We start from the raw sequence: 57,532 nt of genomic DNA on the forward strand, positions 1-57,532 counted from the left end.
CTGACGAGCGAGTTCGGCGTCGCGCCCTCCGGCCGAAGCGCCTCGCGCCTGCGTGCCGGACGTTAGAACGCCGGGTCGCCGCTGCGGCCCGGCGTTCTGAAGGAACAGATTACGTGACCGGTTCTAGTCGAGCTCGAAGTTCTCTTTGTAGTCCTGCTTCAGGTGCTCCGGCTGGTTTTCCTTCTTCAGCATGCAATTGCCGACGACGAGGCGCTCGATCTCCGTTCCCATGAAGCAGCGATAGGCGTCTTCGGGATTGCAGACGATCGGCTCGCCACGCACGTTGAAGCTGGTGTTGACGAGCACCGGGCAGCCGGTGCGCGCCTTGAACCGGGTCAACAGCTCCCAGTAACGCGGGTTGGTCTCGCGGTGCACCGTCTGGATACGGGCGGAGTAGTCGACATGGGTCACCGCCGGTATTTCCGAGCGCGGCACGTTGAGCAGATCGATGCCGAACAGATTTTCCTGCGGGTGATTGGCGTGCAGGCGGCGGCTTTCCAGGACGTCGCCGACAAGCAGCATGTAAGGGCTGTCCGTGTCGATATCGAACCAGTCCGACAGGTCTTCACGCCGGATCGACGGAGCGAAGGGGCGGAAGCTCTCGCGGTACTTGACCTTGAGATTGAGCATCTTCTGCATCGTCGGCGAACGGGCGTCGCCGAGGATCGACCGTCCGCCGAGAGCCCGCGGTCCGAATTCCATCCGCCCCTGCATCCAGCCGACCGCTTTTTCCTCGGTCAGCGCCGAGACCGTGGAGGAGGTGATCTCCTCGTCCGAGAGGACCTCGAAGTTCGCCCCGGCGTTGGCAAGCCGCTGCTCGACTTCACCTTGCGCGAAGGCCGGTCCCAGATAGCCGCCCGACATGGAATCGCTGTCTTTCACGACACGCGCGCTTCCAAGATATTCGTGCCAGACCGAGAGGGCCGCCCCAAGGGCGCCGCCCGCATCGCCTGCGGCGGGCTGGATCCAGATATCGTCGAAGATCCCGGCCTTCAGCAACTTGCCGTTCGCCACGCAGTTGAGCGCGACGCCACCGGCAAGGCAGAGGTTCTTTTCGCCTGTCTGGCGCCGGGCATAGCGGGCGAGCCGCATGACCGCCTCTTCGGTCACGACCTGCACGGAGGCCGCAAGGTCCATCTCGCGTTGGGTCAGCGGCGATTCCGGCTTGCGGGGTTCGCCTCCGAAGAGGTCGTGAAAGGCCGGCGAGGTCATCTTCAGGCCCGTGCAATAACCGAAATAGTGCTGGTCCAGACGGAAGGAGCCGTCGTCCTTGAGATCGATCAGGTTGTCGAGGATCGTCTGCGCAAAACGCGGCCGCCCGTAGGGCGCAAGCCCCATCACCTTGTACTCGCCCGAATTGACCTTGAAGCCCGTGTAATAGGTAAAGGCCGAATAAAGCAGGCCAAGCGAGTGCGGGAAATGCAGCTCCTTCAGGAAGTCGAGGCGATTGTCATGGCCATGGGCAAGCGATGTGGTGCACCACTCGCCGACGCCGTCCATGGTGAGGACTGCGGCTGAGGCGAAGGGCGAGGGAAAGAAGGCGCTCGCTGCATGGGACTGGTGGTGCTCGGTGAAAAGCAGCGAGCCATCCCATTCCTTCTTGCCGACAAGCTTGCCGAGATCCTTGCGCAGCATCTTCTTCTGGAAGAGCTTTTCCTTGATCCAGACCGGCATCGCCACGCGAAACGAACTGAAGCCGTGCGGCACTGTCGCAAGATAGGTCTCGACAAGCCGCTCGAACTTCAGGAACGGCTTTTCGTAGAAGACGACATGGTCGATCTCGTTCATGGTGCAGCCTGCTTCCGACAAGCAGTACTCTATTGCCCGCGCCGGAAAATCGGGGTCGTGTTTCCGGCGCGTAAAGCGCTCTTCCTGTGCAGCGGCTACGATGCGCCCGTCTTCGACGAGCGCGGCCGCGCTATCGTGGTAAAAGGCCGAGATACCGAGGATACGCACGATGGTGCCGCCTAGAACAGCGTATAGATGAAGGGGGCGACGGCCGTTCCCTGCGTCAGTACCACCAGGGTTCCGAAGATGGTCGTCATGACCAGGATCGGCAGCAACCAGTATTTCTTCCGGTTGCCCATGTAAGACAGGAGTTCCCTAGCAAGGTCCATTTTCGTGTCCTCTGTCCGATACAATAAGGGATAGGTTCTTCAAAATTCAGAACTGGTTTTTCATCGTTGCCTGGGCTGCTTCGCCCTGTGGCTTGTCGATCCAGTAGGTCTTGGCGTTCTTGTCGAACTGTTCGGTCAGCGCGTCATTGCCGCGAAGCCTGAGATAAATGCCGATCGGCACGAAGGTCGTGACGTAGATCAGGAACATCACGACCGGATTGACGATCTTGAACAGCACAAGGCCGAGCCGCATCCAGAGATGGTTGGCGCGTGTCAGGGTCGAAGGCGCGATCAGGGCCAGCACGACCAGAACCACGCCGATCAGGGCGAGCACAGCCGTTACGGTCGTAATCTCGGAAGCCCGCCACCATTTCACGAGCGCGATCAGGGTAAGGATGCCACCGACGGTGTAGCCGAAACTTCTGTTCGACGGTCCTTCCGGGGGCTTCTCGTTCAGTGGTCCGTGAGAAATGCTCATTGCTATCCACCTCAAAGCGGTTAGCTAAAAAACGCACAATTTTCATTGTGCCGACGAATGAAAAACTCTTTAGTCATTTATATTGGGAGAATATGAGCGGCAAATACTGGGGTAGGTCAATATGCCAATGGATATAGAGGGTCATATCCGGCTTACGATTCTTGGCGCGATCTTCTGATACTCGGGTTGATGTCCGCCGGTCGGCCCTGTTCCAGGGCTTGCCTGCAGCAGTGCAAGGTTCGTGTGGTCCGGGCGCGCGCGCGTAACCTTGGCTATACTGGTGGCGAATGCATTTGAGCGCTGGAAGAGACGAGCGTATGCTGACGACACTTGAATATGCTGATTGCAGCGGCTGCCAGGGCCGTGCCGTCCTCGTCGTCGAAGATGCGGTCGGCGACGGTCGGTGGCCGCGATTTGATTTATTCTCGCTCGTCACGCGCAGGGTTGTTTTCAAAGGGGCGGCGCAGAGCGGAGACTTGGCATGAAGCTAGAGCCGTCAAACCGTTTCAGCGCCCGCCGCGTGAGCCCGACGGCGGCCGCTCCACCACACGGTGCCGGCGCGCCGATGGATCTGGACCAGGCGTCCGGCCGCAAGGTCTGGACGAACACCTTCCGAGCTCGTTCCGACAAGGTGATCGCCGTCGGGCGCATTCTGCTGGCGCTCGGCAGCGTCTGGATCGCCTGGCTCGATTCCGTTCACGTGCCGCTGCCGCCAGAGCCCATCTACTTCCTGCTGATCGGCTATCTCTTCTATGCCATCGCGGCCGCCTTCCTCGTCTGGCGCACGGAGATTTCGCGCGTGCGCGGCACGCTGGTGCGTCACATCATCGATGTCGCGGCGTTTGCGATCTTCATGTCGATGACCGACGGCCCGGCAAGCCCGTTCTTCATGCTGATGCCGTTCACTTTGCTGTCCGCGACGCTGCACTGGCGCTGGCGCGGGGCGCTCTACACCGGTCTCGTCTGCCTGGCGGCCCTGCTCTACCTCGGTTACTTCGATGCCGGCGATATGCTCGATCCGGATGCCGATACGACGACGAACGCCTCGCGGATCCTCTTCATCTTCGTTGCGGCTGCGCTGCTCGTCTGGCTGGGCGCACACCAGGAGGCGGTCCGGGCCGAGCTTCTTCGGCTGGTGCAGCGAACACCGAGCCAGCCGCGGGGACGCGAGTGGCCGGCGCGCGCGGCCCTCGATTATGCCGCCCATGTCATGCTGGTTCCGCGGGCCCTCTTGTTGTGGACCGATGCGGAGGAGCCCTGGACCTATGCGGCCCTGTGGAACGAAGGCGAACTCGAGGTCATGCAGATGCCGCCCGATGCCTTCGGTACCTGGACGGACGAAAAATTGCTGCGCAGCAGCCTGCTTGTCACCGAGGCCGCGCGTGGTCGCGTTCTCGTGCATATCGGCGAGGGGCGGTTTCATCAATGGTCGGATCCCGATCCCCCGATCTCGCCAGCGCTTGTGGAAGCTTTCAACATCAACGCCGCGGTCTCGACCTTCTTCCAGGTCGACGATCTGCAGGCGCGCCTCTTCGTTCTGGAGCCGCCTGCGCTCACGCTCGATGACGTGGCGATCGCGGAGATCATCGCCGACAGGATCAAGGCGCTGTTCGAACAGGCGATCCTGGTTAGACGCCTGAGTGACGAGGCGGCCGTCGACGAGCGCATCCGCATCGGCCGCGACCTGCACGACGGGGTGCTTCAGGCGCTTGCGGGCACAGCACTGCAGCTTCAGTCGCTGCGCAAGCTCAAGGATGCGGGGCCGGATGTGCTTGCTGAACGCCTCGAGGCCATCCAGGCGATGCTGCTCGAAGAACAGCGGGAGCTTCGCGGCTTCATCCGCGCGCTCGAGCCGGGTGGCAATCTCCAGGCTACCGGCGAAATGCAGCTCGAGCGTCAACTGGAAGCGGTGGCCGCACGGCTGCGGCAGCAATGGCAGATCGACGTCTCGATCGCCTTCGACCCGCCGTCCGGCATCGACCTGCCGCTGGCGCTGACCTACGAGCTTGCGCGCATGACGTCCGAAGCGACCGCCAACGCGGTCAGGCACGGCGGCGCGCAGAAGGTCAGGATCACGCTCAGCATCGACAACGGATCGATCGTGCTGACGATCGACGACGACGGGGTCGGCTTCGGTTATGGTGAGCGTCTTGACCATGCCGAGCTTGAACGAGAAAAAATCGGACCGCGGAGCCTGCGTGAACGGGCGGCAGCGCGTGGCGGAAAACTTGCGATCGAAAGGATAGCGGAATGGACTCGAGTGGTCGTCATGCTGCCAATGCCGCAATAGCGTTGCGCGCGGTCGTCGTCGACGATCATCTGATCGTGCTCGACGGGCTTCGCCGGCTGATCGAGACCGTGCCCGGCTGGGAGGTGGTGGCGACCTGCGAGCGTGCGACCGATGCGCTGCAGGTTCTGTCCGAGCGGGGCGCCGATATCGTCGTCGCAGATCTTCGCATGCCGCATATGGACGGGCTCGAATTCATACGCCGGGTGCGCAGCGCCCACCGACAGCAGATCGCGATCGTCATCCTGACGGCTGATATCGGTGACGATCAGGTTGCCGAAGCGATCCGGCTCGGAGTGAACGGCATCGTCCTCAAGGAACAGGCCCCGGACACCCTGCTCGACTGCATGAATGTCGTGGCCAGCGGCAAGACCTATTTCCAGGATCAGGCGCTGAAGTCCGCGATCGAGCGGATACGCGCGCAGGAGGCCGTTGAGACCCGGGGCGTCGACCTCCTGACACAGCGCGAGATCGAGGTCTCGCGGCTGGCGGCCTCGGGGATCCGCAGCAAGGAGATCGGTGCCCGGCTCGGCATATCGCCGGGCACGGTCAAGCTGCATCTCCACAGCATCTACAGCAAGCTCGGAATCTCGACGCGCGTCGAGCTGGCCAATCTGGCGAACCGGCTCCCGAAGAGCCCACTATGACGGCGTCGCCCGCGCTTGCAGGCCCCCTGTTTCTGGCCTGAGCCTCCCCTTTCGAAAACATCCAGCCCGCGACGAGACGCCGCGACCGGCGCTTTCTGCCGCAAGCGAACTGTAAGAAACAGGGCCGGAGTATATCCATCTGGATATATTCAGAACGAAAATCCTAGGATAGAGTTCGGAATTGTAAGGCGTCTCCGGCAGAGAAGTGAAACCTCCGAAGCTCATGTCGCTATATAACGAATAAGTTCATGTTTTCGTATTCTGAAGATATTGACGGTGTTCTTCTCTGTTCCGGAGAGCCACTATGCATGTTCAAAGTGTTATTGAAATAGCTGAAACAGACGGTCGGCTTCCGGTCGAGATAATCATAAAGGGTTATCGTTTGAGCCAGAAGCGGCTTACCGTCTTCGTTTTAAACGAGGTGACGCCGGCCGCGGTCAACCGGATCCTGGATCCCGTGGTGCCGACGTTGCCTCTTTTCATTCCTGGCGTGCTTTACGTCAAGATTTCGGATGATGCCCGCGTGCGGGAAGCGGTCGAGACGGCGGATGTCGTCTATGCCGCGACCAGCCTGTTTCGCGATCAGTTGACCGGCTACGGGACTTTGCCCGGGCTGCTTCGACCGATCGAGCTCCTGCGGCCGGATTCCTCCAAGCGCATCCGGCTCGCAGATACTGGCGAACACGCAGGCTCCGACGAACCGAAGCGTCCCTCCGTCGCAAAGACATCGAGGCGCACGACCACCTATCTCGCCAGCCTGGCACGGTCCTATTGGCGCGAGGCCGGAAGCGCCTGAACCGGGCGATGCGGCAATCATCCGAAATGCTTCAACACAGATCGCACAATCAAGGTGTCAGCTGACATGCCCCGAAAAGCCGAACGTCAGGATGCGCTCAACAACAACAATCCGACGGCGACGCCTGCGGATTTCATCGATCAGAACAAGCCTCAATCGAGCGGAATCCTGCAACGCATGCGCCGTTCGCGCAATTTCGGCGGTGTCATGGATGGGCTGATCATTCTCGTTTCGGGACTTGTCGCCATTCTGCTGTGCGAACTGCTGCTGCGTCTGGTGCCGAGCCTGCAGCTTCCGGTCGGCGAGGGCGAATATGTCTATTGCGGCGTGCCGCGGGGGCGGCATCAGTCGCACGCGCTCTACGGCTATACGGAAATACCGGGCAACAGCTACTTCGAGCGTTTCAGCCCGCTCGATCCTTGGAACCGCGTCCAGATCAACCGCGACGGTTTCCGCGACAATGCGACGGGCACGGGTTCGCCGGTGTTCGTCCTCGGCGATTCCATGGTGCGCGGCTCGCTCGTCAAGGAAAGCGAAACCTTCAGCTCGCTCCTGAACGCATGGCACCCGCAACTGCTGCTCAAGAACTACGGCACCGGCGGCTACGGCCAGCCGAACGAGATCCGGGTCTATGAGGACAAGGGCCACAGCATCCCTCATAACCTCGTCGTCGTCGGGCTCTCGCTCAGCACCGACCTTGAGGACAATGCCGAGCGTGCGGTTCTGACGCCCTCGTCCATCGATATCACGGTCGAGCCGGCCGGTAGCGGAACCAAGAAGCCCAGCCTCGCTTTGCAGGCACATCTGTACCTGTGGCAGAACAGCAAGCTCTACAACTGGTTCTACTCGACCCTGCTCAGACCCTATGTTGGCGACCGGGCGTCCCGGCGTGACATCGGCCATGCGATCGAGCTGACGCGGCGCCTGTTCGTCCGGCTTGCCGACGATGCCCGCGCCAACGGCGCCGAGCTGCTCGTCGTCATCCTCCCGGGCTGGGCGGAACTGGTTGGTCGCGACGACGGCCTGCAGCCGGAAAAGCAGCGCGAAATGATCAAGGCGCTCGCCGCTGCGACGCCCGGAGTGTACGTGGTCGATCCGACCGAAAAGCTCTCCGCCAACGATCCGATGAAAACCTATGGCATCGGCGACAAGCACCTTTCTCCGCTCGGACATTTTCTTGTGGCCGAGGCGATCGACCAGTGGCTGGTCAATGATTGGAGCGGCGGCAAGGGCCTGACGGTCGGCGAGCACCAGTTCGTAAAAACCGCTCCGGTGGAGCCAGATTGCCTGAAGTTTTCTCAGGTCGGACAGTAATCGGCGGACCTGAAAGGAAGATCCGATGAATTCCAATGTAACACGCGTCGTTCAAATGGAACAAAACAGCGTCCGGAAATCCTCCATTCTCAAGCGAGCCCTGCTTGCGGTTCTCGCGACGGCTTTCAGCCTCGCCCTTTGCGGCCTCATGATCGAAGGCATGGCGCGCACCGTCTTCGACAACGGCATGGATTTCGACCTCGAGATGTGGAAATACGCCCGCGACCTGAAACGGGTCAGCGCCGAGCCGGCGATCGGCCACGAGCATATTCCCAATTCGAGCGGCGTCTTCATGGGTGTGCCGGTCAGCATCAACTCGATCGGCCTGCGCAACCGCGAAATCGGCCCGGTTGCCGCCGGGACGACGCGGGTGATGATGCTCGGGGATTCGCTGACCTTCGGCTGGGGCGTCAAAGAGGAAGATACGCCCTCCAGGCTGCTGGAAACGGTCCTCAACGGCGGCAGCCAGGGGGCGCCGAAATACGAGGTGATCAACACCGGTGTCGGCAACTACAACACCCAGATGGAAGTCGCCTATTTCATGACCAAGGGCGTCGAGCTCAAGCCGGACGTGGTCGTCCTCAACTATTTCATCAACGATGCCGAGCCGACGCCGCGCCGTCACGAGGTCGGCTGGGGCGAGTATTCGCAGGCCTATGTCGTACTCGCCTCGGCGGTCGACAAAATCTCGCGCATCTTCCTCGGTCGGGCGGACTGGAAGGCCTATTACCGGGGCCTCTATGAAGACGACCAGCCCGGCTGGACGGAAGGGCAGGATGCCATGCGGCGGCTGATCAGCTTCTGCCGCGAACGTGGCATCAAGCTCGTGCTCGTCAACTATCCCGAACTGCATGAAGTCAAGCAGTATCCGTTCCCGGAAGTCACCGGCGCGGTCGAGAAGATCGCCGAAAGCGAGGGGGTTCCCTTCCTCGATCTTCGCCCCTCGGTCGAGGATCTCGTTCCCGAAACGCTGTGGGTATCGCCATCGGATGCGCACCCGAACCGGATCGCCAACGAGCGCTTCGCCGCCGCGATCGCCGGAACGCTGGAACGCTCCTATCCGGACCTCTTCGCCGGAGCCGGATCGGTCGCCAAGGTCCAGCCGTGAGGCTAGCGCGACCGGCTGCTGAACGTCCTGGTCGGAGACATGCGCGTCAAAAATCGACGATCAGGTTTGCGCGGCCGGCACTCGACCGCGCGCCGTCGCCGAATTCGCCGAGATAGGTGATTGCCAGCCGCGCGGATTTGGAGAGCCGGGCGGAAATGCCCGCTTCCACCACCAGCGCATCGCGCGCGATGGGCACGCCTGCGATGGTGAAGGGGCTGGCACCGGCAAAGGCAAGGCGCGCGGACGGCGAAAGGTCGCCTTCCGCATGGCGCCAGCCGAGCATGCCGGAGGCTGAGATCGGCATTTGGTCTATCGGCAGATTCGCCCACCAGCGCACGCCGATGGTCGTAAGCATGGCGTCGTCAGTGGCACCTTCTGCCGAGAGCGCCGCCGAACCACCGTTTTCCTTGAACGCATCGGTATCGAGATAGACATAGGCCAGGTTTGCGAACGGCTGAAGCCTGATGTCGTCTGCGCTGAGCGTGAAGGAAAGGTCAGCGAACACCTGGGCAACAGTGCTGTCGTAGTCGGCGGTCAGGCGGTCTGTGAACGAGCCGAAGGCGAGGTCACGCTCCGACGAAACCTCGTTGTGGCTATAGATCGCGCCGCCTGCAAGGTTCAGCGCCCCGATGTTCCCATATCCGTAGAGGCCCGCATGGTAAGCATCGACACGCGCCTGCGGCTGAACGGTGAGATGGCTGTAGCCGAGGATCCCACCGAGGCGCCAATCGTCGGAAACCGCCGTATCAGCGCCGACGAGGACACCCGCCGTGCGGTTACCGATAGCGGCTGCGTTGCCGTCACCGGACAAATGGCCCGCGCCTGCAAAACCCGACGTCCAGAAGACGGCGTCCTCGGTTTCCTGAAGGGTCGAGACGGCCGAGCCCGCGCGCTCCAGAATGGCGTCCCGCGGAAAACGGCTGTCCCACATCAGCGCGCTCTTGACTGAGGCGTGTACCTCGCCGCTCAGCTGGGAAAAGGCGCTTGCGGCCGTTGCATCATCCAGCGAGAGCACGGCCAGCGTGAGCGGGCTCGTGACGCCCAGCGCTTCGACAGCGCTTGCTGCTGCGCGCCCATTGGCGGTTTCTGCGAGGTCCGCGAACGCAACGTCGTTCCGGTCGAGCCTCAGATCGATGCCGGTGGCGCCATAGGTCAGCGTCGGCGACAGGAACGCAAGATTGCTTGTCACCGCATCGAACCGGCCGCTGACAGTGCCGGCGGAAGCGATCGTGTAGCTCGTCGACGGGTCATAGACGCCGCTGCCGGCGAGGACCGCTAGCCTGCCGCCCTCAAGCGAAAGCGCGCCCGAAACGGCCAGGCGGTCGGATTGCCCCGCCGCATCCACATCCACCTGATAGATCGAGCCCGAACGGAACGTCAGGTCGCCGTTGACGGTGGCAACCGCGATGCCCGGGCCGGGAGAGACCACGCCGCCGGCATTGACCGTCAGGCTGCCGACGATGCCGCTGCCGGACAAGAGACCGCCGTCGAAGATTTCGACCGTCCCGGCGACTGTGCCCTGGTTGACGAGAGCGCCGCCCGTGATGTTCGCCGCGCCGCTGATCGTGCCGGTGTTTTGGAAGAGGCCGCCGCTGTTTGCGAGCGAAGCGATGGTTCCGTCGTTCGACCCGGTGCCGGCGTTGGAAACTGCCCCGGCAGTCGCGCCGCTGTTGTTGGTGAAAGTGCCGTTGGCACCGATCTCGACGTCGGCGAGCGCCGCATTGTTGACGACGCTGCCGCCGGCGACGGTTGTCTTTCCGGTCACCGTGCCGTTGCCGTTGTTGGTGAAGGATCCGCCATCGTTGCGCACGGAAGCGATGGTTCCGGCATTGGACAGGGTGCCGGCGTTGGTGACGTTGGCGGCCACGGCGCCGCTGTTGTTGACGAAGGCTGCCGCGGCCGCGACGTCGGCGTCGCTAACGACGAAATTGTTCGTCACGGTGCCGCCTGTAACCGTCGTCTTGCCGGTGACTGTGCCACCGGCATTGTTGGCGAAGTTTCCGGCTGTGTTGGTAAGTCCGGCGATCGTGCCGGCATTCGACGCGGCGCCGCTGTTGGTGACCGCGCCGGCGCTTGCCCCCGACGTGTTCGTGAAGGTGCCGCCCGCGCCGACGGTGACCGTACCGAGGGTCGCGTTGTTGGTGACGGCGCCGCCAGAGACCGTGGTTTCGCCGGTCACTTCGCCGCCGAAATTGTTCGTGAAGCTTCCGGCGTCGTTGCGCACCGATGCGATGGTGCCAGCGTTCGAGACCGTGCCGGCGTTGGTAATCGCGCCCGCAGTTGCGCCATTGTTGTTGACGAAGGCGGCCGCTGCCGCGACATCCGCGTCGGTGACGACGAAGTTGTTGGTGACGGTTCCGCCCGCCACCGTCGTTTTCCCGGTGATCGTGCCGCCGGTATTGTTGGTGAAGTTCCCCTGGGTGTTCGTCAGCGAGCCCATGGTTCCGGCGTTGGAGGCGGTGCCGGCATTCACCGTCGCGCCGGCGACGGCGCCGGTGTTGTTCACGAAAGTGCCCCCAGCCGAGACTTTGACGTCACCAACCTCGCCGTTGTTGGAAAGCGACGTGGCGCTGCCGACGCTGGCGCTGTCCAGCGTTCCGTTCACCGACACGTTGCCGTTGTTCAGCGTCAGCCTTCCGTTGAGGTCCCCATCGATCGACAGGCTGCCGCCGTTCAGCTCGACATTGGAGGTGAGTGCGCCGCCCGCGTTGATGCTGACGCTCCCGGAATTGATCGTGCTACCGTTGGTGACGGTCAGCGCGCCGGTGTTGGAGATGGTAACACTGCCGCCGTCGACGCCAAGCTGGCGGATCGTACGGCCGTCGTTGACCTGCGGAGAGCCGGTGTTGACCTCCGCTGCGTCGCTCGCGCCGGGCAGGGCGGGCGCCCAGTTCGCGCCGTTGCCGAATTCGTTGTCGGCTCCCCCGGTCCAAACGGACTGGGCAAGCGCCGGTGTCGAGACGGCAAGAGAGGCTAGTGCCGTGAAAAGGCCGAGGCGTTTGGAAAGGACCGCGAGCGGTGTTTGTCGCATGGGTGCCGCCGGTGCTACGAACGCTCGCGAATCAGCCAGCGGAATGGGTAGCTTTGGCTATCTAATCATGGTTAACGATTTACTACCACCGTTGCTCCCGGGCCGGATGGGCCACCGCCATCGCCCGGTGGCAGAGCCGAAAGTCTCGGCTCCGCTTGCCCTTTGAAGCCGCCGGGAAACGCATGATCAACTGAGCGGGAAGCCCATGGCCGAGACCATCTTGAGCCACGGCCTGCGCCAGCCACCGGACTTGTCGGCGGTGTCGAGCGCATACATGGTGATCTGGGCGCCGAGCCAGCGGAACGGCTCGGGTGGGATCGTATTCGGAAGGCTGGTGGCGAAATCCAGCCGGCTCTCCGGGGTCTTCGAGCCGTCGAGGATATCGAGCGCTATGCGCGCGCCGAAACGTGAGGCCGAGACGCCGAAGCCAGAATAGCCGCCGGCATAAACGACCTTTTCGTCATGGTAACGCTGGAAGTGTACGGCCATGCGGGTGCTGAGGTCGATCGGCCCGCTCCAGGCATGGCTGAAGCGCAGGCCTTCGAGCTGTGGAAAGGTGTCGAAGAAAGCGGCGGCAAGGGGCTCATAGGTATCGAGTTCCCGGTCGATCGACGGAAACGGATCGCCGGCGAAGGCATAGGCGAGGCGGCCGCCGAAGATGATCCGGTTGTCCTTGGTGAGCCGCATGTAGTTCATCTGGGTGCGAGTGTCGTAAACGCCCTGACGATGGCTCCAGCCGATCGCTGCCATCTGCTCCGCTGACAGGGGCTCTGTCGCCAGCACCCGATCGCGCACGGCGACGACCCTGTTTTTGATTTTCCTGTGGCCGGCGGCAAAGGCGTTGGTGGCGAGCAGCACCTTCGGCGCGGTCACGCTGCCGGAAGCCGCGTGTGCCTTCATCCGGTCGCCGAGGTCTTCAAGGCCTGTCAGTTCGGTGTTTTCGAAGATCCGTACGCCGAGCGTGAGCGCGACCCGTTTCAGTCCGAACGCCAGCAGCGCCGGATGCACCGTGCCGCAGATATGCTTCGACCAGACGCCGGCCTTGTAGCGCGGCGAATTGATTTCGGCGCGGACGGCGCTCTGATCGAGGAAGACCGCCTGGTGGCCGTACTTCAGGTGAAGCTCGTGCTCCTCGTGCAGCGCTTCGATATGGGCGTCGTCGACCGCGACCGTTAGCTCCCCGCCCCACTCGGCATGACAGTCGATCGCATGCTCCTCAAGCGTCTTGAGAAAGCCGTGCATGTTCTCCTGGCCGAGCTTCTCGAGCGCTGCGATGTCTTTCGGGAAAATGCGCACGGCGTTCGACAGCCCGTGCATGACCGAGGTTGAGACGACACCGCCCGGCCGACCCGAGGCGCCGTTGGCGACCGAGCCTTTCTCGATCAGAATGACGTCGATCTCGGGCTGGCGCTGCTTTGCCTGGATGGCGCCCCACAACCCGGTAAAGCCGCCACCCACAACGAGAAGGTCGGCCTTCAGATGACGCGTCAGTCGCTCTCGCGGCTCGGGCGCATCCGGCCGGTCGAGCCAGAAGGGCGTCATCGTCACGTCTGCAAGGGCTTTGTTTCTTACCTGGGTCATGAGGACGGCTCACATCACTTCGCGGCAGGGGCGGTGTAGAGGACGTAGACCTTGCGCATCGTCTCCAGCACTTCGAAACGCACTTCGACGCCGGCTGGAAGCACGTAGCTTTCGCCCGCCGAAAAGGTCTCGACCGAGCCATCCGGGTTGGTGATCGCGACCTTGCCAGAGAGGATGACGCTGTATTCATTGCCATCGGGATAGGAGAGCATTTCCGCATAGGGCGTCGACTGCCACGTGCCGATGACGACGGCCTTATCGGGGCTTTCGAAATGAACGTCGCCGAGCTCGTCCGCAAAGCCCGAAAGGATCGCCTCCGGCGGCACGACGCTGCATTTTTCAAGCGCGTTGAGGCCGACACCATCGCGCCCGAGTTTGATGACCTTCGACATGTTCACTCCAGTTCAGAAAGACGAGCGCCAAGTCGATCGGCCGCGCGCCAGGGTTTCGTTGTTTCATTCTTCTACGGAACGATGGGATGTCCGAGATCAATATGCCGTCTCGACAGTCACGTGCCGCCTTGCCTGCCGCGGATCTACTGTGCGGCTTGCATCATTTTTCTAGGCGTCGGTATCGCTGCTCGGAATACGCCAAAGGGCTAGGTTCGCTCCGAGGCGGGCCATCCGTGCCGCGCCGCAAGGCCTTGCCCCGCCGGATGTCGGCCACCTATGCCGTTGTTTTGGTTCGCCAAAAGATAGTTTTGGAAATCCCGTAGTGAAATTCCGTTACTTGCGACCAACCCAACCTTCGCCTAGTCTGCGCTTGGAGGAGAACAATATGAACGACGATACGATCATCAAAGTCTGCGCGCCGGCGCAGCAGGTGTCCGGTGTAGGCGATCTGGCGCTGTCGCTGATGGAGGGGGTGGGCCGTTCGGATTTCCAGGACCGGCTGACACATTCGCTCAAGCGGCACATTGCGATCGATGCCGGTCTGATGCTCCTCTATCGACGCGACGCCGCGCCGAAGATCCTGTTTAACGACTGGCGCACGGACAGGGGGCTGTCGGATATTCGCGCCTATCTGCAGGGGCCGTACCGGATGGATCCGTTCTACCGGCTGGCGCTCGACAATGGCGACGACGGGCTTTATCGCCTGCGGCAAATCGATCCGTCCTTCGACCGGTCGCAGTACTACCGCGACTACTACCGGCATTCGGGCCTGCACGACGAATTCAACGTCTTCATCGGCATCGATGCCGACACGAAGATCGCAATCTCTCTGGCGCGCCGCCATGCGCACGCGGCCTTCAGCGGCGAAGATCAGGATTTCCTGCAGAATGCGGCGCCGCTCATCAGCATGGCCGTGCTTCGGCATTATCGCGACCTCAGACCCGAAGGCCTGGGCGACGACGGCTCGCCGCTTCAAAGCGCCCTGGCGCAGGCGGTGCGCAATTTTGGCCGCAGCCTGCTGACCGATCGCGAGTGCCAGGTGGCGCAGATGATCCTGCGCGGTTACTCGGTCAAGGGTGCTGCCGAAAAGCTCGGCATCTCGCCGGCGACCGTCAAGCTGCATCGCCGCAACCTCTACGCCAAGCTCGACATCACTTCGCAGACGGCATTGTTCTCGCTGTTTATCGATGCCGTGTCTTCGGCAAGCAATGCCTTCGAGGATCCGCTGGCCACGTATCTTTCGCCGGCTGGCGCGCTGAGGCCGCACTGACCCGGCGCATTTGTCGGGAATTCCGGGGAAGTCTATCTTCCTCAGAGTTACCTCAAGCCGCGGCGCTCACCCGTTGTTCGGAGCGCCGCGAGACCAGTTGAGCGGCCACCAATCCAAACACGACGATGCCGAGGATAATCGTCGAGATCGCGTTGATCTCCGGCGTCACGCCGAACTTGATCTGTGAATAGATCTTCATCGGCAGGGTCGATGCACCCGGCCCGGTCGTGAAGCTCGAGATGACCAGGTCGTCCAGCGACAGGGTGAAGGACAGCAGCCAGGCGGAGACGAGCGCCGGGATCATGTTCGGTAAGGCGACGCTGACGAACGCCTTTGCCGGAGGGCAGCCGAGATCGCGCGCCGCCTCCTCCAATGACGGGTCGAGTTCGACCAGCCGCGATTGCAGCACGACAGTCGCAAAACAGAGCGTGAAGGTGGTGTGCGCCAGCGTGATGGTGAGCGGCCCGCGGTCGATCCCGAGCGTCACGAACATCAGAAGCATCGACACGGCCATCACCACCTCGGGCATCACCATCGGGGCGAGCAGCATGCCGTTCAGCAGTGCCCGGCCACGGAAGCGACGCAGCCGCACCATGACGACGGCGGCAAGCGTGCCGAGAAGGGTGGCGGCGGTGGCCGAGACCGCCGCGACCAGGAAGCTGACTTTCGCGCCCTCGATGATCGAGGGATTGTTGAGAACAGTCGCATACCATTGGGTGGAGAAGCCGCCCCAGACCGTCACGAGCTTCGAGCCGTTGAAGCTGTAGACGACGAGCACGACGATAGGCAGATAGAGGAAGGCAAGACCGAACAGGATCGACAGCCGATTGAACCAGCTTGGTTTTGTCATGGCTTGCTCCTCAGCCTTGTTCACGCGATTGGCGCGACTGGAAATAGACGATCGGTACGACCAGCAGAGCGAGCAAGACGATGGTCACGGCAGCGGCCATCGGCCAGTCGCGGTTGTTGAAGAATTCGAGCCAGATGGCGCGGCCGATCATCTGCGTGTCGGCGCCACCCAAGAGATCCGGGATCACGAATTCACCGACGACCGGGATGAAGACCAGCGCGCAGCCCGCGAGCACGCCGGGCAGGCTCAACGGGAAGGTGACCCGCCAGAAGGCGGAGATGCGCGAGCAGCCGAGATCGCGCGCCGCCTCGATCAAAGTCCGATCGGCGCTGCTCAAGGTCGAATAGATCGGCAGCACCATGAAGGGCAGGTAGGTGTAGACGATGCCGATATAGATCGCCGTCTCGGTGTTGAGGATTCGCAGCGGCTCGCTGATCAGCCCGATCTTTAAAAGCAGCGCGTTCAAAAGACCGTCGTTCCTGAGAATGCTCATCCAGGAATAGACGCGGATCAGCATCGAGCTCCAGAACGGCACGATCACCAGAAAGACCAGCAGGGACCTGGAGGAGGGCGAGCAGGACGCGATGCCATAGGCGAGGGGATAGGCGATGAAGAGCATGGCAGCCGTGGAGATCGCCGCGATCTTGAGGCTCGTCAGATACGCCAGAAGATAGGTGTCGTCGGTCAGCACATAGAGGAAATTCTCGAAATTGAGCCTAAGGTTCAGGATCGAGCCGTCCCAGGCGGTCAGCGGCTCGAATGGCGGCATGCCGAGGCGGACGGTCGAAAGGCTGATACCGGCAACCAGCGCGAAGGGCGCGAGGAACAACACGAGCAGCCAGGCATAGGGGATGGCGATCAGCAGGCGCTTGCCCCAGTTCGCCTTTGCGGAGGGGGCGGCTGCGGAAGAATGGGCGATGGAAGACAAGGGTCGACCTCCTATTCGGCCAGCAGCCGGCTTGCCTGCGGCGGCCAGTTTGCGAACACGCGGTCGCCGACGCGAAGATCGCTCTCGGCGCCGAGATTGACCCGGCGCGCGTCGAGCGTCGCGCCCGACTTCAGCCGCACGCGGTAGTGTCTCTCGACACCGGTATAGGTGAGCTGTTCCACGGTGCCTTCGAGGCCGCTGCCCGAAGTTGTAAGCTCTACCCGTTCAGGGCGGACCGAAACCCAGAACGGCCGGTCGAGCGCCACCCGGTCGGTGAAGGCGGCGCGGACACCGCCGCCGGCCTCATCGCTTTCGATCCGCAGTTCTTCGCCATCGCGTTCCGATCGTCCGCCGGCAAAGACATTGGTTTCGCCAAGGAATTTCGCGACGTAGCGCGACCGCGGCGCCTCGTAGACGTCTGACGGCGAGCCGACCTGCAGCACCTGTCCCTGCTTCATGATGGCGATGCGGGTGGAAACGGTCATCGCCTCGTGCTGATCATGGGTGACGATGATGAAGGTGAGGCCGAGTTCGCGTTGCAGGCGGACGAGTTCGAGTTGGGTTTCGGTGCGCAGGTTCTTGTCGAGCGCGCCCAAGGGCTCGTCAAGCAGCAACACCTTCGGCCGCTTGACCAGTGCGCGGGCGAGCGCCACGCGCTGGCGCTGGCCGCCGGAAAGCTGCGCCGGCTTGCGATCGAGCAGTGCGGTCAGCTGCAGCTTTTCCGAGACCTCGTCGATCCGCTTCCTGATCTCGCTCTTGTCGAGACCGTCCTGGTGCAATCCGAAGGCGATGTTCTTGCCGACCGTCAGATGCGGAAAGAGCGCGTAGGATTGGAACATCATGTTGGTCGGACGCCGATGCGCCGGAACGTCGGTGACGTCGGCGCCTTCCAGCCTGATCGCGCCCGAGGTCGGCGTCTCGAAGCCGGCGATCATCCGCAGCAGCGTCGACTTTCCGCAGCCGGAGGGCCCAAGGAGCGAGAAGAATTCGCCCCTCTCGATGCCGAGGTTGATGTTGTTGACGGCCGTGACGACGCCATAGGACTTCGCCAGGTTTTCGATCGAAATATAGGATGGCACGGGATCTGGTCCTGCTGTTGACGGTTGGCCTATTGGCCGGCCCGGAATGCTGACCAGACGCGGGTGCGCTCGCGCGTCTGGCGCGGTGGCAGCGACTTGTCGACGAAGAGCTTGGAACGGACCTCGGCAGGCGGATAGATGTTCGGGTTGTCTCGGATGCCGGCGTCGACCTCTGCCGTCGCCGCGGCATTGGCGTTGGCGTAAAAGACGCGATTGCTGATCGCGGCGACTGTCTTCGGCTCGAGGATATAGTCGATGAAAGCCAGCGCCTGTTCCGGATCCGGTGCGTCGGCCGGGATCGCCATCGTGTCGAAGGAAATGATCGTGCCTTCCTTCGGGATCGAGTAGGCGACCGCAACACCGGTCTCCGCCTCTTCGGCGCGGGCCGCTGCAATGCCGGCGTCGCCGCTCCACATCAGCGCCAGGCAGAGCTGGCCGGAGGCCATGTCGGCCACGAGCTGGCCGCTTTGCATGTGCCGGATAAAGGGGCGCAGCTTCAGCAGCAGTTCCTTGGCTTTGTCGAGATCCTCCGCCTGTGTGGAATAGGGATCGAGGCCGAGATAGTTGAGCGCGATCGGGATCACCTCGTTCGGCGCATCGACGATGCCGATGCCGCAGTCCTGGAATTTCTGGGCGATCTCGGGCTTGAAGAACATGTCGAGGCTATTGACCGGTGCCTCGGGCAGGCGCTCGTTGACCAGCTTGGCGTTGTAGGCAACGCCCGTCGTCAGCCACATGTAGGGAACGAGATACTTGTTCTCCGGGTCGTGCTCGGCGACAAGCTTCAACAGGTCCTTGTCGAGATTGCCGTAGTTCTTGAGCGCTGTGACATCGATCGGCTTCAGTGCGCCGGACTGGATCAGGCGCTCGCCGACCGTGGCGCTCGGGAAGGCGACGTCGAAACCGCTGCCGCCGGCAAGCAGCCGGGTTTCAAGCACTTCAAGGGAATCGTAGAAGTCCACCCGAGTTTCAACGCTGGTCTTCGCCTGGAAATTCGAAACGGTGTCTTCGGCGAAGTAGTCGGAGAAATTGTAGATGAACAGCTTGTCCTGCGCCTGGGCGGTCGTTGAGGCCGCAATGGCGGCGAGCGACGCGGCGAACATGGAGCGCAGGGCGGTGCGGGTTAACTTTTGCATGGTTCCTCCCAAGAACAGCGTATTTTTGTTTTCGCCAAAGTGATTGGCGGGTCCTTTGAGGGCAACACTCCCTTTGGCTAGGTGTGGGAGACGCGGCGGCGTCGTAAACGGCAATCGACGCCGGCCTTTGCCGCATCGGGCATGTTTGTTTGACCGCGATCGAAGTAACGTTCGATCGAAGGGCATTTCTCGGGTGGCAATGGCTGCTAGGGTTCCGGCGACAGAAAGGGAGAACTTCCATGGACGAAAAATTCAACCAGCCGCTGGGCGGCAACGATATGCCCCGCTTCGGCGGCCCCGGCACGATGATGCGTCTTCCCACCGCGACCTCGGCTGAAGGCCTCGACGCCTGCTTCGTTGGCATCCCCATGGATATCGGCGCGTCCAACCGGTCTGGTACGCGCTACGGACCGCGCCAGATCCGCGCGGAATCCGTGATGATCCGTCCCTACAACATGGCGACCGGCGCCGCCCCGTTCGAAAGCCTGCAGGTCGCCGATATCGGCGACATCGCCATCAACACCTTCAACCTGCCGGCCAATATGGAGATCATCACCCGCGGCATCCGCGAGATCCTTAAGCATGACTGTATCCCGCTGACCCTCGGCGGCGATCACACGATCAGCTACCCGATCCTGAAGGCGATTGCCGAAAAACACGGGCCGGTCGCCCTCATCCATGTCGATGCGCATGCGGATATCAACGACACGATGTTCGGCGAGAAGATCGCGCACGGCACGCCGTTCCGTCGCGCCTATGAGGACGGCTGCCTCAATCCCAATCTCGTCTTCCAGATCGGCCTGCGCGGCACCGGCTATGCTTCCGACGATTTCGACTGGTCGCGCGACAGGGGCTTCACCGTCGTCCCGGCCGAGGAATGCTGGCACAAGTCGCTGGTGCCGCTGATCGAAGGCATCCGCGCGAAGATCGGCAACCACAAGACCTACCTGACCTTCGACATCGATAGCCTTGATCCGGCCTATGCGCCGGGCACCGGCACGCCCGAGATCGGGGGCCTTACCGTCATCCAGGCACTCGAGATCATCCGCGGCTGCCGCGGTCTCAACCTGGTCGGCGCCGATCTCGTCGAGGTGAGCCCGCCCTTCGACACGACTGGAACGACCGCGATCACCGCGGCGAACCTGCTTTATGAAATGCTCTGCGTGCTGCCGGGGGTGAAGTACAAGCGGTAACGGCTCCGGCAAGCTTGATTGCGGATTGGCAGGAGGCCGGAGGCGGCCTCCTTTCCGAAAACCTTTCGAACGCCTTTAGCGCTTTGCCGGGCGCAGACGCCCCCAGATCGGCGCGACGACATTACCCAAGACGACGATCGTGATGGCGCCGACGACGAGGGCGAGCAGTGCCTGCTGTGCCGAGGTCGCAAACCAGCCGACGAGCCCGGGCGCGAACTGAAGCGCCTGCGCGACATGCTCGGAGATGTCGTGGATGAAATGTTCAGGCCCGGCCTCGCCAAGTTGCGCCATGCCGTGCACGAGAATGCTGCCCCCGACCCACAGCATGGCGGCGGTGCCGATGGCGGCGAGAGCCTTGAGGAACACGGGCATGCCGAGCACCAGTCCGCGGCCGAGCGGCCGCAGGAGCGCGACGGGGTTTTTGGCAAGCGCGACGCCGGCATCGTCGGCCTTCACGATCAAGCCGACCGCTCCGTAGACGGCAAGCGTGATGAGGATGCCGACCCCGGCCAGAACTGCTGCCTGTGTGTAGATGCTGGCGTCGGCAACGGTCGAGAGCGTCAGCGCCATGATCTCGGCGGAAAGAATGAAGTCGGTTCGGATGGCGCCCGCAACCTTCTCGTTTTCGAGCGCTGCCGGATCGCTCGTCGCGCCGAGCACGGCTTCCTCATGTGCGTGGGCGGCATGGGGGAAGAGGGCACCATAGAGCTTCTCGGCGCCCTCGTAGCAGAGATAGATGCCGCCGAGCATGAGCAGCGGCGTGATCGCCCAGGGTGCGAAGTAGCCGAGCAGAAGGGCTCCCGGCAGAAGGAAGAGCAGCTTGTTCTTGAGCGAGCCGAAGGCGATCCGCGCGATGATCGGCAGTTCCCGTTCCGGCGTCAGGCCAACGACGTAGCGTGGCGTCACGGCCGCATCGTCGATCACGACGCCAGCGGCCTTGGTGCTGGCCTTCACCGTCTGGGCGGCAACGTCGTCAAGCGAGGCCGCAGCCATCTTGGCGATCGCAGTGATGTCGTCGAGGAGGGCGATGAGACCTGTGGCCATCGATGGCTGAACCCTTTGAGAGAAATCCGAAAAACACGGCAGTTAAGTCGCCAGTAACCACCATAGCGTGTCGAGTCAACGGCGCCGCGGTTGCACCCCGTCACGCAGTCTGCGTCGCGGAGGCCCTCGTGTGCCAGAGGAGGGCGTCTCGCTCGTTCTTCAAAACGTGATCAACCACGCCCGACTGTGCCATTGACGCACACCTCGTTTCGATTTACGACTGACGAAATACGAAATTCGTCAGTCGTAAATCGAAAGGCCAGCGATGCCGGTGAGCAACGATATCGTCGTCGACCAGACACGGCAGGACAACATCACGCGCATCCTCGATGCAGCGGAGGGGCTGTTCCGGCACTTCGGCTACAGCAAGACCAATGTTGCCGACATCGCCCGCGAGCTCGGCATGTCGCCGGCAAACATCTACCGTTTCTTTGCCTCGAAGACCGAGATCCACCAGGCGCTTTGCGCGCGCATGCTCGCGGCCAGCTACCAGATGGCGCAGGAGATCTGCCAGTTGCCGTTGAGCGCGAGCGAGCGCCTGCACCGCTACGTCCACGCACAGCACAAAATGACGGTCGAACTGATGCTCGACGACACGAAGGTGCACGAGATGGTGATCGTTGCCATCGAGCGCGAGTGGCACGTCATCGACAAGCACATCGACAGGATCGACGCGCTCCTCGCCGACGTCATCCGCGAGGGGATTGCCGCGGGCGAGTTTCGCGACCAGGACGCCGATGCCGCGTCTCGTTGCTTTGGGGCGGCGACCGTCACGCTTTGCCACCCGCAAATGGTCGCCCAGTGTCTGAGCAAAGCGAACCGCGCAAGCCCGGAAGAGCTGGTCGAGTTCGCGATCAACGCATTGAAAATTTAGCAGAAATATTTCCGGCGCGGCTTCGGCCTGCGCAAGCCTGTATTGGGAGTGCGAACATGTTTAAGCTCATAGAATTTCGCCGCCGTATTTCATTTTTTGCCACTGCTGCACTCCTTTCGACGCTCGCGGCGACACTGGCCGGCTGCTCGCAGGAAAAGACCGACGCCACTGCGGTGGTGCGCCCGGTCAAGGTCGTCGAGATTGCTGAGGCCGACACGGCCCGCCAGCTCAGCTATTCCGGCTCCGTACGGGCGCGGACCGAAATGAACCTCGGCTTCCGCGTCAGCGGCAAGATCGTCGAGCGGGTCGTCAATGTCGGCGACCGCGTAAAGGTCGGCGATCTGCTCGCCCGCGTTGACGCCACCGATTATGAGCTCGCCGTGCGCAGCGCTTCGGCCAATCTGGAAGCGGCCGAGCGTCAGGTCGAGACAGTCAAGCTGGTGCGCGATCGCGCCGAACAACTGCTCGCCCGAAAATTTGCCTCGCAGGCCCAGTTCGATCAGTCGGTGCTGAGCTACAATCAGGCCGTGGCGACGCGCGACGCTGCGAAGTCGGCGGTGTCGCAGGTGGAGAACCAGGTGACCTATACGAACCTCGTCTCCGACCGGCCGGGCATCGTCACCACGATCAATGCCGATGTCGGCCAGGTCGTCGGTTCGGGCACGCCTGTCGCGACTGTCGCCGTCGAAGGCGAAAAGGAAGTGCAGGTCGCCGTGCCCGAGACGGAGATCGCCAATTTCAAGACCGGCCTGCCGGTCAAGGTCGGGCTCTGGTCCGACACCGGGTTGTCGCTTGACGGCACGGTGCGCGAGGTGGCGGGCAGCGCCGACCCGCAGTCGCGGACCTTTTCCGTGCGGGTAAGCCTGCCGAACGATCCGCGGGTTCTGCTCGGCATGACCGCGACCGTCGAGGCGTCGGCCGGCAACGGCAAGCCTTACGTCTCGGTCCCTTTGAGCGCGCTTGCACAGAAGGACGGCTACACCATCGTCTGGGTTGTCGATCGCGGCACCGAAACCGTCAGCAGCCGTCCCGTCACGCTTTCCGACTTCACCGCTGACGGCGTGCGCGTCACCGATGGGCTTGAGGTCGGCGACCTTGTCGTTGCTGCCGGGACGCAGTTCATGGCCGACGATCTCAAGGTGACGATCTCGAACGCGACGACGCAGCACTCCGCTTCGGCCCAGGCCGAAGTCCCCCTCCTGCGCTGACACTCGAAAACCGCGGAACCGAGCCGATGACGACCTCCACTTCCGACGAAAAGCGGCCCTTCAACCTTTCGCGCTGGGCGATCGCGCACCCGAGCATGGCGCGCTTCCTGTTCGGCCTCATCATCCTTGCCGGCGTCTTCGGCCTGATGCGCATGGGGCAGAAGGAAGACCCGGACTTCACCTTCCGCGTGATGGTCGTGCAGGCCTTCTGGCCGGGGGCCTCGATCGAGGAGATGCAGGACCAGGTCGTCAACAAGATCGAGCGCAAGCTGCAGGAAACGCCGCATCTCGATTTCGTGCGCTCCTATACGCGTGCCGGCAGCGCGATCATCACGTTGCAGGTCGAAGGCGACACCAATGCCGAACAGGTGGCGGATGCCTTCTACCAGGTCCGCAAGAAGGTCGGTGACATCTCCAACGAACTGCCCGAAGGTTTGCTCGGTCCCTATTTCAACGACGAGTTCGGCGACACCTTCATCACACTGCATTCGCTGAGCGGCGAAGGCTACAGCTATCCGGAGCTGAAGAAGTTCGCGATCCAGGCGCGTGACATGCTTTTGACGACGCCCGGCGTCGAGAAGGCCGTCATCATCGGCGACCAGCCGGAGAAGATCTATATCGACGTCTCATCCAATGCGCTGGCCGAGCGCGGGCTGACGCTCAACGACCTGCGCAGCACGATTGCCGGCCAGAACAACATCGACCCGGCCGGCGCGGTCGATACCGGCACGCGCTCGGTGCGCATCTCGGTCGAAGGCAGTCTTGACAAGGTGGAGGACCTGAAGAACCTGAGGCTTCGCGCCGGCGGCCAGATCACCCGACTTGGCGATATCGCCACGGTCAGCTCCGGTCTCGAAGATCCCTATTCGCGCAAATTCCGTTTCAACGGTGAAGACAGCGTCCAGATCGGCGTCGTCATGGCCAAGGGCTTCAAGGTGACCGATGTCGGCAACGCGGTGGAGGCGACCTATCAGCACTTCGAAGCGTCGCTGCCCTATGGCGTCAAGGTCGACCAGGTCTCCAACCAGCCTGAAGTGGTCAAGGAAGCCGTCGGCGAATTCATGAAGGCGCTCGGCGAGGCGCTGGCGATCGTGCTCGTCGTGTCGTTCCTGTCGATCGGCTGGCGCTCGGGCCTGGTGATCGCGATCACCATTCCGCTGGTGCTGGCTGCAACCTTCGCCATCATGTACGAACTCGGCATCGACCTGCAGCGCATCTCGCTCGGCGCACTGATCATTGCGCTCGGCCTTCTGGTCGACGACGCCATGATCGTGGTCGAGATGATGGAACGAAAGCTGGAAGAGGGCTTGGTGAAGGTCGAGGCTGCGAGCTTCGCCTATACCTCCACTGCCTTCCCGATGCTGACCGGCACGCTGATCACCACGGCCGGCTTCATTCCCGTCGGTTTCGCCGCTTCGACCGCCGGGGAGTATGTGCGCTCGCTGTTCTACGTGGTCGGCATCGCGCTCGTCGTCTCGTGGTTCGTTGCCGTCTATTTCACTCCCTGGCTCGGTAATATGCTCCTGAAGCAGCGCAGCCACGCCGGCAATCATCACGACGTCTTCGACACGCGCTTCTACCGTCGCCTGCGCACGACGGTCGCCTGGGCCGTGCGCCGTCGCATCATCGTGCTGTCGACGACGCTCGCCCTCTTCTTCGTCAGCCTCTGGGCCTTCCAGTTCATTCCGAAGAACTTCTTCCCGCAGTCGTCGCGGCCGGAAATCCTCGTCGATCTCTGGCTGCCCGAGGGCACCAGCATCAAGGAAGTCGAGAAGCAGGCCAAGGCACTCGAAGCCCGCATGATGGACGACGAGGACAAGCGCTTCATCGCCACCTATATCGGCGAGGGCGCGCCGCGCTTCTTCCTGCCGCTCGACCAGCAGCTTCGCAATCCGAACTTTGCCCAGCTTCTCGTGATGGCCAAGGACGAGCCGGCGCGCGAACGGTTGATCGCCAAGATGCGCGGAATTCTAGCTGCCGACTTCCCCTCGATCCGCGCCAAGGTCGATCGCCTGTTCCTGGGCCCGCCAACCGGCTGGCCGGTGCAGATGCGCATCATGGGGCCGGATCGCGACGAAGTCAGGCGTATTGCCGATCGCGTCAAGGCGAAGTTCCACGAGAACCCGCTGCTCGGCGCCGTGCACGACGACTGGCTGGAACCGGTGCCGGGCATGAAACTGGTGATCGACCAGGACCGCGCCCGCGCGCTCGGCGTCACCTCGCAGCGCATTCGCCAGATACTGCAGGCAAGCGTCACGGGTGCGCCGCTCGACAATTTCCGCGATGGCGAGGAGACGGTGGCGATCGTTGCCCGCGAGCCCGCGGAAAGCCGCAAGCTGCTGAGCTCGGTCGACTCCGTATACATCCCGACCGACTTCGGTGGCTTCGTACCGCTTTCGCAGGTCGCCAAGGTCGTGCCGGTGCTCGAGCAGGGCATCGAATGGCGCCGCGACCGCCTGCCGACGATCACCGTGCGCGGCACCCTGCCGGATGGTGTGCAGCCGAACGACGTGGCGATGAAGATGTTTGGCGAAATGCAGCCGCTGCGCGACAGCCTGCCCGCCGGCTACTCGATCGCCATCCAAGGGGGCGCGGAGGACTCTGCCGAAAGCCAGGCCTCGATCGCCGCCAAGGCGCCGATCATGATCGGCGTCATCGTTATCCTGCTGATGATCCAGCTGCAGCATTTCGGCAAGGCGATGCTGGTTCTCGCGACCGGTCCGCTCGGCATCATCGGTGCGGCTGCTGCCCTTTTGATCAGCGGTGCGCCTTTCGGCTTCGTTGCGATCCTGGGCGTCATTGCGCTGCTCGGCATCATCATGCGCAACTCGATCATCCTCGTCGACCAGATCGACCAGGATATCGCCGCGGGCATGGACCGCGCCGAGGCGATCATCGGCTCCGCCGTCAGGCGTTTCCGGCCGATCACGCTTACCGCCTTGACGGCCGTGCTGGCGCTGATCCCGATCTCGCGCGGTGTCTTCTGGGGGCCGCTCGCCTACGCCATGATGGGCGGCATTCTGGTCGCGACCGTGCTGACCATCCTGGTTCTGCCGGCGGGCTATGCGCTCTTCTTCGGTCGCGAACCGAAGAAGAGCTCCGTCGAGCCTGACACGCCGGAAAGCCTCGAGGCCGAGGACACGAAGACCGTAGCCTATCCCGCAGCCGTGGCGGCGGAGTAGGGCCACGGCTCCGTTCAGGGATGGTAGATCGGGCGGCGGGCAAGCCGCCCGACGTCAGCCGGTGATGTACATCGCCTGGCCCTGGGCGAGGCATTGGAACAGCTCGTAACCCATCCAGATGTAGCCGCGACGCCCGTTCCATTCGCAGCCCCAGTTCTCACCGAAGCTGTTCTGGATGAGAATGGCCTGCTGCTCGTCGTCATAGCCGATGATCAACATGCAATGGCCGGTGTTCGGCAACTTTTCCAGAGGCCCTCTCAATGGGCCCGGCCCTTCATATTGCATGAAGCCCTTGTTCAGTGACGTGCCGTAGCAGAGCGCTCCGCCCGCGACGATGACGGCCTTGATCGCGTCGAGATCGCTGGTCTCGACCGTCGCCCAGCCGGGTATCTGGAAGCTGTCGTCGGGAAGGGCGCCGGGATCGTAGCGCGACCACAGCTCGGGACAATTCGGAAAATAGGGAGCCGTCTTCCAGTTCGGGGTGCCGCGCTGCTTGAGCAGGTTGAGATAGGAGGCCAGCTGTGATCCCGCGCAGCCCGTCTTCCCGTAGCTCTTCATCACTTCGATGTAGATATGGGCCGGACTTGCCTGCCGCACGGGTTGCAACGGCGCTTCGCTGGTCGAAACGGCCGCCCAATAGGTGGCAAGCCCGTAGGTCGTGGCCCAGGCGGCGCAACTGCCGGGGCTGCCGACATGGCTCGGTGTGCCCTGCGCCTTGGGCGGCGGCAGGTAGAGCGCGTTCACGGTTGCCGCGCTCGGCAGTGATGCGGGTATCGGCGGCCGGAGCGTCGGGCCATCTTCCTTGATCGTGGGATCATAGCCGAAGTTGAGGATTGCTTCCTGTACGGTCATCGGGATCTCCTGCCGACAGCGAGGGTTGCGTGGGTTAAAGGCTTGATGTCACAGGCGTCGCGCGCCGCCGGCGTTTCCGGTGAGACACAGCCGAAAGCGGCTCCCTCGTTTCCCGAAGGCGCAGTCGAAATCTCCCCGGATACGCGGTGCTCGTATCAAGATGATGCACTCATAGGTAGATCTTATCAGGATTTTGCATACCGAAAATCCTGAGTTTCGCGGGGTTTCGATCATTCCATCGCCGCACAAAATTGAAATGTATGTTTCATTATTGACTTTCAATGGATGATGTATTCCGTTGATGACTCACAGGTCATCTGTTCCTTTGGGAGGTTTCGAATGAGGAAGTTGCTGTTTGCCGCCATGTCGGTTCTGCTGGCTGGTACCGCTCACGCCGAAAACATCGGCATCACCATTGCCCGTTCCGATAGCGCGTTCCTGACGATCCTGCGTCAGGGCATGGAAGACCGCGCCGCCAAGCTCGATGGCGTTTCGGTTCAGGTCGAGGACGCCCAGAACGATCCGAGCAAGCAGCTGGACCAGGTACAGAACTTCATATCCTCCGGCGTCGACGCGATCGTGGTGGTTGCCGTCGATGGCGACGGCACGCCGGCGCTGACGAAAATGGCGAGTGCCGCCGGTATTCCGATCGTCTACGCCAACCACCCGCCGGCCGATGCCGATGCGCTCCCGGCGACTGCCGCCTTCGTCGGTTCGAACGAGATCGATTCCGGCACGCTGGAAACGAAGGAAGTGTGCCGGCTGCTTGGCGGCAAGGGTTCCGTTTATGTGCTGATGGGACCGCTCAACAATCATTCGTCGCTGACCCGGACGAAGGATATTCACGACGTCATCGCCACCGATGACTGCAAGGGCATGAGCGTGATCGAGGAACAGAGCGCCAACTGGGATCGCCTCGAGGCGAGCAACATCATGACCAACTGGCTCTCGACAGGACGGGAATTCGATGCCGTCATCGCCAACAATGATGAGATGGCGATCGGCGCGATCCAGGCGATGAAAGCGGCGGGCACCGACATGTCGAAGGTGGTGGTCGGTGGCATCGATGCGACGCCGGACGGGCTTGCCGCCATGGCCGCAGGCGATCTCGACGTCACCGTCTTCCAGAACGCAATCGCGCAGGGCGCGACCGCGATGGATGCCGCCGTCGCCCTGGCGCGGGAGGAAAAGACCGAACGGCAGATCTGGGTTCCGTTCGAACTGGTGACACCTGAGAACATGAAGGACTACGCCAAGGCGAACCAGTAGACGGCCGTTCTTGTCACAATCCGAACAATCACTGGTAGATGTCGGTTTTAAACGACAGAGAAGCCGGCAGGCCGTTCGCTACGGCCTTTCGGCTTCTCTGGTGTCCAACAGATGACCCCTGATCGTTCCGCCCAGCCCCCTTCCCAGCCGATTGCCGATCTGCAGATCGCGATCGCGGCCTTTGTGGCGGGCGCCGGATGGCTGTTTTCGATCCACGCTCTTGCCGAGTTTCCGCCACTGCTCTTCCTCGGCAGCCGTTTTGTCATCGCCGGTCTGCTGATCGGTCTCTTGTCGAGGTTCGCATCCTTTGCCGAACTCGGCAGGGCGGTGCGCCTGCTGCTTCCCGCCGCGCTCGCCCTTGCGGTCGCCATGATGGCCTGGATTTTCGGCCTGAAACAGACGACGAACCCGGGCGTTGCGGCCTTCATCACCTCGACCGGCAACCTGCTGGTGCCGGTTTTCGGTCTGCTGTTCTTCGGCTGGCCGGTCGGGCGAGCGCTCTGGATCTCGATCGCCGTCGCGCTTGCCGGGATGGGCTTGCTGTTTCTTGGCCCCGGCGCTCGCGTCGAGGTGGCTCACCTCTATTTTGTGGTCTCGGCCCTGCTTTGGGCGGCGAGCATTGCGTTGGTCAAACGCAATTCCACCGAAGTAGGCGCGGTGGCCACAGCCGCGATCCAGCTGGTGGCCGCAGGAGTGGTCATCCTCGCGGTCTCGCTGCCTGTCGAACAGATGCCCGCGGCAGTCCCTTCGATCGCGATCTGGGGCTGGTTTCTGGCAAGCATCCTGATCTCGACCTGCCTGCGCTTCGTCCTGCAGTTTCGCGGCCAGCAGATGATCTCTGCGGCGCGGGCATCGGTAATCATGTGCTGCGAACCGGTATGGGTTCTCGTCTTCGCGCTGGCGTTTCTGGGGTCACCCTTGAGCCTTTCCCAGATCCTGGGCTGCGCGGTGATTCTGCTCGCGATGCTTGGCCAAGTCGTTTTCCGACCAAATTCCGCCGCCTGAAAGAGCCGCCAAATCGCAAGATTTCGGAAGTGGTATTCTCGTTCGAAATACCACTTGGCGGTTCGGACCATAACTTTAGTCTCGGCGAAAATACCCCGATTGACAGCGCGACTTTGACGGACTTATCGTTAAGTCAAATTACTTGACTTAATAGTTCGATCAACGAAACCTGAGGGGGAATTCGTCATGACGGCAGTCGAGGAAATGCGGCCTTTGCGCAACGCGCCGGGGGTCGGGAGGAGCGGTACGACACGGCGTTTTGTTGGCGTCGCGACCGTGCTGATGATGATCGGCGCCGCTGAGGCCCGCGCCGAATCCGTGCTCACCATGCACATCGAGGAGCAGACGAGCTGGGTGCAGAATTTCAACCCGTTCGACCTCGGCGGTCGGCGGCAGAGCACCATGGATTTCGTCTACGAGCCGCTGGTGATCTTCAATGATTACGACGGCGGCAAGCCGGTCTTTCGGCTTGCGACTGCCTACAAATTTGCCGACGACCTGAAGTCGATCACCTATACATTGCGCGACGGCGTGAAATGGTCGGACGGCAAGCCGCTGACCTCGGCAGATATGAAATTCACGCTCGAGCTGATGCTGAAGAACCCGGCGGTCGATACCGTCGGCGTTGGCGAAACCGTCGCTTCGGTGGAGGCGCCGTCGCCGACCGAGGTGAAGATCAACCTCAAGGATGTCGACACGCATTTTCCGGAGTCGCTTGCCGATTTCCCGGTGGTGCCCGAGCACATCTGGAAGGACGTGAAGGATCCGCTGGCCTTCAAGAACGAGACGCCCGTCGGCTCCGGCCCGATGACCGAAATCCGCCGCTTCACGCCCCAGGTCTACGAGCAGTGCCGCAACCCCAACTATTGGGACGCGGCGACGCTGAAGGTCGATTGCCTGAAGCTGCCGCAGATTTCCGGCAACGACCAGATGCTGGCGCTCCTGCCGGAGGGCTCGATCGACTGGTTCGGCTCGTTCCTGCCGCAGATCGACAAGACCTATGTCGGCCTCGACCCTGACCATAATGGCTACTGGCAGCCTCCGGCCGAAACCGTTTCGTTCCAGATGAACTTCAAGTCGTCGAATCCGGGCAACGCCGAGGCCTTCAACGATATGACGTTCCGGCGCGCCTTCAGCCTTTCCATGGATCGCACCGCGATGGTCGATATCGCCGGTTTCGGCTATCCCGTCGTCAACACCCATGCGAGCGGTCTGCCGCCGCGCTTCGACAGCTGGCGCAACAAGGCCGCCGAGGGTGCTCAGGACGAGTGGCTCGCCTATGACATCGACAAGGCCAACAAGCTGCTTGACGATGCCGGCTACAAGAAGGACGGCGAGGGCTTCCGCACCACGCCGAGCGGCAAACCGATCGCCTTTCCGATCATCGTGCCGAACGGCTGGACCGACTGGATCGACGCGGTGCAGATCGCGGCCGAAGGCTTGCGCAAGATTGGCATCAACGCCTCTGTCGCAACGCCCGAATACGAGCAGTGGCAGAAACAGATCCTCGACGGCAGCTTCGAGGCGGTGATGAATTCGCGTGCCGACGGCCCGACGCCTTTCCGCGGCTACTTCCAGTCGCTGTCGACCGGCTTCGGTGGGCGTATCACCAGCGCGCCGTCACGCTATTCCAACCCCGAACTCGACAAGGTCTTCGATGATTACCGCCGGGCGGCGACGGACGACGACCGCAAGAAGCTGTTCGATCAGGTGCAAGTGATCGTCGCCGACAACCTGCCCGTCGTTCCCGTCTTCAACGGTCCGACCTGGTATCAGTTCTCGACCAAGCGCTTTACCGGCTGGGTGACGAAGGACGAGCCTGTCATGAACCCCGAGGATCACGACAACAACCGGATGCGGCTGGTGCATCTGCTCCGCCTGAAGCCCGTACAATAAGTGGCAGCGGGTTCCAGCGATGCGACTTTCCCGTCGACGGCTTACCGTCTACTGCGTGGCGTTCCTCTTCGCGATCGTCATGAACTTCGCGGTTCCCCGGCTGATGCCGGGGTCCCCCGTCGACAGCATGATCGCCCAACTCGGACCGCGGGCAACGCCCGCGGCCATCGAGGCGATCAAGGCGCGTTTCGGTGCGATCGAGCAACCGATCTGGCAGCAGTTCGTCGACTATGTCGTCGGGCTCGCCCATTTCGATCTCGGCGTCTCGGTCAAGTATTATCCGCAGACGGTGCTTGAAGTTCTCGGCCGCTCGGCCGGGTGGACGGCGTTTCTCGTGGTCACCGCCATAACCTTCTCTCTTTGCATCGGTGTGCTGCTCGGCGCCGTCGCCGCCTGGCGCCGTGGCGGGCGTTTCGACAGTTTCGTCTCGCCGTTCTCGGTGGTGCTGATTGCCGTTCCGCCCGTCATCATCGCGCTTGCGACGCTTTTCACTTTCGGCGTGACGCTCCGGCTGCTGCCGGTCGGCTACGCCTATGATCCGAGCCTCGACCCGGGGCTCAACTTCACCTTCTTCGGCAGCGTCTTCCTGCATGCGATCATGCCGGTGCTGACGCTCTCGCCCTATCTGATTGGCGAGTTTCAGACGACGATGCGCTCCAGCATGATCTCGGTGCTCGGTGAGGACTACGTCACCATGGGGCGAGCCAAGGGCCTCTCGGAAGCAGCCGTCATGTTCGGCTACGCGGCGCGCAACGCCATGCTGCCGGTGCTCACCAACCTGGCGCTGATGCTGGGGGCGGTCTTTGGCGGCTCGATCGTGACCGAGATCGTCTTCAACTATCCGGGTCTCGGACTGACGCTCTATACGGCAAGCGTTGCCCGCGACTATCCCGTGATCCAGGGGCAACTGCTGCTGATGACGATCGCCACGCTCGGCGCCAATCTTCTGGTCGACATCATCTATGGCGTGGTCGATCCGCGCATAAGGGAGGGCAGGGCATGAATGCGGGCGTCTCCTTGTTCTGGCGGCAGAAGAAAGCCGTCGCCGGCCTTGTCATCATTCTCACGCTCTGCCTGATGGCGCTGTTCGCGCCGGTTCTAGCACCGGGTGATCCGAGCGAGCGTGTCGGTCGTTCGCATCAGCCACCAACCGTCGAGCATGTCTTCGGCACCACGAAGATGGGCCGCGACGTCTTCTCGCAATTCGTCTGGGGTGCCAGGCCGTCGCTTGCCGTCGGCTTTGCCACCGGCCTTGCGATTACCGCGCTCGGCACCATCGTCGGCCTCGTCGCCGGTTACTTCGGCGGCCGCACGGATGCGACGCTTGATCTCGCCACCAATGCCGTCCTTGTCATACCGAATATTCCGCTGCTGATCCTGCTTGCGTCTTTTGCCGGCACGGTCGGGCCGATGGCGATCATGGCGATCATCGCGCTCACCTCGTGGCCCTGGGGCGCGCGCATGACGCGGTCGCAGACCATGGCGCTCCGGCAGCGTGAATTCGTGGTGGCGGCGCGCATGGTCGGCGAGCCGCATTGGCGGGTGATCTTCGTCGAGATCCTGCCCAATCTGGTGCCGCTGATCGGCATCAACGTGGTCGGCAGCATCATCTATGCGATCGTCGCGCAGACGACGCTCGAATATCTCGGCTTCGGCGATCCGCTCCGGGTGACCTGGGGCACCATGCTCTACAATGCGCAAAACTCCTCGGCGATCATCGTCGGCGCCTGGTGGGACATCGCCGTTCCGGCCGCGGGCATCGCGCTCGTCGGTCTTGGTCTCGCGCTCATCAACTTCACCTTCGACGAGATCGCCAATCCGCAGCTTCGCTCCGGTCCGGCGCTCAGCCGCTGGCTGCGTCTCACGCGGCTGCGCCGTCGCGAACTGGAGGCGGCCCGATGAGCGATGCACTCCTGGAAATCCGCAACCTGAACGTCGATTACCTGCTTGACGACGGCGCTTTCCGCGCGGTTAACGATGTCTCCTTCGAGGTGCGCCGCGGCGAACTCTTCGGCCTTGCCGGCGAATCCGGCTGCGGCAAGAGCACGATCGCCTATGCGATCACGCGGCTGTCAAAACCGCCGGCCTGGGTCGCCGGCGGCGAGATCCTGCTCGATGGTCAAAACCTCCTGAAGATGCCGGAAGCGTCGCTGCAGAACGTGCGCTGGCGGCGGATCGGCATGGTGTTCCAGAGCGCAATGAACTCGCTCAACCCGCTGATGCGGGTCGAGGCGCAGTTTTTCGACGTCTTGCGCAAGCACACCGGCGCGACCAGGCCGCAGGCCCGTGCACGGGCCGAGGAGATGTTCCGGCTCGTTGGAATCCCGATCAACCGCCTCGACGACTATCCGCACCAGTTCAGCGGCGGCATGCGCCAGCGCATCGTTATCGCAATCTGCCTGGCGCTGAAGCCGGAACTGATCATCATGGACGAGCCGACGACGGCGCTCGACGTCGTCGTGCAGCGGGAAATCCTGGAGCAACTCGTCGACCTGCAGCGCAACCTCGGTTTTTCGGTGCTGTTCATCACCCACGACCTGCACCTGATGGCGCAGCTCTGCCATCGCATCGGTGTTATGCTCAAAGGGCAATTGGTCGAGGTCGGCGACACGCAGCAGATCAGCCGTGCGCCGGAACACGACTACACGCGGAAACTCTGGGGCGCGATCCCGCAACTGCCCTCATCCGTCCGCAGCCTGGGGGTCGTCGAATGAACGTAATGCCGCTAACGACGACCATGGCTGATGAAGACGACGCGATCGTGCGCCTCAAGGACATCAGGCGCAGCTTCGGTACCGTCGAGGCTTTGCGCGGCATTTCGCTTGCCTTAAAGCCCGGCCGGGCGCTGGCGCTCGTCGGCGAATCCGGTTGCGGCAAGACCACCTGCGCCCGCATCGTCGCGCGGCTCGATGCGCCGACATCGGGGACGATGGCGTTTCGCGGCGCCGACGTTACCCAGGCCGGAGGAAGGGCCGACGAAAAGACGCGTCGGCGGGCGATCCAGATGGTGTTTCAGGATCCCTTCGCCTCACTCAACCCGGTGTTCTCCGTCTACCATCACCTCGCGCGTCCACTGCTTTTGCATGGTCACGCCAAGAACGGGGGCGAGGCGAAAGCTGCCGTCGCGCGTCTGCTCGCCGATGTCGGTCTGGACGCGGATGTGACGGCACGAAAGTTTCCGCACGAACTGTCCGGTGGCCAGCGCCAGCGCGTCAACATTGCCCGGGCGCTTGCGGTCGGGCCGGATGTGCTCGTTGCCGACGAGCCGACATCGATGCTCGACGTGTCGATCCGCCTCGACATCCTGGAACTGCTCGCGCGCATCAAGCGCGAGCGGAACCTCGCCATGCTCTACATCACCCACGATTTAGCCACGGCCGCCCACATCGCCGAGGAGGTCGTGGTGATGTTTGCCGGGCAGATGGTCGAGTGGGGCGAGACCAGCGCCGTCATCGGCAATCCCCGCCATCCCTATACGCAACTGCTTCTTTCCGCGGTCCCCGACCCCGATCGCCCCTTTGTGCCAGGGCAAAGCGCCCGCTTCCTTGCCCATGCCGACGACGTGCGGCGAAAGAGCCGTCCGGCCTCCGACAACGTGGAAGAAGTTACCGTGAATTACTTCGTCCGTGCCCTTGGCCAAATGCCGACGTGAGCTATGTGAACCGAGGACCCGCATTCCCCAAGAAACGCGCTGGCCCCCGGGGCGGCCGCAGAGACCAATCACTCATGGAGCCATTTGATGACGTTTGCCGCCAAATCTGACTATCTTCTGGAAACGCTCTGGGTGCCCGTCGGCACCGCCGACAGGTCGGTCTATGCGCTGACGCTCACCAACAATTCGGACCGGCCGATCAAGGGCTTTCGCCTCGGCGTCTCGGGCCCGGCGCGCATCGATCCTGCCGCTGAGGTCGAGGGCGGGCAGCTTCTGGTCCGGCTCTCCAACTATGCGGAATTCGCGCCGCCGGAAGGTTTTGAGCTGAAGCCCGGCGCGACCTGGACGCTCAAGGCTCACGGCATGAGCTTCGAGCCGCGCCACTGGACCGATGGCGCCAACGCCGCCTTCCTCGTCCTGTCCGATGGCACGAATGCGCCGGTTGCCGTGCTTGCCTCGCGGGCGCACGGTGACAACGCCGAGCTGAAGCGTGGCGCCGCCGTCTATCCAGTGCCGAAAGTGGCCCCGGTGCCAGTCTCGATCGTGCCGTGGCCGCAAGCGGTTGCGGTCTCCGGTCAGCTATTGGCACCTCCGGGCCTCGATCTGAAGGCCGAAGGCAGTGAAGCGTCCGCCGCGGCGAAGGCGTTTGCCGATCTCACGGCCAGCCTGTTTCCGGTCGAGGGCCTTGTCCGGCCGGCGGCGGAGGGCGGTTTCCCGGTCGAATTGTCAAAGGCGTCGCACCTTGGTCCGGAGGCCTACACGATCCGTTTCTCGCCTGCCGGCGTCGCCATTTCGGGCGGTAGCCAGACGGGTATTCTCTACGGCCTGATCACGCTCGGCCAGGTCCTGCGCGGGGCGCGGTCGCATCCGGGCACCTTCGTGTTTCCGACGGGCGGGGAGATCAAGGACGAGCCGGCGCTCGCCTGGCGCGGCACCCATCTCGACGTCGCCCGGCAGTTTTATAGCACCGCGGAGGTCGAGCGCTTCCTGCAACTGATGGCCTGGAACAAACTCAACCGTTTCCACTGGCACCTGACCGACGACGAGGCCTGGCGCGTGGAGATTGACGCCTATCCGGCGCTCACCGAAATCGGCGCCTGGCGCGGCCATGGCCGCAAGATCCCGCCGCTGCTCGGCTCGGGTCCTGAACCGACCGGCGGCTACTACACCAAGGCGGCGGTTCGTCAGATCGTAGCGCTTGCCGCCAGCCTCGGCATCGAGGTGATGCCGGAAATCGACATCCCCGGCCATTCCTATGCGATGCTGCAGGCAATCCCGGAACTGCGCGATCCCGAGGAAAAGGGAAGCTATCATTCGGTCCAGGGCTTCCCGGACAACTGCCTGAACCCGGCGCGCGAAGAGACCTATCGCGTGCTGGAAGTCATCTTCGACGAGTTGATCGAACTCTTCCCGATGCGGGCGATTCATGTCGGCGCCGACGAGGTGCCGCTTGGTGCTTGGTCCGGCTCGCCGGAAGCGCTCACGCGGCTTCGTGCACTTGCCGGTGACGAGGTGGCCGAAACCCACGCCAAGCGCCTGAACGTCGTCACCAACACCCATGGCGCCGACGAGATCGACGGTTCGGTTGCGGCGGTGCTGCAGGGCGAGTTCCTGGCGCGTGTCCAGGCGTTCCTGGCGAGCCGAAATTGCGTTACCGGCGGTTGGCAGGAGGCGGCCCACGGCAACGTCATCGACAAGGCGAAGTCGTTGCTCTTCGGTTGGCGCACGGTCGAGGCGTCGGCCGCGCTTGCCGAGGAAGGTTACGACATCGTCGTCTGCCCGGGCCAAGTCTACTATCTCGACATGGCCAACAGCCCGGCCTGGTCGGAGCCCGGCGGCAGCTGGGCCGGCTGGTCAGACCCGGAAAAGCTCTACACATTTGACCCGGTCGAAGGCTGGACCGACGCACAGAAAAAGCACCTGCTCGGCGTGCAGTGCTGCATCTGGTCCGAACCGATGACCGACCGCGCCGTCTTCGACCGGCTCGTCTTCCCGCGGCTTTCGGCGCTCGCCGAAACCGGATGGACGCGACCCGAACGTAAGTCCTTCAAGCGCTTCGAGGCGCTGGTCGGGCTGATGCCGGTGCTCTACGGCTTTTATGCTGCGGAGTAGGCGCGGTTAAGTTTCCAGTTTTCGTCTGGGCTTGGCCAGGCGATGGATTGGATGGGCAAACGGCGGCGAGAGCCGCCGTTCGTCGTTCGGAGCTAGCCAGGCTTGCGCTTCCGCTTTGCTGGATACGATTTGGATTTTCGTGCTTGTGCGCCGGAGCGTGACACGCAAAGGTGCGCATCGATCCCGCGACGACCCGCGGGATGCAGCGTTTCCTGAGGCCAAGTTATCGATGCGAAGACTTCCTGGATTGTCGGCGATGAAGGTCTTCGAAGTGGTCGGGCAGACCCGCAGCTTCACGCGGGCGGCCGAGCGGCTCAACCTCACGCAAAGCGCGGTCAGCCGCCAGGTTCGCAACCTCGAGGATGAGCTTGGCGAAGACCTGCTCATCCGTCGCCACCACCATCTCGAGCTGACGCCGGCCGGTGCCGAACTGCTGGCGACGATCCAGGAAGCGTTCCATAGCATCGAGGTTTCGCTGCGCAGCATCACCGAGAAGAGCAACCAGAACCGCTTGCGGATCAACGTTCCGCCGACCTTTGCCAAGCGCTGGCTGCTGCCGCGTCTGCCGCGGCTGCGCGTGGCCCTGCCCGACGTCGATATCAGCCTCAGCACCGAAGCCACGGACACGCTTGCCGAGCGCGGTCTTCTCGACTGCGCCATCCGCTTCGGCGATGGCGAGTGGCCGATGCTGGATGCCAGCATCCTGATGACGGAGCGGCATGTGGTCGTCTGTGCGCCATCACTGCTCGAAGGGGTGAAAGTCGAGGGTCCGACGGACCTGCAGCGCTTTACCTTCCTGCACGTGCTCGCTTCACCCGACCGGCGTTATCTGACCTGGCGCCATTGGCTGGATGCAGCCGGGTTCCAGGATGTCGATACCCGCGGCGGGCTAGAGTTCGACCTGCTCGATCTGGCGATCGAAGCGGCCTGTGCGGGCCTCGGCGTCACCGTTGCCGATCGTTCGATGGTTCGCAATCAGCTTGAGACCGGGCAGCTCGTGCAGCTTTTCGACGTCGAGGTCGAGGGGCATGAATCCTACTGGTTCGTCACGCGGCCCCAGGCCGGAAACGACCGCAAGGTCGACGCGTTCCGTGCCTGGCTGCTTACGGAAGTTTCGGCCGACCGGGCTGCCTGAGCCAAGCATTCCATTTTGGAATGCTCTCGCTGAAAATTACTCGCTTGTGCCTCCGGCTCTATCGTCGCAACAGTTTCGTGACGGTCTCGGTCGGGAGAGAGACGGGCCGTCGCTCATTGTGCTCTCTCCCGCGCAGTCCGCTTGTCCTGCGCGCCTTTGGCGCCCGGAGCCGCGGCCAACACATCCGAGATGCCATGAGCCCCTATCGCAATTTTTCCGGCGGTCGTTTCATCGAAAGCACGTCTGCGGTGACGATCGACGTCCGTAATCCGGCGACAGGCCAGGTCTTCACATCGGTGCCGGCAGCAACGGATGAGGAAGCAACAGCGGCGGTCGAGGCAGCCATGAAGGCGCAACGCGCCTGGGCGGCACTGCCGGCCATCCAGCGTGGCGATGCGCTGCGTCGACTGGCGACGGTGCTGGAAAGCCGGGCTGAGACCATCGGCGCTGCCCTGGCGAAAGAGTCGGGCAAGAGCCTCGCCGACGCGACCGCGGAAGTCATCTACGGCGCCGAACTGATGCGCTACCACGCCGAATGGGCGCGCCGCATCGAGGGCGAAGTGATCGAGAGCGACAATCCCGGTGAAACGCTGCTCTTGAAGCGCGTTCCGATCGGCGTCGTTGCCGGGCTGATCCCGTTCAACTATCCGATCTACACACTGGTGCGCAAAATCGCCCCGGCGCTGATTGCAGGAAACGCCGTTGTCGTACGGCCGAGCAACAATACGCCGACATCCGCCTTCGTTTTTGCCGAAGCGATCGTCGAGGCCGGCCTGCCGGAAGGTCTCGTCAACATCCTCACGATGTCGCATGACGTCGCGAAGACGCTCTGCACCCATCCCGGCGTCGGCATGATCACGCTGACCGGCAGCGTTTCGGCCGGCCGCATCGTGCTCGACTACTGCAAGGAAAACATCGCCAAGCCCTCTCTCGAACTCGGCGGCAAGACCCCCGTCATCGTCGAGCCGGATGCGGATCTCGATGCTGTGGCACAGGCGATCATCGCCGCCAAGACCGCCCATTGCGGCCAGGTCTGCACCAGTGCCGAGCGGCTCTATGTACACGAAAGCGTGCATGACACGCTGCTCGCCAAGCTGCGCGAAGGTTTCGCTGCCCGCGCCTTCGGCGACCGCGCAGAGGATGCGACCCGCATGGGCCCGCTCGCCAACGCCGCCGCGCAGAAACGCGTGCATGAAATGGTCGAGCAGGCGCGGGCGGAAGGCGGAACGGTCGAGACCGGCGGTTACCTGCCGGAAGGACCGGGCTACTTCTATCCGCCGACGCTGATTTCCGGCTGCCGCCAGGAGATGGAGATCGTGCGCGAGGAGGTCTTCGGGCCTGTTCTCGCGGTGATCCGCTACTCGACCTTCGAGGAAGCGCTGGCGCTGGCGAGCGACCATCAGTTCGGCCTGAGCTCGGTACTCTTCACCGAGAACTATCGCACCGTCATGCGCACCAGCGACGCCATCGAGGCCGGCGAACTCTACGTCAACCGTTTCCCGGCGGACCCCTATCAGGGCTTCCACGCCGGTTGGAAACGCTCGGGCCTCGGCGGCGACGACGGCAAGCACGGGATGCTGGAATTCACCCAGACGCGCCTCGTCGTCCTGAAACACTGATCATTTGAAATGACGCAATTCCGGACGGGAACCGGAATTGTTCGGACATCAACATCAAGACCGGGCCGATGGCATGCTCCCGCCATCGGTCGGGGAGGAGACTACCCTTGAGCTCAATTTCCGAAACAGAAATCGCTGCGCCGTCCGTGTCGGCCCGCAGCCGTTACCTGCAACTGGCGCTGATCGTGATCGCCGCCGGCGCGATCTATCCGATCCTCTACCTGCGCCAGTCCTACCAGACGACGATGCTGGAGGTGCTTAAGCTTACCAACACCGAGCTTGGCGTTCTCTATTCCATTCTCGGCACCAGCTTCCTGGTCGGCTACCTGCCGAGCGGCTGGCTCGCCGACCGCGTCCAGCCGCGCATCCTGATCCTCGTTTCCATGGTCGGCACGGGACTGCTCGGCCTCTGGTATGCGACGCTGCCCGGCTACTCATCGCTTCTCGTTATCTATTGCGGCTTCGGCGTCACGACGGGCCTGACGTTCTGGGCGGCGACGCTGAAGCAGGTGAACCTGATCGCCGGCGCCAATGAGCAGGGACGCTTCTTCGGCATTCTCGACGGCGGCCGTGGCCTGGTCGAGGCGCTGCTTGCCAGCGTCGCCATCGCGCTCTTCGTCTTCACGACGGAAACGCGCGGTGCCGGGCTTGCCATGGGTTTCCGTGATGTCGTGCTGCTCTATGCCGTTTTCTGCATCGTCGTCGGCATCGCCTATTTCGCCGTGTCGCAGCCCGTCGCTGTCGAGAAAGGCGCGCGCAAGCGCGAAGGCAACCTGCTTGCCGACATCAAGACGCTGCTCCGTATCCCCGAGGTCTGGCTCGTCGCCGCCATCATCTTCTGCGGCTATCACGTGTTCCTCGCGACCTACAGCTTCTCGGCCTATCTGCAGGAAGGCGGCTTCGGCATTTCCGCCGCCATGGCCGGCCTGATCGTCACGATCAAGCTCTGGCTGCGCCCGGTCGGGGGCATCGGCGGCGGCCTGCTCGGCGACCGCTTTGGCAAGACCGCGATCCTGCTCCTGAGTTTCATCGTGGCAGCCGCCAGCCTCGTGGCGATGATCGCCCTGCCGGGCATCGGCTCGACGGTCCTCTTCGTCGGGCTGGTGCTGCTCGTCGGCCTCATCACCTATACGATCCGTGGCCTCTACTGGGCGATCCTCGACGATTGCCACGTGCCGGCCAACATCACCGGCCTTGCGATCGGCATCATCTCGCTCGTCGGCTACGCGCCCGACACCTACCTGCCGCTCGTCAACGGATACCTCTCAGACCGTTATCCGGGCATCGCCGGCTACCAGTTCTATTTCGGCTACATCGCCGCCATCTGCGTCCTCGGCGCCATCGCCACCCTGGTGCTGATGGCCCGCCTCAAGAAAAAGGGATGACACAAATGAAGATCGCGTCTCTCAAGACCTATGCCGTCGCCGTCCCGCCGCCGCATGTGGGCGGAATGTACTGGATCTTCGTGCGCCTCACGACCGCCTGCGGCATCGAGGGCATCGGCGAGATCTACGCGACCTCGTTCCATCCAAAGGCGCTGACGCCGCTGATCGAAGACGTCTTCGAGCGGCATCTGCTCGGCCATGATCCGCACCAGATCGAGCGCTTCTGGCGCTCGGCCTATTCGAGCGGCTTCACCCAGCGCCCCGACCCGACGATGATGGGCATCGTCTCGGGTCTCGAAATCGCCTGCTGGGATATCATCGGCAAGGCCGCCGGCCGGCCCGTCGCGGACCTGCTCGGCGGCACCGTGCACGAGAAGCTCCGCGCCTACACCTATCTCTACCCGAAGAACGCGGCTGGAGAGTTCGACTTCAACGATCCGGATCTCGCCGCCGGATGCGCCGTCGAAATGGTCGAGATGGGCTTCACCGCCGTCAAGTTCGACCCGGCCGGTCCCTACACCAACTATTCCGGCCACCAGCTTTCGCTCGGCGTGATGGACCGCTCGGAGGAATTCTGCCGCAAGATCCGTGACGCCGTTGGAAGCAGCGCCGATCTGCTCTTCGGCACGCACGGCCAGATGGTGCCGTCCTCGGCGATCCGGCTGGCGCGGCGTCTCGAAAAATACGACCCGCTCTGGTTCGAAGAACCGGTTCCTCCCGGACAGGAAGCGGCGATGGCAGAGGTGGCGCGCGCGACCTCGATCCCGATTTCGACCGGCGAGCGCCTGACGACCAAGTACGAGTTCCAGCGCGTCCTCGAACTGAAGGCTGCCTCGATCCTGCAGATGAACGTCGCACGCGTCGGCGGGCTTCTCGAAGCGAAGAAGATCGCCGGCATGGCAGAAGCCTATTACGCCCAGATCGCCCCGCATCTCTATAACGGCCCGGTCGGGGCTGCGGCCAGTATCCAGCTGTCAGCTGCGTCGCCGAACTTCCTCATCCATGAGGCGATCCTCGATTTCAGCGGATTTCATGCGGATGTGCTGAAGACCAAGCTCGCCGTCGAGGATGGCTACATCATCCCGTCGCGCGAGCCTGGCCTTGGCATCGAGCTCAACATGGACGTCGTCGAAAAGCACACGCCGTACACCGGCGAGCGCCTGCACCTGCAGATGGACAGCCGGCCGGCGGACGTGAAGGCCTTCGCGCCGGCACGCGGATAACTCCGACTATAGGACATGCAGATGATCTACGACTACATCATCGTCGGCGCCGGGTCGGCCGGCTGCATTCTTGCGAGCCGGCTCAGCGAAAATGGTCGCCACAGGGTGCTTTTGATCGAGGCTGGCGGCAACGACAATTCCTTCTGGTTCAAGATCCCGGTCGGCTACGCCCGCAGCTACTACAATCCCCAGGTCAACTGGATGTATTCGAGCGAGCCGGAGGCCGAGCTTCAGGATCGCAGCATCTACGTGCCGCGTGGCAAGGTCCAGGGCGGATCCGGCTCGATCAATGCGATGATCTATGTGCGTGGCGCGCGCGACGACTTCGACGACTGGAAAAACGCCGGCAATACGGGCTGGGGCTATGACGATGTCCTGCCCTATTTCCGCCGGCTCGAAACCCATGCGCGCGGATCGTCCGAATGGCACGGCGGCGAAGGCCCGATCCACATCACCCCGATGCGCGGCATGACGCACCCGATCACCGACGCTTTCCTCGAAAGCTGCGGATCGTTGCAGCTGCCGCTGAACGAGGATTTCAACGGCGCCTCGATCGAGGGCGCCGGCGTCTACGACGTCAACACCAACAACGGCCGCCGCTCGCATTCGAGCGCGGAGTATCTGAGGCCCGCCCTCAAGCGTCCCAATCTCACGATCGAACGCTACGCGCAGGCAGAAAAGCTGGTCTTCGGCGAAGACGGACGCGTGACCGGTGTCGATGTCATCCAGAATGGGACGCGGCGTCGCTTCACGGCGGGGCGCGAGGTCATCCTGGCCGCCGGTGCGGTCGGTAGCCCGCAGCTGCTGCAGGTCTCGGGCATTGGCGACGGCAAGCAGCTGTCGTTGCTCGGGGTCGAAACGCGCCGGCATCTGCCGTCGGTCGGCTTGAACCTGCAGGATCATCTCTGCGCCAGCTTCTATTATCGCGCGACGATCCCGACGCTCAACGACGAGTTCGGCAGTCTGTTCGGCCAGATGCGTCTCGGTCTGCAGTATCTCTTGACCGGCAAAGGACCGTTCTCGATGAGCGTCAACCAGGCGGGCGGTTTCTTCCGCGGCCGGCCCGACGAAGAGCGGCCGAACATCCAGCTCTATTTCAACCCGCTCTCCTACCGCATCCCGACGGATCCGAAGGCCGGGCTGAAGCCGGAGCCCTATCCCGGCTACCTGATCTGCTTCAATTCCTGCCGGCCGACGAGCCGCGGCAGCATCTCGATTGCGTCCGGCGACCCCTCGGTGAAACCGCTGATCCGGCCGAACTACCTGACGACCGATCGCGACATCGACGAAGTGCTGCAGGGAAGCCGGCTTGTCCGCCGGATCGCGTCGGCCTCGGCACTCTCATCGTTGACGGCGGAAGAGATTTCGCCGGCGCCGCGCGTGGAAAGCGACGAAGCGCTGATGGACTATTTCCGCGAAAACTCCGGCTCGATCTACCATCTTTGCGGCACCTGCGCGATGGGGCCGGAGCAGGAGAGTTCGGTGGTCGACAGCCGCCTGAAGGTTCACGGCGTGCCCGGTCTCCGCGTCGTCGACGCCTCGATCTTCCCCAACATCACCGCGGGCAACATCAACGCGCCGACGATGATGGTTGCGGAGAAAGGTGCCGATCTGATCCTTGCCGATGCCGCCTGAGCGGCACGGCTTTTCTGTCGACTGGGGGACCCGACGCAGTGGCCGGTCAGGCGTAGGGGTGTCGTGGAACGTCAGGCGTGATTTGCCATCGTCGATTGAGCGTGACTATACTTCCCGCACTTCATAGCCGTCCATATCAGGTGCTTGCCCCTACCGAACGATCGTTGCCACCGCGCTCGACGCGGCGAGACCACGGTCATTGAAATCTGGCAATGCGCCGCGAGCCTGCGAGGGAGAGACGCATGCCGAGTTTCCGCTTGAAGACCCTGTCGATTACGTTGCTCTTTGCATCGAGCCTGACGCCCTGGGCGGTGCAGGCGGCTTCACCCGAGCCCGTGAAGGCGGAGCACGGCATGGTGGTCACCGCCCAGCACCTGGCATCCGATATCGGTGTTGCCGTGCTGAAAAGCGGTGGCAATGCCGTGGATGCAGCCGTTGCCGTCGGCTATGCGCTTGCCGTCACCTATCCGACCGCCGGCAATATCGGCGGCGGCGGTTTCATGACCATCCGCTTCAAGGACGGCAAGACGACGTTCCTCGATTTCCGCGAGCGGGCGCCTCAAGCCGCGACCAAGACCATGTACCTCGACGCCAAGGGCAATGTCGTCGACGGCCTGAGTACCGAGGGCTATCTCGCCGTCGGCGTTCCCGGTCCGGTCCTGGGCTTCGAAATGGCGCGCAGCCGCTATGGCACCAAGCCGCTTGCCGAATTGATCGCTCCGGCGATCGCGCTTGCCAAAGACGGCTTCGTGCTGGAGCAGGGCGATATCGATTCCTTCGAGGGCGAAACGGACAGGCTCGCCAAGGACCCGGCCGCGGCCGCGATCTTCCTGAAGGACGGCAAGCCGTTCGTCGCCGGCGAGAAGCTGATCCAGGCCGATCTTGCCGCATCGCTTTCGAGCATCGCCGAGAAGGGCACCGACGCCTTCTACAAGGGCGCGATCGCCGACCAGATCGTCAAGGCGAGCGCGGAGAAAGGCGGCGTGCTCGTCAAGGCAGATTTCGAGCGCTACGCCGTGCGCGAACTGGAGCCGGTCAAGTGCAACTACCGCGGCTATGACATCGTCTCCTCGCCGCCGCCATCCTCCGGTGGCGTGATCATCTGCGAAATCCTCAACGTTCTCGAAGGCTACCCCATTTCCTACATGGGCTATGGCGCCGCCGACACCGTGCATGTGATGATCGAGGCCATGCGCCACGCCTATGTCGACCGCAACACGTCGCTCGGCGATCCTGATTTCGTCGAGAACCCCGTCGCCAAGCTCACCGACAAGGCCTATGCCAAGGACATCCGCGACAAGATCGATCCGTTCCGCGCCGGCGTTTCCGCCACGCTGATCCCCAAGGGTTTCGGCGAAAGCAAGGAGACGACGCACTATTCGATCATCGACGACGAGGGCAATGCGGTTGCCGTCACCTATACGCTGAACGGCTCCTTCGGCGCCGGCGTCGTGGCGCCCGGAACCGGCATCCTGCTCAACAACGAGATGGATGATTTCACCGCCAAGCCAGGCGTGCCCAATCTCTACGGTCTGGTGCAGGGCGAGGCCAATGCGATCGCGCCCGGAAAGACGCCGCTGTCATCGATGAGCCCGACGATCATCTCCAAGGACGGCAAGCCCTTCATGGTGATCGGCAGCCCCGGCGGTGCACGCATCATCACCATCACGCTCGAAGCGATACTCAACGTCATCGACCACGGCATGAACATCCAGGAAGCGGTCGACGCGCCGCGCGTCCATCACCAGTGGCTGCCGGACAAGGTGTTCATGGAGCCCTATGCGCTCTCGCCAGATACCCGCAAGCTGCTGTCGGCCATGGGCCACAATGTCCAGATCGATGAAAGCTGGACGATCTGGGGACAGGCGACCGGCATCCTCGTCGGCGGCGAGAGCCTTTCGGACATCGAGGCCGGCGGCGGCGCCCGCTACAATGGCGCAGTCGACAGCCGCATCGGCGCGGGTGCTGCGCGCGGTTACTAGACGCACGCGAAGCGGCGCAAAGCTGCGCCCTCGACACCCATTCAGAGCGGCGGATCGTCGGTTCGCCGCCTGATTTCGCGCATGCGACCACCGCGTGCTCACGCGAAAAAGATTTGAAAGCGGTTCCGGTTGAATTTATTATGTTTTCAGAGCGTGCGACCGCACGCGATCGTACGCTTTGGCCAAGCTTCATTCGTGGAGGTTGTCATGGCACTGATGGAAGGAAAGAAAGCACAGGACTGGATCAATCTGGTTCTTGCCGTCTGCCTGTTCGTCTCTCCCTGGATCATGGGTTTCGTTGTCGAAAGCGTTCCGGCCTGGAACGCTTGGGGCGCCGGCGTCGTGCTCGGCGTTCTGGCTATCGCGACGCTTGCCATGTTTGCGGAATGGGAAGAATGGGCAAGCCTCATCGTCGGGCTCTGGCTGATCGCTTCACCCTGGCTGCTCGGTTTCTCGACCAGTCCCAACCCCATGTGGACGCATGTCGTCCTTGGGGTGTTGGTGACCGCGCTCGCGATCTGGGCCGTCTGGGACGAACGGCAGCATCCGCATGCACATGCATGACGATGAGTAGAGAAGATTGCGGCCCGGCGCCGCAGCGCCGGGCCGCAATCAGTTTGCATCATTCGTTGCAATTTTGCGTTTGCGGCTGGCCGGATCGAGAGCGAAATCTGAAAAACCGTGCGGAACCGTCCTCTTCGGATTTGCGTGAGTTCAAAGGTCAGATCCCTTCGAACAATCCAAACGGGCCAGCGCATCGATTCACCTTACGGTGTCTTCGACAGCGCGGCGCGCAACGACCGCCACGAACTCCCGAGCTCCGGAGTAGGTTTTCGGCTACCCATCGGCAGCGAGATCGTTGAAGCAGGCTTTGCTCTTGCCGAACCATGGAAATCACTGCCGGCAAGCCAATGTTCATGACGTCCTGGTCATTCAGCGATTGCGCACGCACGCTGCGCGGGCGATGGCGTGCAATTGGATAATACCAATATAACGCCAATCAGCGACTGTTTCGGAACGTGAACGCAACTTGTATGCGCTATCTGTAAGAAATGTAACACGAATTATTCCGGCTTCAGTCGCCATTACGGATAGTTGCGCCGCCGCGATCTGGACAGGTGGTCATGTTTTGGTATTTCTAATACTGGCCGCAAGGAGATGGGCCAAATCGGAAGTGAATACGGAACGCTATCGGCCCGAGGGCGAGCAAGCCGGCGGGCAACCGGAAAACTGGGAGATTTAAATGAAGCCGAGTTCCATTTTTGCCCCGTTGGGGTCGACCGTGACAGCATCGGGCACCCCGCGTTCGGTGAAGGCGGGTAGCGCACGGCGCCGCCTCCTTGGACTGTTGACAGCGACAGCGTGTCTCATTTCAGCGGTTCCAGCCGGCGCCTTCGACCAGGCAAACGCTGCCCGTATAAAACAGCTGGTCGACACCGGCATGCAGTATTACTGGTCGGGCGGCGACGTCAAAAAGGCGGAAGCCGAAGTCTTCAAGGGCATTACGCTGCATGGCAAATATGATGTCGTGGAGGAAGCCTTCAAGGAAGCGTCGACGCTCGCGCCTGAGCGGTTGGATTTCCAATATGCCGTTGCTGCGACCCAGATCATCCAGAAGAAGCTCGACGACGCGCAGGCGACCTTCCAGAGCATCCTCAGCAAGGACCCGACCGCTTTTGATGCGCAAAGCTGGCTTGAGGCAATTGCCCGCATCCGTGGCGATGAGACCGGCGCGGCGCTTGCCCACCAGGCTCTGGCCGGTCTCGATCGCGAGCGAGCGGAAGAGTATCGCAAGCGGTTTGTTCGCGCAGAACAGATCATGGCTGAAAAGCCGAACTTCGACGTCCCGACTGTGCCAGGCAAAGTCGTGATCGTCGCGCTGGGCTACGCGCTCGCCGATGACGGCAAGGCGCAGCAAACCTTGCTCGATCGTCTCGAGGTGACGTTGAAGGTCGCCGAGGCCAACCCGACAGCGCTCGTCATGGTGAGTGGCGGCGTGCCGAAAAATGGCGTTACGGAAGGTGACGTCATGTCCAAGTGGCTGGTCGACAAAGGTATCAGTCGCGATCGCATCATGATTGAGGACAAGTCGAAAGATACGATCGGCAATGTGATCAATGCCGCCAATCTCCTGGTGCGGCATCAGGCCGACACGGTAATCCTGGTGACCAGTTCGAGCCACATGCGCCGCGCGCGCACGGTCATGGAGGATGCCTTGAAGCAGCGCGACCTGCCATCGGCAGTGGTGCCGCTGAATGCACTGGACGCGCCAACCCAGGATGAAGCGGCAAAGGTCGGGGCGGACGAGCGGCTGGTCATCTACCGTGATCTGATGCGGGTTTCGGGCGTATGGGCCTATCCGGGGCTGCAGCAGTAGTCATCGGAACACCCCCGAAAAGGCCTGAAGCTTGCGCGTCCCACCCTTGCACTTAAGGGTGGGACGCATGCGTTTCTGGCTCGGTTTGAGAATGCGCCGGTCGCGTGTATGGCACGCAGGAAGAGGCTGCGTTCTCCCGCACTTCAACATAATGCTTCCCATCCGTCCTGCTTTGCCCTAGAAGGCGCGCCGTAATCCGGTCGCAGCCTACCCGGTCAAAACAAGGACACCTATCATGAAGACAATCGTCATCTGCTCCGGCGGATTGGACTCGGTATCGCTTGCCCACAAGGTCGCAGCCGAGCACGAACTCATTGGCCTGCTCTCCTTCGATTACGGCCAGCGACACCGTAAGGAGCTGGACTTTGCCGCCGCCTGTGCCAAGCGGCTCGGCGTTCCGCATCAGGTCATCGACATCAGCGCGATCGGCGCCCATCTCACCGGATCGGCATTGACGGACGATGTCGACGTGCCCGACGGCCACTACGCCGAGGAAACGATGAAAGCGACGGTGGTTCCGAACCGCAACGCCATCATGCTCGCCATCGGCTTCGGGTTGGCAGCGGCGCAGAAGGCGGATGCGGTGGCCGTCGCCGTGCATGGCGGCGACCATTTCATCTATCCCGACTGCCGTCCCGGCTTCATCGACGCGTTTCAGGCGATGCAGAACCACGCGCTCGACGGCTACGCCGACATCACGCTCTACGCGCCCTATGTGACGATTTCGAAGGCGGATATCGTCACCGACGGCGCGAGCCATCAGACGCCCTTCGAAGCGACCTGGTCCTGCTACAAGGGCGGCGCGCGCCATTGCGGGCGCTGCGGCACCTGCGTCGAGCGGCGCGAGGCCTTCCATCTGGCCGGCGTTGCGGATCCGACCGACTACGAAGATCCGGATTTCTGGGTGGCGGCGACGTCGGCCTTTGCGGCCGAGGAGGTGAAGTGATGTTCCGGATCACCAAGGAATTCCATTTCTCCGCCTCGCATCAGTTGAAGAGCCTGCCGGCAGACCATCAATGTGCGCGGCTGCACGGCCACAACTACATCGTCGAAGTCGAGCTTGCCGGCGCGGAGCTCAACGAGCACGGCTTCGTGCGCGACTATCACGAGCTTTCGCCACTGAAGCGCTACATCGACGAGAGTTTCGATCACCGCCATCTGAACGACGTTCTCGGCCACGACCGGGTGACGGCCGAATGTCTGGCGAAGCACTTTTACGACTGGTGCAAGGCGAGGCTGCCGGAAACCTCCGCCGTGCGTGTCAGCGAGACGCCGAAGACCTGGGCAGAATACCGGCCATGAGCGGGCCCGGCGAAACGCGCATCCGTGTCAGCGAAATCTTCGGGCCGACGATCCAGGGCGAGGGCATCCTGATCGGGCTTCCGACCGTGTTCGTGCGAACCGGCGGCTGCGACTATCGCTGCAGTTGGTGCGACACGCTGCACGCGGTCGACAGCGAGTATCGCGACCAATGGCTGCCGATGGGCGTCGAAGAGATCTGGAGCGAGGTCGTCACGCTCTCCGGTGGCAAGCCGCTGACGGTCTCGCTTTCCGGCGGCAATCCGGCGATCCAGCCGCTGGCGCCCCTGATCGCCCGCGGGAAAGCCGATGGCTATCGCTTCGCGCTGGAAACGCAGGGCAGCATCGCCAAGGACTGGTTTGCGGACCTCGACGCGCTGGTGCTGAGCCCGAAGCCGCCGTCGAGCGGCATGGAAACGGACTGGCGGGCCTTCGACGACTGTCTTCGAATGGCAGCGGATGGGCCGCAGGTGGCGCTGAAGATCGTCGTTTTCGACGAGCGCGACTATGCCTATGCCCGGGATACGGCGGCCCGGTACCCCCATCTGCCGCTCTACCTGCAGCCTGGCAACCATACGCCTCCACCCCCTGACGACGACGACGCCAAAGTCGACATCGACGGCATCATCGATCGCATGCTCTGGCTTGTCGGCAAGGTGACGGAAGATCGTTGGTTCGAGGCCCGCGTCCTGCCGCAGCTGCACGTCCTGCTCTGGGGCAACAGGCGCGGGGTGTAGGCGGCAGGCGCCCCCTTACCGCTTGCCGGCAAGCGCCTTCGCGCTTGGATCGCCAATCGGCGGCAGCTATGGTCCTCAAATCAAGACCAATGAGGGGCGTTCATGCAGCTGAAGACGAAACGTGTCTATGAGCCGAGGGCCGATGGCGACGGGATGCGCGTCCTCGTCGATCGCCTCTGGCCGCGCGGTTTGACCAAGGCGGAAGCCGCGGTCGATCTCTGGCTGAAGGACATAGCGCCGACCACGGAGCTGCGCCGCTGGTTCCATGCGGATGAAGGCACGTGGGAAGAGTTTCGCGAGCGCTACCTTGCCGAGCTCGACGGCAATCCGGAGGCAGTTGACCTGTTGCGACAGCGCATTGCTAAGGGCCCGGTGACTTTGCTTTACAGCGTGAAGGATGAGGCCCGCAATCATGCGGAGATCCTCAAAGGCTACATCCTCACCCATCGATAGACGAGGCGCCGGGTTCACGTCATGTCGTTGGAATGGATGCCTCGAATGCGCCGCCGGCGCGCGCAGCGACCCGACGCCAGTCGCCGTCGAGGGGTAATCCGAAGACGTTGATAAGGGCAGATTCGATTGCCGGTGCATCGAATTCTTGGCGCGTCACGGTGCCGTTCCTGTCACGGATCGTCAGCCGGTTTCCGAGCAGGATGTTACGTGTCTCCTCGGTGGTCAACGTCACCAGCAGGGTCTGTCGGAAAAGCGAATGCGGATCCGTGTATGTCGCGATGTTTGCGATCCGATACGCGTCCTCTCCACAAATGCTCGGCGATACCTCGTAGACCGGTACCCAGTCACGACCAAGTAATGCCTCCAGCACGTAGCCATCGAGCGTTTGGCTGAGACGGAACGGCTCATGCCGCGTCGGTTGCGGCGTGGTCCGGTCGAAACGCAGCGGCGCGGTCGGCACGCAACTGCCGAAGCCGACATCGACCAGATAGCCGACATCGTTCACGAAGACGCGGAGCGCCATGTGCGACCAGGCCGGCGGCGGCGCGCCCGGGGCGCGCATCCACAGGACGCGGGCGATCAAGGGATCCACCCGGTAGCCGAGCGACGTGAGCACGCGCTGCAACAGGCCGTTCTGCTCGAAGCAATAGCCGCCACGCCGGCGGTCGATGAGCTTGGCGTCGACCGCCGCCGGCGAAAGGTCGATCCGACGGCCGAGAAGCACGTCGATGGCCTCGAAGGGGATCGACGCGGCATGGCGGGCGACGATCCTGCCAAGCGTTGTGAGATCGGGCGAGAGCGGCCCGACATGACCGATGCGGGCGAAGTAGCGGCCGAGGTCGACGGGAAATGGGGCGTTCCGCATGGCTAGAGGCTCCGATAGATGGCGTCGCGAAGATCGTCCGGGAAGCGTCCGTTCATGCCCTCAAAAGCGGTGTTGGTGAGCGCAACGACTGTCAGGCCGCGGGCCGGGTCGATGAACCACTTGTGCCCGTAGGCGCCGTCCCATTGCAGCGTGCCGCGCGACTGCGGTGTTCCCGCCATCTCGGGTTCGACAAGCACGGCGCCGCCGAAACCGAACTCCCACCCGGCGCCGGCGGCCAATCCGCCCGTCCTTGCCTGAATGTCGAACATCGAGCGGGTGCTGGCGGCGTCGAGCACCGGCGAGTGTCCGGTCCTGAGGCTTTCGAGAAGGCGGATCACGTCGCCGGCCGTGCCTGCCATGCCGGCTCCTCCGGAGGGAAAGGCTCGAGGATTGAAGATCCGGCCGGGCGAGAGGCGTACGGGATTGCCAAAGAAGGGGACCGCGTCGTCGCCAACGAGCCGCCGTGGCCGCGGCGAGGCATCGCCATAGTGGACCACGAGCTTGCGTTTATCGGTCACGGAAAAGGCGGTGTCGTTCATCCCCATCGGGCGTGTGACGAGCGTAGCAATCGCCTCCGGCAGCTTTGATCCCGTCGCCTCTTCGATAACGGCGCCAAGCACGTCGAGGCTCATCGAATAGCCCCAGCCGTGTCCGGGCGGATAGGATAACGGAATGGCGGTGAGCTTGCCGATGAGGGCGGTGAGATCATCGTCGGTGTCGTCGAGGCCGCTGCTGATGGCGTGCCGGCGATAAGGGCCGTCGCCTCGCTCCATGAACACGTAGCTCAAACCGGCACTGTGCGTCAGGAGTTGGCGGAGGGTTATCCGAGGCTCGCTGCCGTCCGGCAGCTGCGGCCTGAACGCGGGAAGCCATTCCGACACGATATCGTCGAGACCGATGGTGCCGCTTTGCGCCAGGTTGAGAGCGGCGACCGTGACGATCGGCTTTGCGACCGAGGAGAGCAGGAAGATGCTGTCCTCGGTCATCGGCCGGTCGGTCTCGCGGTCCGCAAGCCCGGCGGCATGTCGGTAGCCGGGCTCGCCGTCGATAAGGATCTCGACGACTGTGCCGACGATGCGCTGTTCATCCAGGGCTTCCGCGATCACCCGGTCGAGTTCGGCCTTCAGCCGCGTTCTGCGCTCCGATCTTCCTTGTCTTGTCGCATCCATGATCGTCTCCTGTGCTTCTCGAAACTGCGGCCCGGTCGACGCTTCAGGGCGAAATTCGGGCTCCCGGACAAAGGCAAAGCCCGTTCGCAGCGAAAGTCGATCGTCTGTTCCCGTATGGGAGGCATACGCGCCTGCACGAGGCAGCCGTCGCCGTCCGGCGCTAGAAACGGTGCGACAACGTCAGATGGAGTCGGGTTGATGAACACAAACAATCTGGGATTTGCAGGCAAAGTCGCCTTAGTCGCAGGCGCCAGCAAGGGTATCGGCGCGGCCGCCGCCCGCGCCTTTGCGCAGGCCGGCGCATCCGTTGTCCTTCTTTCCCGCTCGCAGCCGGCGGTCGAGGCGTTGGCGGTTTCCATCCGTGAGGCGGGCGGTGACGCACTGGCGATCGCTGCCGATGTCGGCGACGAGAGTGCCATGAAGCAGGCGCTTGCAAGTGTGATGCAGCACTATGGCCGGCTCGACGCCGCCTTCAACAATGCGACGGATGGAACCATGCCGGCCCCGCTTGCCGATCTCGATATCGAAGGGTTCGATCGCGGCATCCGCACCAACATTCGCGGCACCTTTCTCGGCATGCGTTACCAGATCGAGGCGATGGCGAGGGGCGGTGGCGGTGCGATCGTCAACATGGCGTCGGTTGCCGGCATCAACGGCACCTCCGGGCTTTCCGCCTATGTCAGTGCGAAGGCCGGGATCATCGGGCTGAGCAAGGCTGCGGCGCTGGACTATGCCGACCAGGGCATCCGGATCAATGTCGTTGCGCCCGGGCCGATCCTCACCCACCATCTCGAGGCCGCCGGCGCGGACATCCAGCGGCACGCAGCACTTTCGACGCCGATGCGCCGGCTTGGCCGGATGGAGGAGGTGGCCGCAAGTGTCCTCTGGCTCTGTTCCGATGCGGCGAGTTACATCACCGGCGTGGTGCTGCCGATCGACGGGGGCATGACGGCGGGCACGAAAGTGCCTATGAATTACCGTCGAGGCGAGCCGCCTCGGTCGGCTGAACCCTGAGGTGCCTGTGGACTGGGAAGAACTCCATCTTGTTCAGCACTTGGTCCGCCACGGCTCGCTGAGTGCAGCGGCCCGTGCGATGGGCACCACGCAACCGACGCTCAGCCGTCGCCTCGAGGCTTTTGAGCAGAAGACGCGCAAAACGCTGTTCGAGCGGCAACCGGGCGGCCTCGTGCCGACCGCCGTGTGCCTCTCCATCCTTTCTGCGCTCGAGCACATGGAGGCGAACGCGCTTGCGGTGGAGCGGCGCCTTGCGGTGCAGGACGACGCACTTGAAGGCACCATCACCGTGACCAGCCTCGACTGGATCGGAGACTACCTCCTGGCGCCGATCCTGACCAAGTTTGCAGCAATGCATCCCGGCGTCAGCATTCACCTTTTGAACGATGGCCGGCGCTTCAACCTGTCCCGACGGGACGCGGACATCGCCTTGCGTTTCGGCAGTTTCGACCAAAACGATATCGTCGAGCGCAAGGTTGCCGATGTCGCCTACGGCCTGTTTGCAACAGAGGCCTACCTTGATCGTTTCGGCCATCCGGATGTTGCGGGCGAAGGCAGGAACCAGACGATTGTCGAGCTGGTGGAGGTGCCTGTGCGGGTATCGCTCTCGACCTGGCTGAAAGATCTTTTGCCGGAGGCGAGAGTGCTGCTGCGCACGAATTCGATCCGCTCGCAATTGAGTGCGGTTGAGACCGGACAGGCACTTGCCACGCTGCCGCACTTTATCGCCGCCGGCCGGAATGGCCTTGTGGCCCTTGACCTCGGCGTTGCCGCGCCGGTTCTGCCGCTGAAGCTCGGTGTTCACCCGGAATTACGTGAATTGCCGCGGGTGCGAAAGCTCATGGATTTTGCCGTATCGCAGTTCGCGCCCCTGCGGGTGAGCCTCAGCCCGTCAGGCTGAAGCGCCGGCGGACCAAGGCGCGACGCGTTTGTTGGGCACCGCAACGAATGCGCGAAATTTTCTTGGCTGTTGATGTCGGGAGATGACGACGTCATGCGTCTTAATCTCGAAGGCGGTGCTCAACCGCGCTGACAACAAGGAGATTGAGAATGTTTCGTACCGCTTTGATCGCTGGCGCCCTGCTCATGTCCGGCACTGCCTTTGCCGAGGCTGAGACCGTCGAAGTCAACGGCATGAAGATGTATTACGAAGTCTCGGGCGAGGGCGAGCCGCTCGTCGTGCTACACGGCGCCTACATGAACATTCCCTCGATGGGTGCGATCATCCCGAAGCTGGCCGAGACCCACAAGGTCTATGCAATCGAGTTCCAGGGCCATGGCCGCACCACCGATATCGATCGCCCGATCACCTATCCGAACCTCGCCGACGACGTCGCCGCCTTCATGGATGCGGTGAAGCTGGAGAAGGCCGATGTCTTCGGCTACTCGATGGGTGCGGCTGCCGGCCTGCAGCTGGCGATCCGCCATCCGGACAAGGTGAACAAGCTAGCCGCCGCGTCCGTCGGCTACGATGCAGAGGGCTGGCAGCCGGAATTCAAAGCATTCATCCCGCAGATGACTGTCGAGATGTTCGTCGGCATGCCCTTTGCCGAAGACTACCGCAAGCTCGCCGCCAATCCGGATGGGTTTCCCGATCTGGTCAAGAAGCTGATCCAGCTCGAAAAAGAACCGATGGCCTGGGAGCCGGATGTCAAGGCACTGAAGACCCCGGTTCTCGTCATCGCCGGCGATGCCGATGTGGCGACGTTGGAGCACACGGTGGCACTGTTCCGCCTGCTTGGTGGCGGCGCCATGGGCGACATGGGAAAGCCGCTGTCGCCTTCGCGGCTCGCGATCCTGCCGGCGACGTCGCACACCGCCGTCATCAACCAGACGGAACTGTTGGAGGCTTTCATCGAGCCCTTTCTGAAGGGTGAGACACCGAAGGGCATGTTCCCGTGACAACAACGAACGGCGCCATCTTCGCAGGTGGCGCCGCCCTCCTATGGTGGATAGCTTCTAGCGCAGGCGCCTGCCGTCTGCGTCGAACACCAGAGCGGCTGTGGGTTCGAAACGGGCGGCGATGCTGTCGCCGGACTTCAGGCCGCGGCCGTTTTTTGTTTCGATGATGATCAGTTCGCCGTCGCCGTGCCGGGCATAGGCAAAGGTCTCGCCGCCCAGATGCTCCAGCATGTCGATCGTCAAATCGAGGCTCGCCGAGCCGCTGTCGCCGAAATGCTCGGGGCGAATGCCAATGGTCACGGTGTTGCCGGGCGTTACGTCCTTGACCGCAATCGGCAGCGTCGCATTACCGAAATCCACCAGGCGGATATGTTTCTCCCCGCCCGCGTTTGTTTCGACGATCCCCTTCAAAAAGTTCATCTTCGGCGAACCGATGAAACCGGCGACGAAGAGATTGGCCGGATCGTCGTAGAGGTCGAGCGGCGAGCCGACCTGCTCGACCACGCCGCCGCGCATGACGACGATCTTGTCGGCAAGCGTCATCGCCTCGACCTGATCGTGGGTGACGTAGATGATTGTCGTTGCAAGCTTCTTGTGTAGCCTGGCGATCTCGATACGCATGTGCACGCGCAGTTCCGCATCGAGGTTCGAGAGCGGCTCGTCGAAGAGAAAGATCTTCGGGTGCCGCACGATCGCGCGGCCGATCGCCACGCGCTGGCGCTGGCCGCCCGAAAGCTGTTTTGGCTTGCGGTCGAGCAGCGGCCCGAGTTCCAGGATGTTCGCGGCTTCGCCGACGCGTTGTGCGATCTCGGCCTTCGGCACGCCGGCAAATCGCAGCGCGAAACCCATGTTCTCCCGAACCGTCATATGCGGGTAGAGCGCATAGGACTGGAACACCATGGCGATGCCGCGTTTCGACGGATCGACATCGTTCATGCGCTCGCCGCCGATCGTGAGATCACCTGACGTGATCTCCTCCAGTCCGGCGATCATCCGAAGCAGGGTCGACTTGCCGCAGCCGGATGGCCCGACGAAGACGACGAACTCACCGGTCTTGATGTCGAGGTCTACACCCTTGATGACCTCGAAGTTGCCATAGGACTTTCTGACGTGCTTAAGTTGGAGTTCGCTCATGCAGCCGCCGCCTCGTCCGACACTGCCGAAAGCTCCAGCCTTACGGTTCCAAGCCGCGTCGAGGTCACCGCGACGGCGATGCCGCCGGCAGCACCCGTCGTTTCCAGCCAGAAGCCGGTCGAACCGCCCTGGAAGATCAGGCGATCGGGGCCGAGCAGGCGGGCAGGGCCGGTGACTGTCACGTCGACCGCGTCATTGAGGAAGGGCAGGATGTTGCCGGCCTGATCGAGCGCCCGCACGATCACCCGCACGCTGTCGCGCCCTTCGGCCCGAAGCGCCGTGCTGTCGGGGACGACTTCCAG

General features: G+C 62.9%; 51 protein-coding genes (2 of these 51 cut by a window edge). 35 read left to right on the plus strand and 16 right to left on the minus strand.

The genetic code is table 11. From position 1 onward, the window contains the following. Window positions 1–66, plus strand: partial view of a LysR family transcriptional regulator gene (locus ASE71_RS02710; RefSeq protein ID WP_060519278.1) — the end only. It extends 873 nt beyond the left edge of the window; only the last 66 of its 939 coding nucleotides appear in the window; its start codon lies off the left edge, out of view; it ends in the stop codon at window positions 64–66. Between the two features lie 57 nt (window positions 67–123). Here ASE71_RS02710 and ASE71_RS02715 read toward each other — a convergent pair whose 3' ends face one another. The 3 genes from ASE71_RS02715 to ASE71_RS02720 are packed head-to-tail and all read right to left on the minus strand — an operon-like array spanning window position 124 to window position 2,595. Further along, on the minus strand, window positions 124–1,956 hold the full coding sequence (locus ASE71_RS02715; RefSeq protein ID WP_060519280.1) for a carbamoyltransferase: 1,833 nt from the start codon (window positions 1,954–1,956) through the stop codon (window positions 124–126). 11 nt (window positions 1,957–1,967) lie between these two features. Next, window positions 1,968–2,117: a DUF5989 family protein gene (locus ASE71_RS36345; RefSeq protein WP_089043047.1), complete on the minus strand. Its 150-nt coding sequence runs from the start codon at window positions 2,115–2,117 to the stop codon at window positions 1,968–1,970. A 46-nt stretch (window positions 2,118–2,163) separates the two neighbouring features. Next, entirely contained in the window at window positions 2,164–2,595 is a 432-nt protein-coding gene (locus ASE71_RS02720; protein WP_034789693.1) for an SxtJ family membrane protein, read from the minus strand. A 317-nt stretch (window positions 2,596–2,912) separates the two neighbouring features. Between ASE71_RS02720 and ASE71_RS35560 the strand changes: the two genes are divergently transcribed. The 6 genes from ASE71_RS35560 to ASE71_RS02745 all read left to right on the plus strand — a co-directional run bounded on the left by ASE71_RS35560 (window position 2,913) and on the right by ASE71_RS02745 (window position 8,747). Then, entirely contained in the window at window positions 2,913–3,080 is a 168-nt protein-coding gene (locus tag ASE71_RS35560) for a hypothetical protein (RefSeq protein WP_156400694.1), read from the plus strand. After that, window positions 3,077–4,885, plus strand: a complete 1,809-nt coding sequence (locus ASE71_RS02725) for a sensor histidine kinase (protein WP_082566252.1) — start codon at window positions 3,077–3,079, stop codon at window positions 4,883–4,885. Before ASE71_RS35560 ends, ASE71_RS02725 begins: the two co-directional genes overlap by 4 nt. Then, window positions 4,846–5,529, plus strand: a complete 684-nt coding sequence (locus ASE71_RS02730) for a response regulator (protein WP_034789687.1) — start codon at window positions 4,846–4,848, stop codon at window positions 5,527–5,529. The genes ASE71_RS02725 and ASE71_RS02730 overlap by 40 nt, the downstream gene beginning before the upstream one ends. Window positions 5,530–5,911: 382 nt before the next feature. Then, window positions 5,912–6,325 carry a hypothetical protein gene (locus ASE71_RS02735; RefSeq protein ID WP_060519282.1) on the plus strand — a complete coding sequence of 138 codons (414 nt, stop codon included), beginning with the start codon at window positions 5,912–5,914 and terminating at the stop codon, window positions 6,323–6,325. Window positions 6,326–6,391: 66 nt separating this feature from the next. Next, on the plus strand, window positions 6,392–7,639 hold the full coding sequence (locus ASE71_RS02740) for an SGNH/GDSL hydrolase family protein (RefSeq protein ID WP_034789684.1): 1,248 nt from the start codon (window positions 6,392–6,394) through the stop codon (window positions 7,637–7,639). A 25-nt stretch (window positions 7,640–7,664) separates the two neighbouring features. After that, window positions 7,665–8,747, plus strand: a complete 1,083-nt coding sequence (locus tag ASE71_RS02745; protein WP_060519284.1) for an SGNH/GDSL hydrolase family protein — start codon at window positions 7,665–7,667, stop codon at window positions 8,745–8,747. A gap of 46 nt (window positions 8,748–8,793) precedes the next feature. Here ASE71_RS02745 and ASE71_RS02750 read toward each other — a convergent pair whose 3' ends face one another. The 3 genes from ASE71_RS02750 to ASE71_RS02760 all read right to left on the minus strand — a co-directional run bounded on the left by ASE71_RS02750 (window position 8,794) and on the right by ASE71_RS02760 (window position 13,751). Beyond that, window positions 8,794–11,778 carry an autotransporter domain-containing protein gene (locus tag ASE71_RS02750; RefSeq protein WP_060519286.1) on the minus strand — a complete coding sequence of 995 codons (2,985 nt, stop codon included), beginning with the start codon at window positions 11,776–11,778 and terminating at the stop codon, window positions 8,794–8,796. Between the two features lie 186 nt (window positions 11,779–11,964). Continuing rightward, a complete protein-coding gene (locus tag ASE71_RS02755) occupies window positions 11,965–13,359 on the minus strand; it encodes an NAD(P)/FAD-dependent oxidoreductase (protein WP_034789670.1) in 1,395 nt (464 codons plus the stop codon). A 14-nt stretch (window positions 13,360–13,373) separates the two neighbouring features. Further along, a complete protein-coding gene (locus ASE71_RS02760; protein ID WP_051659170.1) occupies window positions 13,374–13,751 on the minus strand; it encodes a cupin domain-containing protein in 378 nt (125 codons plus the stop codon). A 385-nt stretch (window positions 13,752–14,136) separates the two neighbouring features. Between ASE71_RS02760 and ASE71_RS02765 the strand changes: the two genes are divergently transcribed. Continuing rightward, window positions 14,137–15,021 carry a helix-turn-helix transcriptional regulator gene (locus ASE71_RS02765; protein WP_051659169.1) on the plus strand — a complete coding sequence of 295 codons (885 nt, stop codon included), beginning with the start codon at window positions 14,137–14,139 and terminating at the stop codon, window positions 15,019–15,021. A 52-nt stretch (window positions 15,022–15,073) separates the two neighbouring features. Here the strand turns inward: ASE71_RS02765 and ASE71_RS02770 are convergent, their stop codons facing one another. From ASE71_RS02770 to ASE71_RS02785, 4 genes are read right to left on the minus strand one after another with little or no spacing between them, the layout of a single operon-like run. Further along, the gene (locus ASE71_RS02770; protein WP_060519288.1) at window positions 15,074–15,871 is read right to left on the minus strand and encodes an ABC transporter permease; all 798 of its coding nucleotides are present in this window, start codon (window positions 15,869–15,871) and stop codon (window positions 15,074–15,076) included. 10 nt (window positions 15,872–15,881) lie between these two features. Then, window positions 15,882–16,799: an ABC transporter permease subunit gene (locus ASE71_RS02775; RefSeq protein WP_082566251.1), complete on the minus strand. Its 918-nt coding sequence runs from the start codon at window positions 16,797–16,799 to the stop codon at window positions 15,882–15,884. Between the two features lie 11 nt (window positions 16,800–16,810). Further along, on the minus strand, window positions 16,811–17,878 hold the full coding sequence (locus ASE71_RS02780; RefSeq protein ID WP_234798796.1) for an ABC transporter ATP-binding protein: 1,068 nt from the start codon (window positions 17,876–17,878) through the stop codon (window positions 16,811–16,813). Window positions 17,879–17,907: 29 nt separating this feature from the next. Further along, window positions 17,908–19,014 carry an extracellular solute-binding protein gene (locus tag ASE71_RS02785; RefSeq protein ID WP_034789666.1) on the minus strand — a complete coding sequence of 369 codons (1,107 nt, stop codon included), beginning with the start codon at window positions 19,012–19,014 and terminating at the stop codon, window positions 17,908–17,910. 239 nt (window positions 19,015–19,253) lie between these two features. Here ASE71_RS02785 and speB point away from each other — a divergent pair, with 239 nt between their 5' ends. Then, the gene (speB, locus tag ASE71_RS02790) at window positions 19,254–20,207 is read left to right on the plus strand and encodes an agmatinase (RefSeq protein WP_034789665.1); all 954 of its coding nucleotides are present in this window, start codon (window positions 19,254–19,256) and stop codon (window positions 20,205–20,207) included. Window positions 20,208–20,282: 75 nt separating this feature from the next. Here speB and ASE71_RS02795 read toward each other — a convergent pair whose 3' ends face one another. Continuing rightward, a complete protein-coding gene (locus ASE71_RS02795) occupies window positions 20,283–21,251 on the minus strand; it encodes a DUF808 domain-containing protein (protein WP_060519290.1) in 969 nt (322 codons plus the stop codon). A gap of 265 nt (window positions 21,252–21,516) precedes the next feature. Between ASE71_RS02795 and ASE71_RS02800 the strand changes: the two genes are divergently transcribed. From ASE71_RS02800 to ASE71_RS02810, 3 genes are read left to right on the plus strand one after another with little or no spacing between them, the layout of a single operon-like run. Next, window positions 21,517–22,125, plus strand: coding sequence for a TetR family transcriptional regulator (locus tag ASE71_RS02800; protein ID WP_060519292.1), 609 nt, complete (start codon window positions 21,517–21,519; stop codon window positions 22,123–22,125). 56 nt (window positions 22,126–22,181) lie between these two features. Next, the gene (locus ASE71_RS02805; RefSeq protein WP_082566250.1) at window positions 22,182–23,333 is read left to right on the plus strand and encodes an efflux RND transporter periplasmic adaptor subunit; all 1,152 of its coding nucleotides are present in this window, start codon (window positions 22,182–22,184) and stop codon (window positions 23,331–23,333) included. 26 nt (window positions 23,334–23,359) lie between these two features. Further along, entirely contained in the window at window positions 23,360–26,515 is a 3,156-nt protein-coding gene (locus ASE71_RS02810; RefSeq protein WP_060519294.1) for an efflux RND transporter permease subunit, read from the plus strand. Between the two features lie 54 nt (window positions 26,516–26,569). Here the strand turns inward: ASE71_RS02810 and ASE71_RS02815 are convergent, their stop codons facing one another. Beyond that, window positions 26,570–27,367, minus strand: coding sequence for a C1 family peptidase (locus ASE71_RS02815; RefSeq protein ID WP_060519296.1), 798 nt, complete (start codon window positions 27,365–27,367; stop codon window positions 26,570–26,572). Between the two features lie 339 nt (window positions 27,368–27,706). Between ASE71_RS02815 and ASE71_RS02820 the strand changes: the two genes are divergently transcribed. The 20 genes from ASE71_RS02820 to ASE71_RS02915 all read left to right on the plus strand — a co-directional run bounded on the left by ASE71_RS02820 (window position 27,707) and on the right by ASE71_RS02915 (window position 51,146). Further along, window positions 27,707–28,636, plus strand: a complete 930-nt coding sequence (locus ASE71_RS02820; RefSeq protein WP_060519298.1) for a sugar ABC transporter substrate-binding protein — start codon at window positions 27,707–27,709, stop codon at window positions 28,634–28,636. Window positions 28,637–28,747: 111 nt separating this feature from the next. Further along, the gene (locus ASE71_RS02825) at window positions 28,748–29,641 is read left to right on the plus strand and encodes a DMT family transporter (RefSeq protein ID WP_060519300.1); all 894 of its coding nucleotides are present in this window, start codon (window positions 28,748–28,750) and stop codon (window positions 29,639–29,641) included. Window positions 29,642–29,923: 282 nt separating this feature from the next. Further along, entirely contained in the window at window positions 29,924–31,537 is a 1,614-nt protein-coding gene (locus ASE71_RS02830; protein ID WP_244496833.1) for an ABC transporter substrate-binding protein, read from the plus strand. 19 nt (window positions 31,538–31,556) lie between these two features. Beyond that, entirely contained in the window at window positions 31,557–32,540 is a 984-nt protein-coding gene (locus ASE71_RS02835; protein ID WP_034789647.1) for an ABC transporter permease, read from the plus strand. Further along, window positions 32,537–33,439: an ABC transporter permease gene (locus tag ASE71_RS02840; RefSeq protein ID WP_034789645.1), complete on the plus strand. Its 903-nt coding sequence runs from the start codon at window positions 32,537–32,539 to the stop codon at window positions 33,437–33,439. The genes ASE71_RS02835 and ASE71_RS02840 overlap by 4 nt, the downstream gene beginning before the upstream one ends. After that, window positions 33,436–34,251 (plus strand): ABC transporter ATP-binding protein, encoded by an 816-nt coding sequence (locus ASE71_RS02845; RefSeq protein ID WP_060519302.1) that lies wholly within the window; start codon window positions 33,436–33,438, stop codon window positions 34,249–34,251. The genes ASE71_RS02840 and ASE71_RS02845 overlap by 4 nt, the downstream gene beginning before the upstream one ends. Further along, on the plus strand, window positions 34,248–35,189 hold the full coding sequence (locus ASE71_RS02850) for an ABC transporter ATP-binding protein (RefSeq protein ID WP_060519304.1): 942 nt from the start codon (window positions 34,248–34,250) through the stop codon (window positions 35,187–35,189). The genes ASE71_RS02845 and ASE71_RS02850 overlap by 4 nt, the downstream gene beginning before the upstream one ends. 87 nt (window positions 35,190–35,276) lie before the next feature. Then, window positions 35,277–37,301: a beta-N-acetylhexosaminidase gene (locus ASE71_RS02855; protein ID WP_060519306.1), complete on the plus strand. Its 2,025-nt coding sequence runs from the start codon at window positions 35,277–35,279 to the stop codon at window positions 37,299–37,301. 256 nt (window positions 37,302–37,557) lie between these two features. Then, window positions 37,558–38,436, plus strand: coding sequence for a LysR substrate-binding domain-containing protein (locus ASE71_RS02860; RefSeq protein WP_090297042.1), 879 nt, complete (start codon window positions 37,558–37,560; stop codon window positions 38,434–38,436). 194 nt (window positions 38,437–38,630) lie between these two features. Then, window positions 38,631–40,055 carry an aldehyde dehydrogenase gene (gene aldA, locus ASE71_RS02865; protein WP_060519311.1) on the plus strand — a complete coding sequence of 475 codons (1,425 nt, stop codon included), beginning with the start codon at window positions 38,631–38,633 and terminating at the stop codon, window positions 40,053–40,055. A 107-nt stretch (window positions 40,056–40,162) separates the two neighbouring features. Further along, window positions 40,163–41,440 (plus strand): MFS transporter, encoded by a 1,278-nt coding sequence (locus ASE71_RS02870; RefSeq protein WP_200949915.1) that lies wholly within the window; start codon window positions 40,163–40,165, stop codon window positions 41,438–41,440. 5 nt (window positions 41,441–41,445) lie between these two features. Further along, entirely contained in the window at window positions 41,446–42,663 is a 1,218-nt protein-coding gene (locus tag ASE71_RS02875) for a mandelate racemase/muconate lactonizing enzyme family protein (RefSeq protein ID WP_034789633.1), read from the plus strand. A gap of 21 nt (window positions 42,664–42,684) precedes the next feature. After that, window positions 42,685–44,298 carry a GMC family oxidoreductase gene (locus ASE71_RS02880; protein WP_060519375.1) on the plus strand — a complete coding sequence of 538 codons (1,614 nt, stop codon included), beginning with the start codon at window positions 42,685–42,687 and terminating at the stop codon, window positions 44,296–44,298. A 242-nt stretch (window positions 44,299–44,540) separates the two neighbouring features. Then, window positions 44,541–46,280 (plus strand): gamma-glutamyltransferase, encoded by a 1,740-nt coding sequence (gene ggt / locus ASE71_RS02885; protein WP_060519315.1) that lies wholly within the window; start codon window positions 44,541–44,543, stop codon window positions 46,278–46,280. Window positions 46,281–46,487: 207 nt separating this feature from the next. Further along, the gene (locus ASE71_RS02890; RefSeq protein WP_034789629.1) at window positions 46,488–46,844 is read left to right on the plus strand and encodes an SPW repeat protein; all 357 of its coding nucleotides are present in this window, start codon (window positions 46,488–46,490) and stop codon (window positions 46,842–46,844) included. A 679-nt stretch (window positions 46,845–47,523) separates the two neighbouring features. Continuing rightward, window positions 47,524–48,657 (plus strand): YdcF family protein, encoded by a 1,134-nt coding sequence (locus tag ASE71_RS02895; protein WP_082566249.1) that lies wholly within the window; start codon window positions 47,524–47,526, stop codon window positions 48,655–48,657. A gap of 235 nt (window positions 48,658–48,892) precedes the next feature. Further along, window positions 48,893–49,603 (plus strand): 7-cyano-7-deazaguanine synthase QueC, encoded by a 711-nt coding sequence (gene queC, locus ASE71_RS02900; RefSeq protein ID WP_060519319.1) that lies wholly within the window; start codon window positions 48,893–48,895, stop codon window positions 49,601–49,603. Beyond that, window positions 49,603–49,959, plus strand: a complete 357-nt coding sequence (gene queD / locus ASE71_RS02905) for a 6-carboxytetrahydropterin synthase QueD (RefSeq protein WP_060519321.1) — start codon at window positions 49,603–49,605, stop codon at window positions 49,957–49,959. Before queC ends, queD begins: the two co-directional genes overlap by 1 nt. Further along, entirely contained in the window at window positions 49,956–50,693 is a 738-nt protein-coding gene (gene queE / locus ASE71_RS02910; RefSeq protein WP_060519323.1) for a 7-carboxy-7-deazaguanine synthase QueE, read from the plus strand. The genes queD and queE overlap by 4 nt, the downstream gene beginning before the upstream one ends. A 102-nt stretch (window positions 50,694–50,795) precedes the next feature. Beyond that, window positions 50,796–51,146: a DUF488 domain-containing protein gene (locus ASE71_RS02915; protein WP_060519325.1), complete on the plus strand. Its 351-nt coding sequence runs from the start codon at window positions 50,796–50,798 to the stop codon at window positions 51,144–51,146. A 19-nt stretch (window positions 51,147–51,165) separates the two neighbouring features. On the opposite strand, the gene ASE71_RS02920 is transcribed toward ASE71_RS02915, so the two are convergent. Both ASE71_RS02920 and ASE71_RS02925 read right to left on the minus strand, forming a co-directional pair. After that, window positions 51,166–52,011 carry an arylamine N-acetyltransferase family protein gene (locus ASE71_RS02920; protein WP_060519327.1) on the minus strand — a complete coding sequence of 282 codons (846 nt, stop codon included), beginning with the start codon at window positions 52,009–52,011 and terminating at the stop codon, window positions 51,166–51,168. 2 nt (window positions 52,012–52,013) lie between these two features. Further along, window positions 52,014–53,180, minus strand: coding sequence for a serine hydrolase domain-containing protein (locus tag ASE71_RS02925; RefSeq protein ID WP_060519329.1), 1,167 nt, complete (start codon window positions 53,178–53,180; stop codon window positions 52,014–52,016). A gap of 198 nt (window positions 53,181–53,378) precedes the next feature. Here ASE71_RS02925 and ASE71_RS02930 point away from each other — a divergent pair, with 198 nt between their 5' ends. From ASE71_RS02930 to ASE71_RS02940, 3 genes are all read left to right on the plus strand, one after another. Further along, window positions 53,379–54,194 carry an SDR family NAD(P)-dependent oxidoreductase gene (locus ASE71_RS02930; protein ID WP_060519331.1) on the plus strand — a complete coding sequence of 272 codons (816 nt, stop codon included), beginning with the start codon at window positions 53,379–53,381 and terminating at the stop codon, window positions 54,192–54,194. A gap of 7 nt (window positions 54,195–54,201) precedes the next feature. Then, the gene (locus tag ASE71_RS02935; protein WP_060634935.1) at window positions 54,202–55,095 is read left to right on the plus strand and encodes a LysR family transcriptional regulator; all 894 of its coding nucleotides are present in this window, start codon (window positions 54,202–54,204) and stop codon (window positions 55,093–55,095) included. Window positions 55,096–55,244: 149 nt separating this feature from the next. Then, the gene (locus ASE71_RS02940; RefSeq protein WP_060519334.1) at window positions 55,245–56,096 is read left to right on the plus strand and encodes an alpha/beta fold hydrolase; all 852 of its coding nucleotides are present in this window, start codon (window positions 55,245–55,247) and stop codon (window positions 56,094–56,096) included. Between the two features lie 57 nt (window positions 56,097–56,153). Here the strand turns inward: ASE71_RS02940 and ASE71_RS02945 are convergent, their stop codons facing one another. Both ASE71_RS02945 and ASE71_RS02950 read right to left on the minus strand, forming a co-directional pair. Beyond that, window positions 56,154–57,230, minus strand: coding sequence for an ABC transporter ATP-binding protein (locus tag ASE71_RS02945; RefSeq protein ID WP_060519335.1), 1,077 nt, complete (start codon window positions 57,228–57,230; stop codon window positions 56,154–56,156). Beyond that, a protein-coding gene (locus tag ASE71_RS02950; RefSeq protein WP_060519379.1) for a glycoside hydrolase family 2 protein crosses the window boundary here: on the minus strand, window positions 57,227–57,532 show its 3' end. 1,959 nt of this gene lie beyond the right edge of the window; 306 of the gene's 2,265 nt are visible here — the last part of the coding sequence; its start codon lies off the right edge, out of view — the gene reads right to left on this strand; the stop codon is at window positions 57,227–57,229. The genes ASE71_RS02945 and ASE71_RS02950 overlap by 4 nt, the downstream gene beginning before the upstream one ends.

Source organism: Ensifer sp. Root954, from assembly GCF_001429005.1.
Taxonomy (GTDB): Bacteria; Pseudomonadota; Alphaproteobacteria; order Rhizobiales; family Rhizobiaceae; genus Ensifer; species Ensifer adhaerens.

Coding starts and splice junctions, on each gene's coding strand:
- ASE71_RS02890 (WP_034789629.1), top strand. CDS start 46,488: ATGGCACTGATGGAAGGAAAGAAAGCACAGGACTGGATCAATCTGGTT.
- ASE71_RS02800 (WP_060519292.1), top strand. CDS start 21,517: ATGCCGGTGAGCAACGATATCGTCGTCGACCAGACACGGCAGGACAAC.
- ASE71_RS02820 (WP_060519298.1), top strand. CDS start 27,707: ATGAGGAAGTTGCTGTTTGCCGCCATGTCGGTTCTGCTGGCTGGTACC.
- ASE71_RS02895 (WP_082566249.1), top strand. CDS start 47,524: ATGAAGCCGAGTTCCATTTTTGCCCCGTTGGGGTCGACCGTGACAGCA.
- ASE71_RS02830 (WP_244496833.1), top strand. CDS start 29,924: ATGATGATCGGCGCCGCTGAGGCCCGCGCCGAATCCGTGCTCACCATG.
- ASE71_RS02730 (WP_034789687.1), top strand. CDS start 4,846: ATGGACTCGAGTGGTCGTCATGCTGCCAATGCCGCAATAGCGTTGCGC.
- ASE71_RS02840 (WP_034789645.1), top strand. CDS start 32,537: ATGAATGCGGGCGTCTCCTTGTTCTGGCGGCAGAAGAAAGCCGTCGCC.
- queD (WP_060519321.1), top strand. CDS start 49,603: ATGTTCCGGATCACCAAGGAATTCCATTTCTCCGCCTCGCATCAGTTG.
- ASE71_RS02815 (WP_060519296.1), bottom strand. CDS start 27,367: ATGACCGTACAGGAAGCAATCCTCAACTTCGGCTATGATCCCACGATC.
- ASE71_RS02835 (WP_034789647.1), top strand. CDS start 31,557: ATGCGACTTTCCCGTCGACGGCTTACCGTCTACTGCGTGGCGTTCCTC.
- ASE71_RS02915 (WP_060519325.1), top strand. CDS start 50,796: ATGCAGCTGAAGACGAAACGTGTCTATGAGCCGAGGGCCGATGGCGAC.
- ASE71_RS02875 (WP_034789633.1), top strand. CDS start 41,446: ATGAAGATCGCGTCTCTCAAGACCTATGCCGTCGCCGTCCCGCCGCCG.
- ASE71_RS02765 (WP_051659169.1), top strand. CDS start 14,137: ATGAACGACGATACGATCATCAAAGTCTGCGCGCCGGCGCAGCAGGTG.
- ASE71_RS02845 (WP_060519302.1), top strand. CDS start 33,436: ATGAGCGATGCACTCCTGGAAATCCGCAACCTGAACGTCGATTACCTG.
- ASE71_RS02810 (WP_060519294.1), top strand. CDS start 23,360: ATGACGACCTCCACTTCCGACGAAAAGCGGCCCTTCAACCTTTCGCGC.
- ASE71_RS02770 (WP_060519288.1), bottom strand. CDS start 15,871: ATGACAAAACCAAGCTGGTTCAATCGGCTGTCGATCCTGTTCGGTCTT.
- ASE71_RS02945 (WP_060519335.1), bottom strand. CDS start 57,230: ATGAGCGAACTCCAACTTAAGCACGTCAGAAAGTCCTATGGCAACTTC.
- ASE71_RS02925 (WP_060519329.1), bottom strand. CDS start 53,180: ATGGATGCGACAAGACAAGGAAGATCGGAGCGCAGAACGCGGCTGAAG.
- ASE71_RS02805 (WP_082566250.1), top strand. CDS start 22,182: ATGTTTAAGCTCATAGAATTTCGCCGCCGTATTTCATTTTTTGCCACT.
- ASE71_RS02760 (WP_051659170.1), bottom strand. CDS start 13,751: ATGTCGAAGGTCATCAAACTCGGGCGCGATGGTGTCGGCCTCAACGCG.
- ASE71_RS36345 (WP_089043047.1), bottom strand. CDS start 2,117: ATGGACCTTGCTAGGGAACTCCTGTCTTACATGGGCAACCGGAAGAAA.
- queE (WP_060519323.1), top strand. CDS start 49,956: ATGAGCGGGCCCGGCGAAACGCGCATCCGTGTCAGCGAAATCTTCGGG.
- ASE71_RS35560 (WP_156400694.1), top strand. CDS start 2,913: ATGCTGACGACACTTGAATATGCTGATTGCAGCGGCTGCCAGGGCCGT.
- ASE71_RS02720 (WP_034789693.1), bottom strand. CDS start 2,595: ATGAGCATTTCTCACGGACCACTGAACGAGAAGCCCCCGGAAGGACCG.
- ASE71_RS02825 (WP_060519300.1), top strand. CDS start 28,748: ATGACCCCTGATCGTTCCGCCCAGCCCCCTTCCCAGCCGATTGCCGAT.
- ASE71_RS02920 (WP_060519327.1), bottom strand. CDS start 52,011: ATGCGGAACGCCCCATTTCCCGTCGACCTCGGCCGCTACTTCGCCCGC.
- ASE71_RS02725 (WP_082566252.1), top strand. CDS start 3,077: ATGAAGCTAGAGCCGTCAAACCGTTTCAGCGCCCGCCGCGTGAGCCCG.
- ASE71_RS02855 (WP_060519306.1), top strand. CDS start 35,277: ATGACGTTTGCCGCCAAATCTGACTATCTTCTGGAAACGCTCTGGGTG.
- ASE71_RS02750 (WP_060519286.1), bottom strand. CDS start 11,778: ATGCGACAAACACCGCTCGCGGTCCTTTCCAAACGCCTCGGCCTTTTC.
- ASE71_RS02745 (WP_060519284.1), top strand. CDS start 7,665: ATGAATTCCAATGTAACACGCGTCGTTCAAATGGAACAAAACAGCGTC.
- ASE71_RS02755 (WP_034789670.1), bottom strand. CDS start 13,359: ATGACCCAGGTAAGAAACAAAGCCCTTGCAGACGTGACGATGACGCCC.
- ggt (WP_060519315.1), top strand. CDS start 44,541: ATGCCGAGTTTCCGCTTGAAGACCCTGTCGATTACGTTGCTCTTTGCA.
- ASE71_RS02740 (WP_034789684.1), top strand. CDS start 6,392: ATGCCCCGAAAAGCCGAACGTCAGGATGCGCTCAACAACAACAATCCG.
- ASE71_RS02850 (WP_060519304.1), top strand. CDS start 34,248: ATGAACGTAATGCCGCTAACGACGACCATGGCTGATGAAGACGACGCG.
- ASE71_RS02860 (WP_090297042.1), top strand. CDS start 37,558: ATGAAGGTCTTCGAAGTGGTCGGGCAGACCCGCAGCTTCACGCGGGCG.
- queC (WP_060519319.1), top strand. CDS start 48,893: ATGAAGACAATCGTCATCTGCTCCGGCGGATTGGACTCGGTATCGCTT.
- ASE71_RS02940 (WP_060519334.1), top strand. CDS start 55,245: ATGTTTCGTACCGCTTTGATCGCTGGCGCCCTGCTCATGTCCGGCACT.
- aldA (WP_060519311.1), top strand. CDS start 38,631: ATGAGCCCCTATCGCAATTTTTCCGGCGGTCGTTTCATCGAAAGCACG.
- speB (WP_034789665.1), top strand. CDS start 19,254: ATGGACGAAAAATTCAACCAGCCGCTGGGCGGCAACGATATGCCCCGC.
- ASE71_RS02930 (WP_060519331.1), top strand. CDS start 53,379: ATGAACACAAACAATCTGGGATTTGCAGGCAAAGTCGCCTTAGTCGCA.
- ASE71_RS02785 (WP_034789666.1), bottom strand. CDS start 19,014: ATGCAAAAGTTAACCCGCACCGCCCTGCGCTCCATGTTCGCCGCGTCG.
- ASE71_RS02880 (WP_060519375.1), top strand. CDS start 42,685: ATGATCTACGACTACATCATCGTCGGCGCCGGGTCGGCCGGCTGCATT.
- ASE71_RS02795 (WP_060519290.1), bottom strand. CDS start 21,251: ATGGCCACAGGTCTCATCGCCCTCCTCGACGACATCACTGCGATCGCC.